This window comes from Brachybacterium tyrofermentans, assembly GCF_039526165.1.
In the GTDB taxonomy this organism is placed as follows: domain Bacteria; phylum Actinomycetota; class Actinomycetes; order Actinomycetales; family Dermabacteraceae; genus Brachybacterium; species Brachybacterium tyrofermentans.
Window position 1 is genome coordinate 57,672 of sequence record NZ_BAAAIR010000046.1, and the last position, 56,476, is coordinate 114,147.

Below are 56,476 nucleotides of genomic sequence, written 5' to 3' on the forward strand. Positions count from 1 at the left end.
GCCAGCGCCCCCGCCGGCTCGGCGATGATCCCGTCGACCTGGTAGAGCGAGAGCATCTCCGTGCACACGGCACCTTCGTCGACGCCCACCAGCTCCGGCTCGATCGCCGTGACCACGCGCAGCGGCTCCGCGCCGACCCGGCGCACGGCGGCGCCGTCCACGAAGCGATCCATCTCCTGCAGCGTCACCGGGTGCCCGACGCGGATGGCCGCGGCCATGGAGGCGGCGCCGGCGGGCTCGACCCCGACGATCCGCACCGACGGAAGGCGCTCCCGCAGCCAGGCGCCGCAGCCGCCGATCAGGCCGCCGCCCCCGACCGGAAGCACCACCGTGCCGGGCTCGCGGCCGTGCTCGCTGCGCAGCTGGTCCACAGCTTCCAGCGCCACGGTGCCCTGGCCAGCCATGATCAGGGGGTGATCGAAGGGCGGCACCAGAGTGGCCCCGGTGCGCTCTGCATCCTCGGTGGCCGCTTCCGCCGCATCGTCGAAGGTGTCCCCGACGAGGATCAGGTGCACGAGGTCTCCGCCGATCGCGGTGATCCGCTCGCGCTTCTGGCGCGGAGTGGTGCTCGGCACATAGATGCGACCCTGGATCCCGAGGGCCCGGCAGGCCTGGGCCACACCCTGGGCATGGTTGCCGGCGCTCGCTGCGACCACGCCGGCCTCCCTCGACAGCGGGTCGAGGGAGTCGAGGAAGAGATGGGCGCCGCGCAGCTTGTAGGAGCGCACCGACTGCAGATCCTCGCGCTTGAGCCAGACCGGGACCCCGGCCCGTGCGCTCAGCCGTTCGCTGTACTCCAGCGGGGTGCGTCGGAGCACGGGAGCGAGGCGCTCGGCGGCGGCCTCCACCTCCTGGGCGGTCACGGGCAGATCAGGCAGGGATCCGGTCCGGGGCATCGTCATCACTCCTCCTCGGCGACGATCAGAGCGGTCGCCATCGCGGCGACTCCTTCACCGCGCCCGGTCAGGCCGAGAGCATCCGTCGTGCTGCCGGAGACCGATACGGGGGCTCCGACGGCCGCGGACATCGCGGCGCAGGCCTCCTCGCGGCGGGCGGACAGCCGGGGACGGTTGCCGATCACCTGGACCGAGATGTTGCCGATGGTGAACCCGGCCTCGCGGACGGACCGTGCGGCGTCCTCGAGGAGCCTCGCCCCGGAGGCTCCGGCCCACTCCGGGCGGTCGACCCCGAAGTGCGTGCCGAGGTCACCGAGGCCCGCGGCCGAGAACAGGGCATCGCAGGCCGCATGGCAGGCGACGTCCGCATCGGAATGCCCGGCCAGGCCGCGCTCTCCCTCCCAGCGCAGGCCCGCGATCCAGAGCTCACGCGGGGCGTCCTCGGCGGCGAAGGCGTGGACATCCACTCCGAGCCCGACGCGCGGCAGCCCGGATCGAGCGGTCATCAGGCCGTGCCCTGCTCGTCGATCCGTGCCAGCAGACGATCGATGTCGTCGTAGGTCACCTGGGGGTTGGTTCCCAGCAGCAGGGGCATCCCGGAGGCCTGGGGGATGCCGAGGGCGGCCGGGAGGTCGACGGTGCTGACGACGAGGTCGGCGTGGAAATCACGGGAGAGCAGGTCCATCACGGTGGCCTGCACGACATGGGCTTCGCGGTTGAGGGAGGCGAGGTGATCGCGCACCTGTTCCGCGACCAGTGCGGAGGTCGCGATCCCCGCGCCGCACACGATGGCGATGGTCAGCATTCGGACTCCTGGAAGGTCGATGGTGGGAGGCGGTCACCGGCTCCGGGACGGACAGGAGCATAGGAGCGTGAGCGCACTCGGCAACAGTCGATTCTGTCACGAGTGGGCAGGGCGGCGCACGGGGGACTCCCAGACGTCTACGATGCCTGCGTGACCCAGACCCGTCGACTCCGTGCTTCCCGCCGCCGTGGCCGCGCCGCAGGTGTGGTGCTGGCCGGCGGATCGGGGACCCGTGTGGGGGCCGGGATCAACAAGGCCTTCCTGCCTCTGGCAGGTCGCAGCATCGCCAGCTGGGGGATCAACACCCTCGGCACGGTCGAAGGGGTGGGCATCCTGGTCTTCGTCGTGCGCCCCGACGATCTCGAGCATGCGCGTTTCCTCGCCGGGCGTGAGACCGATCTCCCCCTCGAGATCATCACCGGCGGCGACACCCGGCAGGAGTCGGAGCTGCTGGCCCTGCGGCACCTGGCCGATCGTATCGACGCCGGGGTGATCGACACCGTGCTCATCCACGACGCCGCGCGCCCCCTGGTCTCCCACGGCCTGGCGGCCGCCGTGCTGCACGCCGCCCGCGAGACCGGGGGAGCGGTCCCGGGGATCCCGGCCACGGAGATCGCCCCGGTCGCGGAGTCGGGCGAGCTGGCCGCCAGCGGAGCACGCACGCTGGACACGCTGGTCAGGGTGCAGACCCCGCAGGGGTTCGACGCCGCGACCATCCTGGACGCCTACGAGGCCGCGGCCCGCGACGGATTCGTCGGCACCGACACCGCCTCGTGCGCCGAGGAGTACACGAGGATCCCGGTGACCTGGGTGCGCGGCGAGGAGACCAACTTCAAGATCACCTATGCACAGGATCTGCTCCTGGCCCAGGACGTGGTGACCGCGCTAGGTTTGAGGACAGGGTGAGGAGGACATGATGGCTGTCGAGGAGAGCTTCCTGCGGTGCACCGCCTGTGATCAGGAGGCGGAGCACGTGGTCGTGTATGCGGGGCGCTTCGTCTCGGAGATCCAGTGCACGGGCTGTGGCGCGGTGACCCGTCTGGACGTCTCCGATGAGTACCTCCCGGATCTCCGCCAGCGGATCTCCAGCAAGCCCGGTCGGCTGATGCGCAGATTCCGACGGGACCCCGGCGAGCTCGCCACCAGCCTTCCGCAGCGGACGCTGTCGAAGCCCCTGCGGATGGTCGAGGAGTTCCGGACGGTCTGGCGCAGCCGTCGCGAGGACTGAGGCGAGGGAGTTCGGGGCTCGGGTCCGGCGGGTCAGGCCCGGCGGGCCAGGCCGTAACGGTGCGAGGTGTCCCGGGCCAGCCCGAGAGAGATCTGCGCCTGCCAGAGGCTGAGTCGATCCACCACGGCGAAACCCGCATGTGATCCGTGCACCGTGCGCACGGCGGCCCCGTTCTCGAGCGCCGCCAGGATCTCGTCGAAATGCCCAGAACTACCGTGGGCAGTGTCGCGGAGCGGCCTGGCCAGGGCGTCCTGGAGGATCTCGCGTCGCAGGAGCCGGGGGCTCTGCATGCCGACCACGGTGGAGCGATCGATGTTGCGCAGTCCGTCCGGGCGGGCATCCTTCACGGAGTCGGTCATCGCGACGACCGGGAGCACGGCATCGGTCTCCGCCTCGAGTGCGGAGAGGACTTCGGAGATGGTGGAGGCCGGGGTGAGGGCGCGCTCGGCGTCGTGGAGGAGCAGGAGCTCATCGTCCGTCGCGCCCAGGGCGGCCGTCAGCGCCTCGCGGCGATCCGCCGAGCTGCCGATCACCTGACACCGATCGCCCAGGACGGTGCGCAGCGTGGCGACCGCATCGTGGGGGGCGACGACGACCGCGCTCGGCAGGCCGACCTCGTCCAGGGTGCCGAGCAGGCGCTCGATGAGTCGCGAACCGCCGAGCGTCTCCAGGCACGGGAGGGTGGTCCCGTGGGAGACGCCCGGCGCGGGCGGCGCAAGGGCGAGGACGACCGGTCGCACGGAGGCGACGGTCGGTCGAGCCGAGGAAGCGGTCATGTCTCGTCCGTGCGTCAGGACGCGAGGACCTCGTCGAGGATCGACTCGGCGTTGACCTCGTCGGTCTTCTCCGCGAGCGCGAGCTCGGAGACCAGGATCTGGCGCGCCTTCGCGAGCATGCGCTTCTCCCCGGCCGAGAGGCCGCGGTCCTGGTCCCGTCGCCAGAGGTCGCGGACGACCTCGGCGACCTTCTTGACGTCACCGGAGGCGAGCTTCTCGACGTTGGCCTTGTAGCGGCGCGACCAGTTGGTGGGCTCTTCGGTGTAGGGCAGGCGCAGCACCTCGAAGACCTCCTCGAGGCCCTCCTTGTCCACCACGTCCCGCACGCCGACGAGGTCGACGTTGTCGGCGGGGACCTCGATGGTCAGATCACCTTGGGCGACCTTCAGCTTGAGGTAGGTGCGGTCCTCGCCCTTGATGGTGCGGGTCTTGACCTCTTCGATGAGTGCGGCCCCATGGTGCGGGTAGACGACTGTCTCGCCGACGGCAAAATTCATGTGGTGGGTCCCCTTTCCGCCGAGCAGTCTAGCATCGCTGGGCCATGATAGGATCCGCGATCTTTTGTGAATCTGCAGTTCACGGCCGGTTCAACGGGGCACGGTAGGGGATCGGGGCGCCGCATGCGCCGCACCTGCGAGCGGACATCGCTCCTGCGTCGTGCAGGCGGTCACCGCCGTGACGCGATCGGTGCCCGCGCCCCTGCCGGGCGGACGGGATCCGTGCTCGCGGTGAGGTAACCTATCAGGGCTGTCCCAGAACTTTCCGCCGTCCTCAGCGGCATCGAACAGGAGTCCTCCGTGCGCCGTCCTCGCCGTCTTGTGCTCTCCGCAGCCGCCTTGGGCTTCGCCCTCGCCGCGTCCGGCTGCTCGGTCTTCAGCCCGGTGCAGACGCACGACTTCTACGAGGCCGCCGACGGCACCAACGCGAACCTCGAGCAGTCCGGCGCGCTCTACGCCGGCATGCGCAATTCCCTCATCGTGGTGGGCGCGGACGGATCCGCAACCTTCTACGGGACGGCCGTGAACTACTCCGACGAGACGATCTCGATCGACCTCGAGGCATCCGCCGAGGAGTCCGTCGTCTTCTCGACCAGCGTCTCCGTCCCCGCGCACGAGACGGTGGCGCTCGGCCCCGACGAGGGTCAGCAGCAGGTTCCGCTCGAGCAGCTCCCGGTCGAGCCTGGCGCCCTCATCGACCTCGACGTCTCCGCCGGCGGCGAGAGCACGGCGATCACGGTCCCCGTCCTCGAAGGTTCCGTGGGGCATCTGAGCGAGTCCGCCCAGGGCTGAGAGCCCTCATCAGCACCTCACGACCAGCACGTCATGACGAACGCCCCGCAGCCAGGCTGCGGGGCGTTCGTCGTCGTGCGGCGATCATCGGCAGATCAGCTGCCGGAACCGCCCGTGGACTCGAACTTGTAGCCGAGGCCGCGCACGGTGACCAGCTGTACGGGGTTCTTCGGGTCGTCCTCGATCTTGGCGCGCAGGCGCTTGACGTGGACGTCGAGCGTCTTGGTGTCGCCCACATAGTTCGCCCCCCACACCCGATCGATGAGCTGGCCGCGCGTGAGCACACGGTCGACGTTGCGCAGCAGGATCTCCAGCAGCTCGAACTCCTTGAGCGGGAGGGCGACGTCCTGGCCGCGGACCTGCACGACATGGCGCTCCACATCCATCATGAGATGGCCGGCCTGCAGGGTCGCGTCCTCGTCGGCCTCCGCCGATTCCTGCCCACGACGGAGCACCGCCTTGATCCGGGCGAGCAGCTCGCGGGAGGAGTAGGGCTTGGTGACGTAGTCGTCGGCACCCAGCTCGAGGCCCAGCACCTTGTCGAACTCGTCGTCCTTCGCGGTGAGCATGATGACCGGCACGCTCGAGGTGCGACGGATCTCCCGGCACACCTCGGTGCCGCTCATCCCGGGCAGCATGAGATCCAGGAGCACCAGGTCCGCGCCATGGGTGGCGAAGATCCGCAGACCGTCCGTGCCGTTGTCCGCTACGGCGATCTCGTAGCCCTCCTTGCGGAGCGAGTAGGACAGCGGATCGGAGAACGACTCCTCGTCCTCCACGATCAGGATGCGCGTCATATCAGGTTCCCTTTCCCGACCGGTGGTCGTTCGCCACGGTCCGTGAGATCGTTCCGGGCCCGGTGGGCCCTGCAGTGCCGGCGGCCGACGAGATGCGGCCCGGCCCGGCGGATGTCGTCGAGCCCGTGCGCTCCGGGGCATGGGGCGCCGGTGCGGAGATCGTCTCGGTCTCGCCCATCTCCGGCAGGCGGAGCGTGAAGGTGGACCCCTGTCCCCGCATCGACCAGGCCGTGACCTCGCCGCCGTGATCGGTGGCGATGTGCTTCACGATCGCGAGCCCCAGGCCGGAGCCGCCGGTGCTGCGCGATCTCGCCCGGTCCACGCGGAAGAACCGCTCGAAGACACGCTCCAGGTTCTCCTTCGAGATCCCGATGCCCTGGTCCTTCACGGACATCTCGATCATGCCACCGTCACGCCGCACCGAGACGCCGATACGGGTCTTCGGGTCGGAATAGGAGATCGCGTTGGAGATCAGGTTCGACAGCGCCGTGGTCAGCATCGAGGACGATCCGAAGACCTGCAGCCCGGTCGACCCGCCCACGGCGACCTCGATCTCCGAGCCGAGCGCGACATTGCGGTTCAGGGCCACGGCGTCGTCGACGACGTCGTCGATCTCCACCGGCTCGGCGTCGGGCAGCGAGGAGTTCCCCTGCACCCGGGAGAGCTCGATGATCTCCTTGACCAGATGCGAGAGCCGCCGGGACTCGCTCTGCATGCGTCCCGCGAAGCGGCGCACCGCGTCGGGATCCTCGGCCGCATCCTCCATGGTCTCGGACAGCAGGGTGATCGCCCCGACCGGGGTCTTGAGCTCGTGGGACACGTTGGCGACGAAGTCCCGCCGGGTCTCCTCGACCCGTACCGCGCGGGTGAGGTCATCGGCCAGGAGGAGGGCGCCGTGCTCGCCGAGGGCGCCGATGCGCACGTCGATCACGGCATCGGTGTCGGAGACGGCCTGGCTCGAGCGCCGCAGGGTCAGCCGTTCGTCGCGGAAGCCGCCGTTGCGGCCGACGTCCGCCGCGAGATCCATGAGCTCGGTGTTCGCCAGGCGCGGGTAGTCGCCCTCGGCGGCCCGCACGATGCCGTAGGAGTAGGCGAGAGGGGAGGCGCGCAGCACGTCACCGCTCGCGTCGAGCACCACGTACGCCGACGACAGGATCGCCAGCACCTCGGCGGTCGCCTCGGGGACGCCCTGCTGCGTCGCCACGGGCGCGGCCGTGCGGCGACGGTCGGACCGCAGGAACGCGAGCGTCGCGGCGCATCCGATCACGAGTCCGATCGCGCCGGCGAGCAGGAGGAGGGCAGTCATGGGCACAGGGACAGCCTAGGCCTCCGGGGTCGCCGGTCCGGCCCGCCGCCAGGGGATGGAGCATCTCGGCAGGCAGGAGTTCATGGGGGTGTCGCCGGAAGTTCACCGTCCGGCGGGCGCAGTTCATCCGGGATTGCGATACTCGAGGAGAACACCCCCGTCGGATTGAGGAGCACCACCCATGCGCGAGGCGTATCAGAGCGACCTTCGGCATATCGTCGACGACCTGCTCGACATGGCCGATCTTGTCGGGACCGCACTGGAGGCCGCGACGACCTCGCTCCTCGAGGGCGATCTCGGCCTTGCGGAGCGTGTCATCGCCGCGGACACGCACATCGACGAGCGGCAGGTCGAGCTCGACACCAAGGCCGTCGAGCTGCTCGCCCGCCAGGCCCCGGTCGCCGGCGACCTGCGACTGCTCGTCGCGGCCCTGCGCATGAGCTCCTCGCTCGAGCGCATGGGTGACCTGTGCGCCCATGTGGCGCTGGTGGCCCGCCGCACCCATCCGGAGCTCGCCGTCCCCGCGCGGCATCGCGAGCAGATCGCGCGGATGTCCGAGCTGGGCGGGGCCGCGCTGCGGGAGGCCGCCCAGGTCATCGCCGATCGCGATCTCGCCCTGGCCGCCCAGGTGGAGAAGGACGACGAGGAGCTCGACGACCTGATGCTCGAGGTCTCCCGCGAGATCTCCCGCGGAGAGGGCTACACCAACGGCCAGGTCGTGGACCTCACCCTGCTGATCCGCTTCTACGAGCGGATCGGCGACCACGCCGTGTCCCTCGTGCGCCGGGTCGGCTTCCTGGTCACCGGCGACTCGCTCGACACGCTCAACGAGCGCGTCGACGTCAGCGAGTTCTGAGCACGCTCCCGCCGTACCGGCGCATGCAGTAGGCCTCTCGCGGAACTCCGCGAGAGGCCTACTGCATGCGCTGCGTGTGCTGGGGGCGGATCAGCCGCGGTTGCTGCGCGGTCGGCGCGAGACGACGCGCTCGGCCCCCGTCTGGGCTCCGCGCTTGGCCATCATCTTCAGGCCCTGCAGGAGCACGCCGGAGACCGTGGCCCACAGCAGCATCTTCCAGATCGGCTGGTCGTCGGCGGGGTCCTTGATCGCGTCGATCTCCGCCTTCGACTGCCCCTCCTTCTTGGCCTGCTTGCGACGCTTCTGGGCGTCCTTCTGCGCGGCCTTGGTCGCCTTGACGGTCGGGGCGTCCTCGCCGAACACGGCGCCCCAGCCGGCGGCGGCAGCCTTGTTGCCGATGATGGAGGCGACGATTCCGGCGATCGGCACGACGATCTTGACGAGTGGATTGGCCACGAGGTTCCTCCAGGCAGTGGGTGATGCGGCGGACTGGGTGGGACCCGGGTCAGTAGGCCCCTGCGTACTGAGCGTAATAGGTTCCCATGCCATCCGTGCGCAGGGCGTCGCGCAGGATGTCCATCCCCTCCTCGTCGGTGCCCACGACGCTCGCGCCACCGCTGGTGGTGGTCGGCCCGGAATGGGGGACCGAGAGGTAGTAGATGTCGCTGTTTCGCACCGAGCGCATCGAGAGCCCGAGCTGGACCATCGCAGTACCGCTGAGGCCTTCGTCGGTGGTGAGGTAGGGGGAGATCGACTCGACCGTGCTGGCGAGCTTCCCCGGGTCGCTGAGGGTGTCCGCGCTGATCAGCTTGGCCGCGATCCCGCCCAGCACGGCCTGCTGGTTCCGGTTGCGCTGGAAGTCGCCGTCGGAGAACTGCTTGCGCTCGCGCACGAAGGTCAGCGCCTCCTCGCCGTTCAGGGTCTGGACGCCTTTGGTGAACTGGTGGCCGCCGGCCTCGAAGTCCTGGGGGATCTTCACGTCGATCCCACCGAGAGTGTCGACCAGTCCCTGGATGCCTTCGAAGTCGATGAGGGCCACATGGTCGATGGGGACGCCGACGTAGTTCTCGACCGTCGTCACCGCGAGGCCCACCCCGCCGAAGGCGAGGGCGGCATTGATGCGGTCCTTGCCGTGGCCGGGGATCTCGACGTAGAGGTCGCGCGGGAAGGAGGTGACGTAGACCTCCTTGTTGTCATCGGAGACGTGGACCAGCATCATCACGTCCGAGCGCTGACCGCTGACGCCCTGCGACTTCGCGTCCTCGGCAGATCGCTTGTCCGAGCCGAGCAGCAGGAAGTTGCGGCCCGCTCCGGCCTCGGGGCGCTCGCCGTCGGAGGCGCCGCGGGTGATCTGCACGACCGTGCGCTTCTCGTAGGAGTCGTTGATCCCGCGCAGGTAGTTCGCGACCACAAGGCCGACGCCGAGCACCAGGACGGCGACGAGTCCGAGAGCGATCAGGGCCATGCGGCGCCCGCGCCGCTGGCTGGGGTCAGGCTGGTCGTCATCCTCCCAGTCGGAGGGCAGTTCGACGTCGTCCGGGGCATTCATACGAGCTCGCTCTCAAACAGGCGTCACGGGTCGCGACGGAGGTCCTGAGGGTCTAGGCGGGGGCATCGCCCGACTGCCGAGGCACCCTGACGTACGCGAGATCCCATACTAAGCGTCCGGCGGCCCGTCCCTTGTTCTCGAAGCTGGTCTTCACACGACCCTCGAATCGAGGTGCCCATCCTGTGCGCGCCATGCTCTCGGAGATGGCGTCGCTGCTCTCCTCCCCGGGCCGGGCGCCCTCGGGATGGAGGTTCTCGAGCTCGGGGCGGGCATCGAGGTGGCGACGCATGTGATGGGCGTACTGCGCCCAGTCGGTGGCCAGGCGGAATGCGGCGCCGTCGGCGAGCAGCGGGAGCACGGCGTCCAGGAACGGCGGGTTGATGAGGCGGCGCTTGTGGTGGCGGGCCTTGGGCCACGGATCGGCGAAATAGACCCAGAGCTCCTGGATCGAGGCCTCGGACAGCAGCACGGGGAGGCTGCGCTGCGCATCGAGCGGCAGGAGGCGGAGGTTCCGGGGGCGCCCCGCTCGGTCGATCCGGTTCAGGGTCTGGGCGAGGCCGGGGCGGTACACCTCGACCGCGAGGAAATCGCGGTCCGGATCCGCGGTGGCGGCGGCGACGATGTTCTCGCCCAGGCCGCTGCCCACCTCGACGACGAGCTCGGCGCGCCGGCCGAAGACCTCAAGGAGATCGAGGGTCGCATCGGGACCCGGCACGGTGTCACGATCGCCGCGGGAGGGGTCCAGGACGTACTCGTCCGAGAGACGGTCCCAGGCGCTCTGCCTGCTCGCGGTCAAGCGCTCACCCCGACGGACGAAGGAGACGATCTCGCGCGGGGACTTCTCCTCCGGATCGGTCGTCTCCTCCGGATCGGTCTGCTCAGCGGTCATGGCGCGCTCAGCCGTCACGACGGACGAGGCCGCCCTCGACGACCACGGACACCTCGGGCAGCTGCCGGGTCGCCGGGCCCACCAGGACCTCACCGGTGGCCGCATCGAACTTGGAGCCGTGGCACGGGCAGTCGAGCTCGGCCTCCTTCTGGGCGAGGGCGCAGCCGTTGTGGGTGCAGTACCCCGAGTAGGCGGCGAGATCGTCGCCTGCTCCCCGGACCAGCAGCACGAAGGGCTGCTCGCCCCCGAAGTTCACCAGTGTGCTCGCGTTCTCCGGCACGTCGTCCAGGGAGATCGAGCCGTCGTCGGCCCGCACCGGAGCCGCCGTGCCGAAGCCTTCGTCCTGGGGACCGCAGGCGGCGAGGCCGCCGAGCGCGGCGGCCGAGGCAGGGAGCAGGAGGGCATGACGGCGGGAGAGGCACGGGCGTTCCATGCCGCCAGGATAGCCAGCGTTGCTGGGCGCGGGCGAGGCGAGGGGCGCCGCTGTGACGCGCCGGACCGCGGATCAGACGTCGGCGGCCTCGAGGTCCCGGGGATCCCAGGTGAGGATCCCCTGGGCGCGCCAGCCGCGGTCGGTCACCGCATCGAGCGCCTCGCGCCGGCGCGCGGGGGAGAGGCGGTCGAGGTACAGGGACCCGTCGAGATGGTCGACCTCGTGCTGCAGGGCGCGGGCCAGCACTCCGCCCTCGTCCTCGACGACGATCTGCTCGCCCTCGAGGTCGATGCCCGTGACGCGGGCACCGCGGTGGCGGGCGGTGGGGAATCCTTCGCCGGGCACCGAGAGGCAGCCTTCGATGGTCTCTTCGTCGAGCTCGATCCCGCCGAAGCGCTCGAGCCGCGGATTGATGACCACACCGCGCTGCACGGTGCCGGCGGAGTCGGCGCAGGAGTAGATGAACAGGCGCCAGCGCGAGCCGACCTGCGGGGCGGCGAGCCCCGCACCGTCGGCGGCATCGTTCGTCTCGAACATGTCCGCGACCAGGGTGCGGATGTCGGAGGTGACCTCACGGACCCGGCGGGTGCGCTGCTCGAGGGCGCGGTGGCCGACGATCGTGATCGGGCGGACGCTCATGTGGTGGGGTCTCCTGGCTGCGGCGGGTCGGTGCGGTCGTGAGGGTCGGAGGGGTTCTCGTCCGGGTCCGGCGGTTCAACGGGACCGGTGTGGTCGTCGGGGTCGGAGCGGGTGACGACGCTGTACTTCGTCGGCGGATTGACCGCGAGCAGGTTGCCGGCACCGACGATCCACGGTCCCCGCTCTCGGCGCAGCGGCTCCCCGGACCGCGCGGAGTCGGCTACTGCGCGCCCGATCTGCTCGGCCTCGACGGCATCGCCGGCCAGGAAGTCGAGCGTATGGGTGGCATGGGGGGCCAGCACGATGCTGTCCCAGGCGTCGAGGCCGCTCGCGATCTGCCGCGCGCGCAGGAACTCCGCGTCCAGGGCGGCGCCGGAGACGACCACGATGTTGGCCAGCCACAGCAGCACCAGGATCGCGATCAGCCCGTTCAGCACGGTGAGCACCTCGGCGAAGCGTGTCGCGTACACCATCAGTCGGCCCGCGAGGAGGGCGGCGCCGAAGAGCACCAGCACGGAGACCGTCGAGCCGAGGGTCATCAGCCGGTAGCGGGGCAGGCGCACGTTGGGGAACGAGTAGTAGGCCAGGGACACCCCGATGATCAGGATGACCAGGAGTATCGGCCACTTCGCGAGGTTCCAGGCGACGAAGGCGATGCGGGGGATGCCGATGAACTCACCGATGCGCTGGGACGCCTCGCCGCCCACGACGATCATGCCGATCGCGAGCAGCACCACGGCCACGATCAGCACGGTCTCGCCGAAGACGATGGTGCGGAACCACAGGAAGGGCCGGCCCTCGCGGGTGTCGTAGACACGGTGCAGGGCCCGGTGGAAGGCGGCGACCCCGTTGGAGGCGGAGACCAGCGAGCCGAGTGTGCCCAGCGCCAGTCCCAGCAGCCCGCCGCTGGTCGAGGAGACCGCGCGGATCGCGGTGAGGAAGGGCCGGGGATCCAGCGTCGGGAAGATCTCGGCGGTCATCGACGTGAACGCCTTGAGGGTGGCGGCCTCGATCCCGATCAGGGACAGCATGGAGACGGCCGCGACCGCGCCCGGGAACACCGAGAGCAGGAGATAGAACGTCATGGTGCCCGCGACGTCCCAGACCTGGATGTCCAGCAGGCGCATCCGCACCCGGTTCAGGACATGCAGGACGCTCAGCCGTGGTCGGGCGTACTCGACCACCGGCTTCGGCCGACGGGGGCGGGATGCGGACACCGTGTTCTCGTGCTCCGAGGGAGGGGACAGGGGGAGACGCCCAGAAGGGCGCGGCTGGAGCCTATGTCACCGGAGCCTGCCCGGCCGCCTCGGGCGCTCCGACCCGTCGTCCGCCGTCCTCGATCAGCCCTCTTCGATGAGGTCGTCGGGATCCGTCGTGACCGGGTACTCCCACGGATCCTCCGGATCCTTGGGCACGTGCGAGGTCACGACGGATCCGTCCGCCCGGGGGTCGCCGAGGCCGACGGGCGTGGCCAGCACGGCGTCGTCGAGCACGGGGCCCTGGTCCGGGAGGGGCACGACGGTGCCCGAGGCCGTCACCGTCACCGTGGTCCCGCGCACAGTGACCTCGATCTCGGGGCCGGTCTCCAGCGTGAAGGAGATCTCCTCGCGCAGCAGACGCACCCGGATCCGGGAGCCGCGCATCGTCAGGGGGAAGCTCAGCTCCGGCCAGCCCACCGGCAGGCGCGGATCGAAGGAGAGCCGCCCGTCGTCATGGCGCATCCCCCCGAAGCCGTGGACCAGGGCGTTCCAGACGCCGCCGGCGGAGGCGATGTGCACACCGTCCGCGGTGTTGTGGTGGAGGTTCCCCAGATCCACGAACAGACCGGCCCGGAAGTAGTCCAGGGCGGCCTTCTGATGCCCGACCTCGGCCGCCATGATCGACTGGACCACGGCGGACAGCGAGGAGTCACCGGTGGTGATCGGGTCGTAGTACTCGAAGTCTGCGCGCTTCTCGGCGGCGGTGAACTCGCTGCCGCGCAGGAACAGCGCGAGCACCACGTCCGCCTGCTTGAGCACCTGGAAGCGATAGATCACCAGCGGGTGGAAGTTCAGCAGCAGCGGGAAGGCGTCGGCCGGCGTGCTCGCGAGATCCCAGACCTCGCGCTCGAGGAAGCGGTCCTCCTGGAGGTGGATCCCCAGGGCCTCGTCCTTGGCGACGAACATCCCGTCGGCGCACTCGTCCCAGTGCCCGAGCTCCAGCTCATCCAGCTCGAGCTCGACCAGCAGGGTCCGGTAGGCGGCCTCGTCGGCCTGGTGCAGCTCTCGGACGGCGCGGGCGGCGCGACGCAGGTTGAAGCGCGCCATGACGTTGGTGAACATGTTGTTGTTGACCACCGTCGTGTACTCATCGGGGCCGGTCACGCCGTGGACGTGGAAGCTCGCCGCGCCGTCGGCGGTGGTGCGCCAGAAGCCGAGATCGGCCCACATGCGGGCGGTCTCGACCAGTACCCGCACCCCGTCGCGGTGCTGGAAGTCCAGGTCGCCCGTGACGTCCACGTACTGCGCGAACGCATAGGCCACGTCGGCGTTGATGTGGTACTGCGCGGTCCCGGCGGCGTAATAGGCCGAGGCCTCGTCGCCGTTGATGGTGCGCCAGGGGAACAGCGCCCCCCGCTGATTCAGCTCGCGGGCGCGCTCGCGGGCCTTGGGCAGCAGGTTGCTGCGGAATCGCAGGGCGTTGCGGGCCCAGCGGGGCTCGGTGAACGTCAGGAACGGGACGACGTACACCTCGGTGTCCCAGAAGTAGTGGCCCTCGTAGCCGGATCCGGTGAGGCCCTTGGCCGGGATGCCCCACTGGTCCGAACGTGCGGCGGCCTGGGCGAGCTGGAACAGGCACCAGCGGGTGGCCTGCTGGGCCGCGGGCTGGCCCGGCAGTTCGACATCGGACCGGGTCCAGAAGTCGCCGAGGTAGTCCCGCTGGTCCTGGTGCTGCGCCTCGAATCCCTCGGACCGGACCCGGTCCAGCGTGCGGCGGCAGCGGTCGAAGAGCTCCCGATGGGGCACCGAGCGCGAGGAGTGATAGGCGACCGCCTTGCGGACGGTCAGCGTGTTGCCCTCCTCGAGGTGGGCGCGCACCACCTGGCGGCCGCGGTCCTCGCTGGTGTCGACCAGCTGCTCGACCTCCGCGTCGCACTCGACGGTGTGGTCGGCGCCCACGGCCAGGGTCATGCCCGAGCTCGCCACGCGGTAGCCCAGGAGCATGCGCCTGTCGCTGTGCCAGTCCTGCTGGGGTTCGAGCACACGGTGGGTGAAGGCCGTGGTCTGGCGGGGATCGTCCTTGTCCGTGATCGGGCCGCCGTCGACCCCCTTGCCGTAGTCGTCGGCCATGTCCTGGCGGTTGATGATCTGGGAGGACACGGCGACGGGAGCGGCCCCGTCGAGCATCGTGACCTCGAGCGTCATCAGGGCGAGATGGCGCTGCGTGAAGGACACCATGCGGGAGGTGGTCACCTTCACCCGCTTGCCCGACGGGGTGCGCCAGATCAGCTCGCGCCGCAGCACGCCCTCCCGGAAGTCGATCCAGCGCTCGTACTCCATGAGGTCCGCGATCGACAGGAGCAGGGGCTCGTCGTCCACGTACAGCTTCATGACGGTGGAGTCGGGGACCGAGATCATGGTCTGGCCGGTCCGGGCGAAGCCGAAGGCCGATTCGGCGTGGTTGATGCGCCAGGTCTCATGGAAGCCGTTGAGGAACGTGCCGTGGCTGTCCACGTCCCTGCCCTCGGAGGGCGTTCCTCGCATCCCCAGGTAGCCGTTGGCGGTCGCGAACAGGGTCTCGAGGTGTCCCAGGTCCCCGCCGGGGCGGGATTCGACGAGCCGCCATTCGTCCAGGGGAAGGTGGGTGCGGTCGACGGGGTCCTCGGGCACCGAGCGCAGGCGGGTCATGCGAGCTCCTCCAGGTCCTGGACGACGCAGGTGGCGCCGGCGGCCGCGAGGGCGTCCGCGCCTGCTCCGCGATCCACGCCGATGACCGCACCGAAGGAGCCGTCGGCCCCGGCCCGGACGCCAGAGACGGCGTCCTCGTAGACCACGGCATCGGAGGCCTCGGCGCCCATCAGACGGGCGGCGTGGAGGAAGGTGTCCGGTGCGGGCTTGCCGGGGAGTCCCTCGCGCGCCGCGACGTTGCCGTCGACGATGTGCTCGAAGCGCTCGAGCAGGCCGGCGCCGCGCAGCACCTCCTCGGCGTTGCGCGAGGACGAGACGATCGCCGGGCGCGCCCCCTCAGGCAGCGCGTCCAGATAGGTGACGGTCCCCGGGTACGGCACGACGCCCTCGGCACGGATCAGCGTCAGGACCAGCTGGTTCTTCCGGTTCCCGAGCCCTCGGACGGTCTCGGCCTCCGCCGGCTGGTCGGCGGGATCCGCGTCCTCGCCCTCGGGCAGCGTGATGTCGCGCGAGGCGAGGAAGGCGCGCACGCCGTCATAGCGGGGGCGCCCGTCGACATGGGCGAAGTAGTCCTCGTCGGTATAGGGCTCGGAGATGCCCCGCCCGGCGAGGAAGTCGCTGAACATACGGTCCCAGGCCCTCATGTGGACCTCGGCCGTCGGCGTGATCACCCCGTCGAGGTCGAAGAGGTGGACCGTGAAATCGGACGGTCGGAAGGGAGTCTCGGCAGTCTCGGCAGTCACGCGGCACATGGTACGGGCAGCGCCCGGCAGGGACGCCCTCCCGGAGCATCGGCTCACAGCGGACGGCGTGCCGTGGCGTGCCGCACCAGGGTCCGCTACTCTGCGAGGGTCCGTGCCCGCGCAGTCGCGCCGGCACGGAGCGGTTCCGACCCTTTTCGAGGAGAAGATGGCTGTCACGGAGTCGCTGCCCGTGGTCGACGCGGTGCGACGCGAACTCGAGATCGATGAGCAGATCCATGATGGACGCACCCTGGTGCGCACCACGGCGACGCTCACCACCAACATCGACCGATCCCCGGCCCAGCTCTGGCCGTTGCTGACGCGCCCGGACCAGCTGGCACCGTGGTTCGGACAGATCTGCGGCGACCTCCGCGAGGGCGGGCGGTTCGAGGCGCCCCGCGGGGCGCGCGGACGCCTGCTGCAGGTGGAGGCGCCCCACAAGATCTCCTTGACCTGGGAAGATGGCGGGTCCGAGGACCCGTTGTCGATCCGGCTGGATCCGGAGGACGACGGCACCACCCTGCTGCGCCTGCGCCATACCCGGCTGATCCCCCAGGAGGAGTTCGACCTGGTGGGGCCCGGCCTCGGCGCGGTGACCTGGGAGATCTCCCTGCTCGCACTCGCCGCGATGACCGATGGCTGGCGCACGAGCTGCCTCCACGACGTCCCGCGGCCCTCCTCCGCCTGGCTCGCCAGCGAGGAAGGTGCCGCCTACATCCGGGCATGGTCCGTGCGCTGGGCCGCCGAGGCGATCGCAGCCGGACTCGACGAGGGCGCGGCACGGCGGGCCGAGATCGAGACGAACGCCGCCTACGGCACCTGAGCGGACGCCGACGCAACTCCTGGCCACCGCGTCCACCCTCTGGAACTCATTGCCCAGGCTCACTCTTGGGTGACAGACTTCCGAGGTGACCACCCCTGCGCGCCTCCCCCCGGGAGGCAGGGCACAGACCTCCAGACAGGTCCTGTGGTCCCTGGCTCCCTCGGTGTACGCCCCGACCCTGCTGGAGTTCGCCGGGCTCGCGGCACTGATGCCGGTGATCCCGCTGCTCGCGCTGGATCTCGGGTTCGCCGCCTGGCAGGCGGCCGCGCTCACCACCGTCTTCGGGCTCACCTCGTTCCTCGGGCCCATCCCCGCCGGTCGGTTCATCTCCCGCGTGGGGGCGCGCCGTGCGCTCGTGAGCACCGGGGTCCTGCTGGTGCTCTCCAACCTCGTCGCCTTCGTGGTGCTCACACCGGGTGTCCACGGGAGTCCGGGGCTGCGCCACCAGCTGACCTTCCTGGGGCTGCTGCTCGTGATGGCGATCAGCACGCAGGTCTGGCAGCTGGGCAGGCAGGCCTACCTGGGCACCGCCCTGCCGCCGACGATGCGGGCGCGCGGCATGACCATGTTCGGCGGCGTGATCCGTCTCGGTGAGGTGATCGGGCCGCTGCTGGGCGCTCTCGTGATGGCCCTGGGGTCGGATACCGGGGTGTTCATCCTGTTCGCGGTGACCGCTGCCGCCGGCACCGTGATGATCGCGATCTTCCTGCCGCCAGGGGAGTCCCGGCCGACCCCGAGACGTCCGCGCGGGGAGCGGATCCCGCGCAGCATGGCACGCTCCCGGCTCGACCGCGCCGTGCTGAGCAGGATGGCGATGGTCGGCCTCGGGATCGCCCCGGTGATGATGGCCCGCGTGAACCGGCCGGTGATCGTGCCGCTCCTCGGCGCATCCCTGGGTCTGGACTCGGTCTGGATCTCCCTCGTCTTCGGGGTCTGCGCGGCACTCGAGATCCTGTTGGTGATCCCGGCCGGGACTCTGATGGACCGCTATGGGCGCGCCGCCGTCGCCGTCCCCTGCGCTCTCCTCATGGGGGCCGGGTTCATCCTGCTGGCGATCCTGGGGACCACCCTGGCCGGGCACGGGACCACGCTCGCGGTGGTCGCCCTGCTGGTGCCCAGCCTGCTCATCGGCCTGGGGAACGGGATGGGGGCCGGCATCGTCATGACGCTGGGGATCGACGTGTCCCCGGTGCACGACCGCACCCGGTACCTGGCCTGGTGGAACACGATGCTCGGATCGGGTCGCCTGGCGGCGCCGCTGGTGGTCACCGCCATCGCCCTGGTGGCACCGATCGCCCTCGCCGGTGCGGCCACCGGGGGACTGTGCCTCGCCGGGGGGATATGGCTGGCACGCACACTGCCCCGCGTCACGCCCTCCGGGAGTACCCGGAAGAGGTGAGACGGGGCAGTGGGACCGCGGTGTCAGGCGGCGGTGTCAGGCAACGGAGTCAGGCAGCCGTGTCGGCGCCTGCTGCGACCGCGTTCGCGGCGGTCTCCTGCAGCAGCTGGTCCGCCTCGTCGCGCGGGATCTCCCGGGCGATGGCGATCTCGGCTGCGAGAGGAGCGATCGCCTGCTTGAGCAGATTGCGCTCTGCGAGGCTCGACGGGGCGCCGCCGGAATCGCCGAGGATGCCGCGGATGACGTCGATGCGGTCGGTGAGGCGGCCGGACTGCAGCTGCATCGTGAGGGACTTGATCCGGTGGGCCCAGGAGGCCTTCTTCTCCGGCGGCTCGATCGGCTGGGAGAGCTGCACGATGAGCTCGGTGATCTCCTTCTCCTCGAGCAGGGCGCGCAGCCCGATGACATCTCTGCCGTCGGACGGCACGGAGATCCGCATCTCGTCGCCGATGACCTCCATGTCGACGTACTCGCGATCGGTCCCGCGCACGGAGCGGGTGCAGGTGGAGATGATGCGCACCGGTCCATGGACAGGATGGGTGAGCACGTCGCCGGGCTTCGGAGCAACGGTGTCGACGGGCGGAGTGGCAACGGACAAGGGGATACCTCCTCGGTGGGCCTATGCGCCGTCGGTACCGAAGACCAGCCAAGGTCCGGGCGGCCGCGCTCGGTCATCGCGCAGAGCCTGGTCAGGGCATTGCGATGGGGACTTCGAGGCAGCTCGAGCACCGCTCGACCTGCAGGAACAGGGTGGCGGCGCCTACGGCAGCGCACCCCTATGGTCTCATGGATCTGACACGATATCCAGAGGTTGACGTTTCCAGTTCGGTCACACCCGGAGTGCTGCAGACCCGAGTGCCGGCCCGAGTGCTGGTCCGAGTGCCGACCAGAGTGCAGACCGGAGAGTTGACGCGAGAGTCGACCCGAGTGCCGACCGAAGTCGGACGTCGTCACGGGGCAGATGCTGTTTCATGGAGTCCATGGGACGAGACGCGACACTGCACGTCGAGCAGGATGATCGATCGGACGAGCTGGTCCGGTTCGAGGGCGTCGGAGTCGTCTCCGATGACAACGTGCTGCTGCTGGACGCCACAGGCGCTGCCCGGGCCGGCGAGATCCTCGCCCTCACCGGGGCCAACGGCTCCGGGAAGACCACCTTGCTGCGCGTGATGGCAGGGCTCGCCGATCCGACCGCCGGGACCGTGCGCATCGCGGGTCGGCGCCCGGATGACCGGGACCGGATCTTCCGTGCTGCGCTCGCCGCCCTCATCGGGCCTCCGCAGACCGCCCGGGACCTCACCATCGTCGAGCACCTCCAGTTCATCGCCGCCACCTGGGGCATCGGGGCGAAGGCCGCCCGCGTCCAGGCCGAGGAGCTGCTGGACGAGCTGCAGATCGGTGCCCTGGGGCGACGATTCCCGCACGAGCTCTCCAGCGGACAGTCCCAGCTGGTCTCCCTCGCGCTGACCCTCGCCCGCCCCAGCCGGGTGCTGCTGCTGGACGAGCCCGAGCAGCGACTGGACGTCGACCGGCTGGGGCTGGTGATCGACGCGGTCCGGGCCCGGGCAGAGGCAGGCGGCGCGGTGGTCCTGGCGAGCCACAGCCCCCGACTGCTCGAGGAGCTCGCCGACGTGCGACTGCACCTCGAGGAGCAGCGGTGAGCGCGGATCCGATCGCGGATCCGATCACGCCGTCCGGATCCCTCTCCGCGGTCCGGGAGGTCTGGGCGCAGAGGTCGCAGGCCCGTACCCGCGGCGATGTCCTGTATCTGGTGTACGTCCTGGCGCTGAGCGTGCTGATCGTCGGGGCACCCGCCCTGCGAGCGGCGGGCACCGCCCTGTCCCGGCCCGACGTCGTGCCGCTCCTGATCGCCACCGGGGCGCCGCAGATCAGCACCGCGGTCACCCTCGCCGGAGGCGCGTCGCTGGTGCTGCTCGGTGCAGTGCGGGGCCCGGCTCTGCTCTCCCCGTTCTTCACCGCGAGCCTCGCCTCCAGCGCGATCCCGCGGCGGTCGGTGCTCTGGAGGCCGTTCCTGCGGTCGTTGCTGGTGACGGTGCTGGGCATGGTGATCCCTGCGGTGCTGATCGGGGCCACCCTGGTGTCCGCGGGGCACGTCGAGCTGGGGGCTGCGGGCTGGTTCGCGCTCGCCGCGGTGGGCACCGGGATGATGCTCGGTGCGGCGTGGTTCGCCGGGCAGCTGCTCGGCCCCGCCGGGCGCCGGCTGCTCGCCGCCGCCCTCGGCCTCCTCGCGATCGGCGCCCTGATGCTGCCCGCGGGGATCGGGATCGGCGGGGCGTACCCGGTCGGCGGGCGCTTGCCGGGCCCCTCGGCGGTCGCCTCGTCCCTCGTCGGGGTCCTCGCCGTCGGCGCCGCCGTGCTGCTGCTGGGCCGCTTGCGGGGATCAGTGCTCCAGGAGCAGGCCGCGCGCTGGGAATCGGCCACCGTCAGCGCCACCACGATGGACCTGTCCGGGGCGGCGGGCTTCTTCCGGCCCCCACCCGCAGCGGGCCGGCGCCTCCCCGCGATCGGTGCCGGTCCGCTCGCCGTGCTCTATGCACGGCGCGATGTGGTCGCGTGGCTGCGGAGCCCCGAGCGGACGACGGTCGGCGTCATCGCCTCCCTGCTCTCCGCCGCGGTCCTGGCAGGGTCGACCGTGATCACGGGACCTCTGGCGTGGTTCCTGCTGCTCCTGGGCTCACTCGGCCTGTGGCTCGCGAGCGGCACCTTCGTGGACGGCATCCGGCACGGCGTGCACACGCTGGGTGCGCCCCAGCTGTTCGGGCAGACCGCCGCGGTGCAGACGCTCCTGCACCTGACCGCCCCGATCGTCCTGCTCACGGCGCTCGGGGCAGTCGGCGGGCTCGGGGCGTGGCTCGCCGCCGGTTCCGTGCCCGGATCGGCTCTCCCGGCCGTGCTCCTGCCGGCTGTCCTGGCGCTCGTGCTGGTCGTGGGCCGGGCTCGGGATGCTGCGAAGGGGCCCATGCCGCTCTCGCTCAGCACGCCGATGCCGACCCCGCAGGGAGACGTCTCCGTGCTGCCGATGCTCCTGTGGCTGTCCGACGCGATCCTGCTCGCCCTCGGGGTCGGGGCTCTCCTGCTGGGGAGCGCCACCGGGGGAGCGCTCTGGATGCTCGGCGCCGGTGCCGCGGCGTCGGCGCTGATGGGGCTGATGGCCTGGGTGCGGCTGCGAGCACTCGTCTCATGACCGAGGAAGGGAACGCGCCATGACCATCCGGACCACGCCGAATCCGCTGATCCGCTGGATCGAGTTGCAGCTCACGCGGTTCAACGACCGTCACCCGTGGAGCCACAACCACCACTTCCATCCGTGGATCCTGCGATCTCTGCCTCCGAGCACCGGTCGCGCGCTCGACGTCGGCTGCGGCCGCGGGGACCTCGTCGCCGCGCTCGCCGGGGTCGTCGGCCGGGTCGACGGGATCGACCCCGACCAGGAGATGGCCTATGTCGCCGCCACACGCTTCGTGCACGATCCGGCCGTGCAGATCGGGCGCCGCACGCTCTGCGAGCACGCCGCTGAGCCACACCGCCATGGCACCTATGCCGCGATCACGATGGTCGCCTCGCTGCACCACATGGATCTCGCCGAGGCGCTCACCGACGCGAGGACCCTGCTGACGCCCGGCGGTCGGCTCCTCGTGGTCACCCTGACGGATCCGGTGAGCACCGCCGACCAGATCTGGGACGTGTTCAGCGTGCTCAGCAATCCGCTGATCGGTCTCGTCAAGCACCCCCGCCCGGTGCGCGAGGCCCCGGAGGAGCGGCCGATCCCGGTGAAGGACCCCACCTGGTCGATCGACGAGCTGCGTCAGGAGGCCGCGAGGATCCTGCCCGGCGCGGTGATCCGTCGGCGGGAAGGCTTCCGCGTGACGCTGCGCTGGCGCAAGCCCGGCAGCGCGCCGGCGGAGATCAGCGCCGGGGGTGCTGCGCGATGACCTCGCCGAGACGGCCGATGGCGTCCTCGATGACGGCGGGGGCATGGGTCACGAAGCTCAAGCGCATCGTGGACCGATCGGGGTCGTCGGCGAAGAAGGACCATCCCGGCAGGTAGGCGACCCCGGCCGAGACGGCCTCGGCGAGCATCACCTGTGCGTCGTAGCCCTCGCCGAGCGCGGCCCACAGGAACATGCCGCCGTCAGGATGGGTCACGTGCGCGCCTGCAGGCAGCACCGGAGCGATCGCGGCGGCCATCGCGTCGCGCCGCTCGCGGTACACGGCGCTGACCCGGGCCACGTGGGCGTCGAGGTCGACGGAGTCCAGGTAGCGGGCGACCGTCAGCTGATCGACCACGGAGGACTGCATCGAGATCGCGGCCTTGGCGACGGCGAGGGTGTTCAGGATCGGGCCCTCGGCGCGCATCCAGCCGATGCGCACGCCCGGGCTCATCAGCTTGCTCATCGAGTTCAGCAGCAGGGTGCGCTCGCTCATCCCCGGCAGGGCGGCGATCGGCGCCCAGGTGCCCCCGGTGAAGCTCAGCGCACCGTAGGGGTCGTCCTCGATGAGGGGGACGTCCGTGCGCAGCAGCACGTCGGCCACGGCCTGGCGGCGGGCGACGGGCATGGTGCGCCCGGTGGGGTTCTGGAAGGTGGGGATCAGGTAGACCATCCGCGGATGGTGCGTGCGGATCGCCTCCTCGAGCGCTTCGGGGACCACACCGTCGTCGTCGGTCTCCACCCCGATCATCCGCGCCCCGTGCACGGCGAAGGCCTGCACGGCCGCGAGATAGGTGGGGGACTCCACGAGCACGACGTCACCCGGCTCGAGCATCGCCTGCGCCACCACGAACAGCCCCTCCTGGGAACCGGAGGTGACCCGGATCTGGGAGGAGTCCGTGGGCAGGTCGCGTGACAGGCGACGGGCGGCCTGCTCGCGCAGCTCGACCTCGCCCTCGCTCACGCCGTACTGCAGTGCGCGGTGGCCCTGGTTCGCCAGCACCCACTCATAGCTGGCGGCGATGTCCTCGAGGTCGAACAGCTCCGGGTCAGGAATGCCTCCGGCGAAGGACACGACGTCCGTGCGGGCCGCGAGCGCGAAGATGTCCTTCAGCGGGGAGGACTCCATGCCCGCGTAGCGCGCGGCGACGGGGAAGCGATACGGCTCGGACGACGAGGGGAGGCTCATCGCCCTATCGTGTCACGCGAGCAGAGCACCCTCGAGGACCAGCAATGCCTGTTTGGTCTCGATCCCGCCGGCGTATCCGGTGAGGGCGCCGTTCCCGGCCAGCACCCGATGACAGGGCACGACGATCGAGATCGGGTTCGAGCCGACGGCGGCCCCGACGGCCTGGGCGGCGCGGGGCCGACCGAGCTCTTGGGCGATCGCGCCGTAGGTCGTCGTCGCGCCCCGCGGGATCTCCTGCAGGCGGTCCCAGACGGCATGCTGGAACTCGGTGCCCCGCGGAGAGAGCGGCAGGTCGAAGCCCGTGCGCTCGCCGGCCAGGTAGGCGAGCAGCTGCTTCTCGGCGACGTCCAGGAGGGCGTCGTCGGCGGCGGCCGCCGGCCCGAGCCGTTCCGGGCGGGGGAAGTGGCTCTGCTCCTCGCGCCAGACCCCGGTGAGCGACCCCGCCTCGGCGGCGAGCAGATAGGTGCCCAACGGGGTGTCCACCCGGCGGTGCCGGGGTGCGGCTGGTGCAGGTGCAGGTGCAGGCGCTGGTGCAGGAGCAGACGCCGGCCTGGTGGTCGGAGCGGCCTGCGCGGGACGGGTGTCGGTCATGACGGGTGTCCTTCCGGAGCGGAACGGGATGAGTGGACGGAGGGCGGCGCGGCCGCGGTCGATCCGCGACCGGTCCGGGCGGGAGCCCGACGGAGCGAGGCCTGGTGATGCCACAGGTGCATCGAGGCGTAGGAGCGCCAGGGGGCCGCGGCGACCAGCTCCTGCTGGAGGGAGGCGTGGTCCTCGGCGAGGCCGAGATCGCGCGCCGCACCGAGCAGGGCGACATCGCGCGCCGGGGCCACATCGATGGCGCGCACCCCGCGCAGCAGCACGTAATCGGCCGTCCAGGGGCCGATGCCGCGCAGTGCGAGCAGGTCGGCCCGGAGCTCGTCGACGGGCCTGGAGGCGTCGAGATCCAGATCGGCGGTGACCGCGCCGACGGCGGAGATCAGGGTCCGGCGCCGGGCCGCCGGCCCGCGGAACCATTCCTCGGCGTGCGCGGCGGCGATGCCGGGATCCACAGGGGCGCGATGCACTCCCGACAGGTGGAGATCAGCAGGCAGCTCCTCGGCGAGCAGGTCCGTGGCCCGCGTGATCTGCTCACGGGCCTGGGACGTGGTGATCTGCTGCCCCGTGATCGCCCACAGCAGGGCCTCTTCGAGGCTCGGTGTCCCCGGCAGCCGTACCCCGGGCCGGGCGTCGACCAGCGCGGCGAGCGCGGGCACAGAGGCCGAGAGCCCGCCATCGATCCCCACCGGGTCCGCGTCGAGGTCCAGCAGCCGTCGGGCCAGAGAGATCGCGGCCGCGTGGTCGCGCAGATCCGCCAGCCTCATGCTCACCGGAAGCGCGCCAGCGGCGCCGAGATCGACCTGGAGCACCCCCGGCCCGTGCGGCAGGCGCACCGCGCGGGTCCAGACCGACCCCGAGATGTCCTCGACGCCGGGTACGGCGCGATGCGCGAACCAGGCGGCGAGCCCGGCACCGTCGAAAGGGCGGCGCACCGCGAGCTGCGCGGTCACCACGGAACCCCCGTCGGCCGCGCGGGAGGAACCTCCTGTGCGGCCGTGCGAGCGCTCCCGCACCGCCGAGGGGGAGTGGCCGAAGAGCTGGCTGAACGTCTCATGGAACTGCCGCTCGCTGCCGAACCCGGAGACGTGGGCGACCTGCGCCAGCGGCAGCTCGGACCCGATCACCAGTTCATGAGCCCGTCGGGCGCGGCGCATCCGCGCATGCGCGAGGGCTCCTGCCCCGGTGACCGCCACGAGCGCGCGGTGCAGGGTGCGTTCGGAGACGGCTAGCCGCCGGGCGAGGTCGGGGACCGTGCCGTCCTCGTCCAGCGCCCCCTCGTCGATCAGCCGCAGCGCCCGTCCTGACAGCGACCCCATCGGATCGTCGTCCGGGCTGCCCGGCGGGGCCGTCGGACCACAGCGCTTGCAGGCACGGAATCCGTCGGCCACAGCGGCGGCGGCCGACGGGGCGAAGTCGACGCCGCCGCGGTCCGGGGTGCGGGCCGGGCACGAGGGGCGGCAGAAGATTCCGGTGGAGCGCACGCAGGTGAAGAACATGCCGTCGAAACGGGTGTCGCGGGCGCGGATCGCCGCATAGCGCTCGTCGTCGGTCATCGCGGTCCGTGTCATGGCTCCAGTGAACCGCGCCTGGGCCTGCGGCACCAGCGGGAATCGGACAGCGTGGTCGGCCACGTTCAGCACTGCTGCCCTCTGGTGCCCGGGGATGTCGCGGGGGAGAATGGCGGTGATGACGACGATGCCGCCGGACCACCCGGCCGACCAGCAGGTCCCTACGGCCGATCCCCGGGTGCGTGTCCTGGTGGCGCGGCTCCGGCGCGCCGGATGCGTGTTCGCCGAGCAGGAGGCCCGCATCCTCCTCGAGGCGTCCGCCGGGGCGGAGCTGGAGCAGCTGTGCGCTCGTCGGGAGGCGGGCGAGGCCCTCGAGCACCTGGTCGGCTGCGTAGAGATCGGCGGCGAGCTGCTGGCCGTCGGCCCGGGCTGTTTCGTGCCCCGCCAGCGCACCCTCGCCCTCATCGACGCGGCCGTCCAGGAGGCACGGTTGCGGAGGTCACCCGTGATGGTCGAGGCGTACTGCGGGGTGGCTCCCATCGCCGCGCTCGTCGGCCGTCGGGTGCCGGGGGTCCGTGTGCATGCCACGGACCGGGACGAACGGCCTCTGGTCCATGCCCGCACGAATCTTCCCGCCGGCGCCGGGGTGCATCACGGGTCCGGCCTCGACGCCCTGCCCGCGCAGCTGGCAGGCGCCGTCGATCTCCTCGCCGCGGTACCGCCCTATGTGCCCTCCGGGCAGCTGGAGCTGATGCCGCGGGACGCCCGGGAGCAGGAACCCGAGACCGCCCTGGTCGCCGGGGAGGACGGCCTCGACGAGGTGAGACGCCTGCTCCGTGAGGCCCCGCGCTGGCTCGCACCCGGCGGCGTGCTGCTCCTGGAGATGCACCGGGACCAGGTGCCGATCGTCCTCGCCCAGGCCCGCGATCAGGAATGCTTCGATGCTGTCGGTCATCAGGTCGCGGGCGACGGGGAGACCGCTGTGGTGCGGGTACGGCGGGACGCTGGAAAGCCGGGACGCCGGGATGCCGGAAAGCAGAGAGCCGCGGTCCCGGAGGGGACCGCGGCTCTGCAGCGGGTGGAGCGGGCGACGGGAATCGAACCCGCGTAATCAGTTTGGAAGACTGAGGCTCTACCATTGAGCTACGCCCGCTGGACCGCACCATTGAATCAGAAGAACGGGGCGGTCGCACATCGGAGGACCGAGGACGCGACATGCATCTCCTCACAGCGCGCCGGGATGAGTCGGGCGCTCCTCAGGAGTAACGGGTAATATCCCATGGGTTGCCCTCCGGGGTGTAGCTCAGCTTGGTAGAGCACCCGCTTTGGGAGCGGGAAGTCGCAGGTTCAAATCCTGTCACCCCGACTCCGCTTCGGGTGGCCGCCGCGTGCGTGCTCCGGAGCATCGTGAGAACTGACAACTAGACCGACGATCCACAGGGAGACCTGACCAGTGAAGACCGAGTCCGAGAAGCTCAGCCCCACCCGGGTGAAGCTCACCGTCGAGGTGCCTTTCGACGAGCTCAAGCCGGCCGTCGCGGCCGCCACCACGAAGATCTCCGAGCAGGTGGAGATCCCCGGCTTCCGCAAGGGCAAGGTTCCCGCCACCCTCGTCGAGCAGCGCTTCGGCCGCCCCGCGATCATGCAGGAGGCCGTCAACGACGCACTTCCCGACTTCTACCAGCAGGCAGCTGCCGAAGCGGCGATCAAGCCCGTCGGCCGCCCCGAGGTCGAGGTCAGCGAGATCCCGGGCCTGGACGGCTCCGAGGACGGCAACCTCGTGTTCGTCGTCGAGCAGGACGTGCGCCCCGAGATCGATCTGCCCGACTTCTCGACCTACGAGGTCGAGATCGAGGAGCCCTCCGTCGATGACGACGCCGTCGAGGTGCGTCTGACCGAGCTGCGCGAGCGCTTCGGCACCCTCGTGGGCGTCGACCGTCCCGCCCAGAACGGTGACTTCGTCTCCCTCGATCTCGTCGCCACGATCGGTGACGAGGAGATCGAGTCCGTCGAGGGCACGTCGTACCAGATCGGCGAGGGCAACATGCTCGAGGGTCTGGACGAGGCGCTCATCGGCCTCTCCGCCGAGGAGACCACCACCTTCACCTCGAAGCTCGCCGGTGGCGATCACGCCGGCGAAGAGGCGCAGATCAAGGTCGTGCCGCAGTCGGTCAAGGTCCGCGAGCTGCCCGATGCCGACGACGAGTTCGCCGAGCTGGCCTCGGAGTTCGACACCATCGACGAGCTGAAGGACGACCTGCGCCAGCAGGCCGCCGCCGACGCCGAGGGCAACCGCGTGGCCCTGGCCCGCAACGCCCTGCTCGAGAAGCTCCTGGAGGAGCTCGAGATCCCGGTTCCGGAGGCGCTCGTCGAGGACGAGATCAACGCTCACCTCGAGAACGAGGGCAAGGAGCCGGGCGACCCGCACGGCGAGGAGATCCGCGAGGACACCGCCAAGGCCGTCCGCGCTCAGTTCCTGCTGGACGAGATCAACGGGACCCGTGAGGTCAGCGTCGAGCAGGACGATCTCATGGCCTACATGACCCAGCTCTCGGCGCAGTACGGCATCGAGCAGAACCAGCTGCTGCAGATGCTCGCCCAGTCGGGTCAGCTCGAGCAGATCTTCGGCGAGGTGCAGCGCTCCAAGGCCCTCGAGGTCGTCCTCGCGGACGTCACCGTGAAGAACGCCTCCGGCGACGTGCTGGATCTGGGCCTCACCGCCCAGGCCGCCGATGCGGACGGCGCCGACGCGGAGAGCACCGACGACGCGGCGGATGCCGAGAAGGCTCCCGCGAAGAAGGCTCCGGCCAAGAAGCCTGCTGCCAAGAAGGCTCCGGCGAAGAAGGCTCCGGCCAAGAAGGCCGCAGACTCCGAGGCTGCTGCTGAGGACGCCACCGAGGAGGCGGCCGAGAAGCCCGCCGCCAAGAAGGCGCCGGCCAAGAAGGCACCCGCCAAGAAGGCTCCGGCCAAGAAGGCGGCACCGAAGAAGGCTGCTGACACGGACGCCGCGGACTCCGCGAAGTGATCCTCCGCCCCGGCTGATCCAGCCGGGGCACCCGAGGCATCATCGACGGGCCGTCACCCCCCACCGGGGTGACGGCCCGTCGTCGTGCGTGCCGGCACGAGACGCGCCGGTTCGCTCCTGACGCGTGGCCGCTCGCGGAGGGCCTCCGCCGCACGCCGGGCTCCGTGCGGACCTCTTGCCCCTGGACCTCGAGGCTGGAAGGATCGGCACCCTTCGATCACAGGGTCGCGGGTGGGGCGGAACAGTCTTCGGGAGGGCTCATGGGACGGGTGACGTGGGGATTCACGGCATCACTAGACGGCTTCATCACCGGGCCCGGGCACGACATGAGCTGGCTCGAGGAGCTCGCGGCCGAGGCAGGGCTCGCGGAAGGGGTCACCGAGTCGCTTGCGGCGCCGGTCGGTGTGATCATCTCCGGGCGCGCGGGCTACGACGCGGCCCGGGCTCAGTCGGAGGTGCGCGGTGAGCTGACCGCCGAGGCCTACGGCGGTGCATGGTCGGGGACGGAGATCATTCTGACCCATCGCCCGGAGGAGATCGCGGACGACCCGGCGATCACCGCCTGGAACTGCGACGTGCGTGAGGCGGTGCGACGAGCCCACGAGATCGCCGGCGAGAAGGATGTGCAGATCATCAGTGCCGACATCGGGCGTCAGGCGCTGGAGCACGATCTCCTCGACGAGATGCAGATCTTCGTCGCCCCGGTGTTCCTGGGGGACGGCACCCGCATCTTCTCAGTGCCCGGTGGGCGCCGGGTGCGCTGGGACCTTGTGCAGGACCTCGACCTGGGCCCGTCGGCCCGAGGCGGCATCTATCGACCGCGGCGGCGACCTCTCACGGCATGAGAGGTCACGGGGCGTCCTTGCGCCCATGTGTCCGCATCCTGCGCGAGAGGATGCCCGGGCCACCCGGGTCAGCGCGTCCCCGAACGCACGAGGGCCCGATCTCCGTGCGGAGATCGGGCCCTCGGTGAGGTGCTGTATGGATCAGCGGTAGGTGACGAACCCGATCGGGTTGCCCCAGAGGGCGCGCTCGACGACGCGCTGCTTCGAGCCGGAGGCGTCGATGATCTGACCGTTGCCGGCGTAGATCGCGACGTGGCCGGAGTAAGCCACGATGTCGCCGGCCTGAGCCTGGGACTGGGAGACCCAGCGGCCGCCGTTGGCGATCTGGCCGCTCGTGCGGGGGAGGTCGATCCCGGCCGCCGCGTAGGCGTAGTTCACGAGACCGGAGCAGTCCATGCCGCTGAGCGACGAGCCGCCCCAGCTGTACGGGGAGCCGACGGCCGAGCGGGCCGCGTTCACGATGGTGTTGTTGTTCGAGCTCGAGGAGGACTTCGCCGGAGCGGAGGTGCCGCCGCCCGAGGGAGCGGACGAGCCGCCGAGCGCACCGAAGGTCTGCGGGCCGACGACGCCATCGACGAGCAGGCCCTTGGAGGACTGGAAGTTCTTGACCGCGGAGTGGGTGCGGGGGCCGAAGGAGCCGTCCTCGGCGATGTTCGCGCCGTGGTCGTTCAGGGCCGACTGGAGCTTCTCCACGGCGTTGCCGCGGGAGCCCCAGCGCAGCTTCGCGCTGGTGTCCAGGGCGGTCGACGGCGCGGTGGCGACGGGAGCGGCCGGAGCGGTCTGCACGGAGGGGGCGGCCGGTGCTGCCGGTGCTGCCGGAGCGGCCTGGGCGGCGGAACCGGCGAAGGCGGTGCCGACGACGACGGTGCCGAGGACTGCGGCGCCACCGAGACCGCGAGCTGCGGTGAAGGCGGGGGTCTGTGCGCGTCCTGCGGAGCGGTGCGTGTTGTTCTGGGCCATGTGTGCTGATCGTTCCTTCCGGGCCGGCGGGGGTGCCGGGAGTCCTGCTGGCTGATGTGTCCCCCGCTAGCGGGGCGATCTTCGTCCTGCGGTAGGACCAACGTAGGGGCGTGAAACCGCTTCGGTAAGGGGGCTTGGGACAGTTCGGCAGGGGACTTGGCGTGGTTTTTGCCTGATCTCGGGTCAACGTGACCAGAACTCGCCCCGGCTTGACGTTCCAGGGAGGTCCGGGGCACATGTCGCGACGTCGGGCGCGCCCGTCGGCCCCGCCCTCTGCCGCAGGAGAGCCGTCCGGGCACAGTGCGCCTGCGGCGAACAGCGCCCCGTGTCGTCCCACCCAGCGCCTAGAGTCGACTCATCGACGATTCCCGCTATGAAGGAGACCCTGTGACCTCCGTGAGCTCCCAGAGCACTCAGAACTCCGCGCCCCGCGACGCGGCCGGCGACAGCCCGATGGGCCTCGACGACAACGTCTACCAGCGACTCCTGCGCGATCGCATCGTGTGGCTCGGTTCCGAGGTGCGCGACGAGAACGCCAACGCGATCTGCGCCAAGATCCTGCTCCTGGCCGCCGAGGACCCGGACAAGGACATCTACCTCTACATCAACAGCCCCGGCGGCTCGATCACGGCCGGCATGGCCATCTACGACACCATGCAGTACGTGCAGCCGGACGTCGTGACGATCGGCATGGGCATGGCCGCCTCGATGGGGCAGTTCCTGCTCTCCTCGGGGGCGAAGGGCAAGCGCTACGCCACCGCCCACACTCGCGTGCTCATGCACCAGCCCCTCGGTGGGCTCGGCGGCACGGCGACCGACATCAAGATCCAGGCCGACCTCATCCTGTCGATGAAGCGCACGCTCGCCGGGCTGATCGCCGAGCAGACCGGCAAGAGCCTCGAGCAGATCACCGAGGACTCCGACCGCGACCGCTGGTTCACGTCGACCGAGGCCCTCGAGTACGGCTTCATCGACAAGATCGTCACCGGAGCGGGTGACGTCACCGGTGGCGGCGGCACCGACGACTGACCGCTGCTCCGTCGCCCCCGCACGCCCTGAGAACAAGGAGAACCCGTGACTTTCGATCCCCGCACCATCGGCGCACTGCCGACCGCCCAGGCCGGCGGCATGCCGACCTCTCGCTACGTGCTCCCGCAGTACGAGGAGCGCACCGCCTATGGCATGAAGCGCCAGGACCCGTACACGAAGCTGTTCGAGGACCGCATCATCTTCCTGGGCGTCCAGGTCGATGACGCCTCGGCCGACGACGTCATGGCCCAGCTGCTGGTCCTGGAGTCCCAGGATCCGGACCGCGACATCACGCTGTACATCAACAGCCCCGGCGGCTCGTTCACCGCGCTGACCGCCATCTACGACACGATGCAGTACATCAAGCCCGAGGTCACCACGGTGTGCCTCGGCCAGGCGGCCTCGGCCGCCGCCGTGCTGCTCGCGGCGGGTGCCCCGGGCAAGCGGCTAGCGCTCCCGAACGCCCGCATCCTGATCCACCAGCCGGCCATGGGCGGCGAGGGCGGCGGCGGTCAGGCCTCCGACCTGGAGATCCAGGCCAACGAGATCATGCGCATGCGCGATTGGCTCGAGCAGACCCTCGCAGACCACTCCGGCCGCTCCAAGGAGCAGGTCAGCCGGGACATCGAGCGCGACAAGATCCTCACCGCGAAGGATGCCCTCGAGTACGGGCTCGTCGACCAGGTCCTGGAGACCCGGAAGGTTCCCCGCGCCGCGGTCACCTCGTGATCCCCGCCGTGGCCGGGCGGCAGTCACCGCCGCCCGGCCACGGAACCTCCTGATCGTCCGTCGGCCTCCCGAGCGCGTCTGCGCGAGTCGTGGGGCCGGTCGTCGTCACCGGCTCCACGGCGGCGGCGCGCACGGCCCGCCTCCCGCGCCGCGTCGGCTCCTCGGGGTACCGTGGACTGGTCTGCACAGCGCGGGCCGCGACCAGCGGAACCGCATGAATGCACTGATGACTGCACAGATGGTGGCCGACGGAAGGACACGGACATGGCACGCACGAGCGACGGGGCCGACGTGTTCAAATGCTCGTTCTGCGGGAAGTCGCAGAAGCAGGTCGAGAGACTGATCTCCGGCCCGGGGGTGTACATCTGTGAAGAGTGCATCGAGCTGTGCAACGAGATCATCGCGGAGGAGATCCAGGCCGCGCAGCCCAGCTCCGAGGAGCAGGCGCCCCTGCCCACCCCGCAGGAGATCTTCACCTTCCTCCAGGACTACGTCGTGGGCCAGGACCCTGCCAAGAGGGCCCTAGCGGTCGCGGTGTACAACCACTACAAGCGGGTGCGGGCGCAGGACACCGAAGAGGCACCGTCCAGCGCCAAGAGCGCGGCCGCGGCACTGGCCGAGGAAGCCGTGGGCGAGCGCGACGACGCCATCGAGGTCGCCAAGTCCAACGTGATGCTCGTGGGCCCCACGGGCTGCGGCAAGACCTACCTCGCGCAGACCCTCGCCCGGATGCTCGACGTGCCCTTCGCGATGGCCGACGCCACCGCGCTCACCGAGGCCGGATATGTCGGCGAGGACGTCGAGAACATCCTGCTCAAGCTCCTCCAGGCCGCGGATTACGACGTCAAGAAGGCCGAGCGCGGGATCATCTACATCGATGAGATCGACAAGATCGGCCGGAAGTCGGAGAACGCGTCGATCACCCGCGATGTCTCCGGCGAGGGCGTGCAGCAGGCGCTGCTGAAGATCCTCGAGGGGACCGTCGCCGCCGTGCCCCCGCAGGGTGGGCGCAAGCACCCGCACCAGGAGTTCATCCAGATCGACACCACGAACGTGCTGTTCATCGTGGCCGGTGCCTTCGCCGGGATCGAGGACATCATCGGTTCACGGATCGGCAGGCGCGGCATCGGCTTCGGCGCCGAGCTGCACACTCCCCTCGAGCAGGAGGCCATCTACGCGAAGCTGGTGCCCGAGGACCTGCTCAAGTTCGGGCTGATCCCCGAGTTCATCGGGCGTCTGCCGGTGATCACGAGCGTGTCGAACCTCGATCGCGAGGCCCTGATCCAGATCCTCACCGAACCGCGCAACGCGCTGGTCAAGCAGTTCCAGAAGATGTTCGCCCTGGACGGCGTGGAGCTGGACTTCGAGCGCAGCGCCCTGGAAGCCGTCGCCGACCGCGCGATCGAGCGCGGCACCGGTGCCCGTGGCCTGCGCGCCATCCTCGAGGACTCCCTCCAGGAGGTCATGTTCGAGGTGCCCTCACGCGCCGACGTCGCGAAGGTGGTCATCACCGAAGGTGTGATCACGCAGCGCCGCGCCCCGCTCATGGTCACCGGCAAGGACAGCGACCATGCAGCCCCACAGGAACGACAGGACAGGTCCGCCTGATGACCCAGCCCCTCGGGACCGGGGACGGCCCGTCCTCGACCACCGCTGCCCCGACCGATCCGGCCTCGAGCGATGCGGCCTCGAGCGATGGGGCCTCGACAGTTGCTGCCCAGGACGAGGTTGCGCGTGCTCGCGAGCTGCTCGTCGAGGAGCGGCGCAGCATTGACAACATCGATGCCGCCCTCGTGCACCTGCTCGCGGAGCGCTTCTCCCACACCCAGCGCGTAGGAGTCCTCAAGGCGACGCACGGGCTGCCGCCCGCAGATCCCTCGCGGGAGCGTGCACAGATCGACCGGCTGCGCTCCCTCGCGCACGACGCGGGCCTGGACCCCGTCTTCGCCGAGGCCTTCCTGCGCTTCATCGTCACCGAGGTGATCCGCCACCACGAGCGGATCCGCGACGAGGGCACCGCCGAGCGGTGAGCCCGGGCGGGGACCCTGCAGGCCTGTAGGCAGTGACCCTGCGGGGCCGTGAGGCGGTGGCCCTCAGGCCTGCGGGCACGTCCCGTCGTCGTGGTCGTTCGTGCAGGTGAGCGCCTGATGCCGAGGTGCCCGACGGACCCCGATGGAACGTTCGCCGCGAGCTGAACGCTGGTAGGATGCACCCATGGCTCGCCCACTGTTCCTCGACTGGCCGGTCCTCCGGCAGCTGCGCGGTGCGGACCCGACAGGGCGCGGCACCGCGGTGATGTCGCCGACGACCCGCAGCATCTCGCCGCGCACCGCGGACGCGGACGGGCTCGCCCACAGCGTCTGCCCGTACTGCGCCGTCGGCTGCGCCCAGCGTGTCTTCCATCAGGACGGCAGGGTCACCCAGATCGAGGGCGACCCGGATTCGCCGGTCTCCCGGGGCCGCCTGTGTCCCAAGGGTGCGGCCAGCGAGCAGCTCGTGAACTCCCCGCTGCGACAGACCTCCGTCCTCTACCGGCGCCCCCACGGCACGGACTGGGAGGAGCTCGAGCTCGACACCGCGCTGGACATGATTGCCGACCGATTCATCGAGGCGCGGCGCGCGCACTGGCAGGACACCGATGAGCACGGACGCCCGCTGCGACGTGCCATGGGCATCGCGAGCCTCGGCGGGGCCACGATCGACAACGAGGAGAACTATCTCCTCAAGAAGTTCTTCACCGCCGCCGGGGCGATCCAGATGGAGAACCAGGCCCGTATATGACACTCCGCCACGGTTCCCAGTCTGGGAGCCTCGTTCGGACGTGGCGGTGCCACCCAATCCCTCCAGGACATGGCGAATGCTGATTGCATCGTCATCGAGGGCTCGAACATGGCCGAAGCGCACCCGGTGGGATTCCAGTGGGTGATGGAGGCCAAGAAGCGCGGCGCACGGGTGATCCATGTGGACCCGCGGTTCACGCGCACCTCGGCGAACGCGGACAAGCACATCCCGCTGCGCTCGGGCACCGATGTGGTGCTGCTCGGCGGCGTGATCCGCTACGTGCTCGAGAACGAGCTGTGGTTCGACGAGTACCTCAAGCTCTTCACCAACGCCTCGACCCTCGTGAGCGAGGAGTACGGGGATCCCGAGGACCTCGAGGGTCTCTTCTCCGGGTACGACGAGGAGACGGCCACCTACGACAACAGCACGTGGGCGTACGCCGGGGATCCCGAGCGCCTCGCCCAGGGTCTCCCGGAGCGCGACGAGACGCTGCGCGATCCCCGCACGGTGTTCCAGATCCTCAAGCGGCACTATGCGCGGTACACCCCGGAGATGGTGCGGGACACCTGCGGCATCTCCGAAGCGGACTTCGAGTACCTCGCCCGCTCGATCACCGAGAACTCCGGCCGTGATCGCACCACCTGCTTCGCGTACGCCCTGGGCTGGACCCAGCACGTCGGCGGCGCGCAGATGATCCGCACCGCGGGCGTGCTCCAGCTGCTGCTGGGCAACGTGGGGCGGCCGGGCAGCGGCATCATGGCGCTGCGCGGGCACGCCACGATCCAGGGGTCCACAGATATCCCGACGCTCTACCACATCCTTCCCGGCTACCTGCCGATGCCGAAGGCGGGCGAGGACGACTTCGGGGAGTATGTGCGCCAGATCGGCAAGAAGGAGCAGAAGGGCTTCTGGGCGAATGCGGACGTCTATGCCGTGAACCTGCTCAAGGCCTGGTGGGGAGATGCGGCGACGGCGGAGAACGACTTCGCCTTCGACTACCTCCCTCGCCTCACCGGTGCCCACGGCACCTACCAGACCGTGATGCGGATGCTCGAGGACGGCGTCGACGGCTACTTCCTGTTCGGCCAGAACCCCGCCGTCGGTTCGGCCAACGGACGCATGCAGCGACTGGCCATGTCCCACCTGAAGTGGATGGTCGTGCGCGACTTCTACATGATCGAATCCGCCACCTGGTGGAAGGACGGCCCGGAGATCGAGACCGGGGAGCTGCGCACCGAGGACATCGCCACCGAGATGTTCTACCTGCCCGCGGCGAACCACACCGAGAAGGCCGGATCCTTCACCCAGACCCAGCGCATGGTCCAGTGGCGCGACAAGGCCGTGGAGCCTCCGGGCGATGCCCAGAGCGACCTGCAGTTCGCCTTCGATCTGGGCAACCGGGTGCGGGAGAAGCTCAAGAACTCCACCGATCCCCGCGACCGACCGATCCTCGACCTCACCTGGGACTACCCGGTCGACGAGCACGGGGAGCCGGACGCCGAGTCCGTGCTCGCCGAGATCAACGGCCGTCACCTCACCGGGGAGAAGGCCGGCCAGCCGCTCTCGGGCTTCGCCGAGATGAAGGCCGACGGCTCGACCATCGGCGGCTGCTGGATCTACTCGGGCGTCTACGCGGATGGCGTGAACCAGGCCCGTCGGCGCACTCCCGGCCAGCAGCAGGACGAGACCGCCGCCGAGTGGGGCTGGGCCTGGCCCGCCAACCGACGCATCCTCTACAACCGGGCCTCGGCCGATGGCGAGGGCAAGCCCTGGAGCGAGCGCAAGAAGCTCGTGTGGTGGGACGAGGAGACAGGACGCTGGACGGGCGATGACGTCCCGGACTTCCCGGTCACCAAGCGACCCGACGACCCCGGGGACCCCTCGAAGGGCGGGGCCGGTGCGCTGTCCGGCACCGACGCGTTCATCATGCAGGCCGACGGGCGCGGCTGGCTGTTCGCCCCCAGCGGTCTGGTCGACGGCCCGCTGCCCACTCATTACGAGGCGCCCGAATCCACCGTGCCCAATCCGCTGTACGCGGTGCAGAACAACCCCACTCGGGTCACGTTCCAGGACCGCAACAACATGCAGTCCCCGGGCGCGCACTCGGCCAAGGGCGAGACCTACCCGTATGTGTTCACGACCTATCGCATCACCGAGCACCACACAGCAGGCGGCATGAGCCGTTTCCTGCCGTACCTCTCCGAGCTCCAGCCGGAGATGTACGTGGAGGTCTCCCCGCAGCTCGCCGAGGAGGTCGGTCTCGAGCCGTACGGCTGGGCCACGGTCATCTCGGCACGCTCCGCCATCGAGGCGAAGGTGCTGGTGACCGAGCGCATGACGCCGCTGACGATCGGGGACCGCACGGTCCACCAGATCGGGATGCCCTTCCACTTCGGCCGCGGCAGCGCCGCGATCGTCGAGGGCGACGGGGCGAACGACCTGATCGGCATGATGCTCGACGCCAACACCCAGATCCAGAACAGCAAGAACAACGACTGCGCGATCATCCCCGGTCGTCGCCCGCGCGGCCCCGAGCTGCTGACGCTCGTGGACGAGTATCGTCGGCGGGCCGGGCTGATCCCCGAGGACGAGGCCCAGGTCGACGGGGCGCTCGGCGCCCCCGGACCCGGGCCCGGCCACGAGCTCTCGCCGCACACCATGCGCGGCCCGGAGGAGGCCACCGCCGTGCCCACCGGGGAACCGTCGATGAAGGAGATGAGGAACCGATGAGCCTGCTCGCCGGACCAGCCGGACCCGCCGCCGCCTCCGGGTGGGGCGGGGACCAGCAACGGGTCGGATTCTTCACCGACACCTCGATCTGCATCGGTTGCAAGGCCTGCGAGGTCGCCTGCAAGGAGTGGAACCGGAATCCGGTCGACGGCGATCTGGAGATCCTCGGATCCAGCTACGACAACACTGGGGCGCTCGGCGCGAACACGTGGCGGCACGTCGCCTTCGTCGAGCAGGGCAGGGAGAGGATCGAGGCGGCCCAGGAGTCCGGGCGCAAGCTCGTCGGCCTCGGCATGCCCACCGTCGGCCAGCGACCGCCCCGCGGTCAGACGCCCGACGGGGACCTCAGCGGGACAGACCGCACCCCGCCGAACACCCAGGAGTTCCGTTGGCTGATGTCCTCGGACGTCTGCAAGCACTGCACCAACGCGGGCTGCCTGGACGTCTGCCCCACGGGCGCCATCTTCCGCTCCGAGTTCGGCTCCGTCGTGGTCCAGAGCGACGTCTGCAACGGCTGCGGCACCTGCGTGGCGGCCTGCCCCTTCGGGGTCATCGAACGACGCGACGACGGCACCGTCTCCGCGAAGGTCGAGCGTGACGAGGACGTGCCCCATGCCGGCACCGCCAACAAGTGCACCCTCTGCTACGACCGTCTCGTGGTGGGGGAGCAGCCCGCCTGCTCCGCGACCTGCCCCACGCAGTCCATCCGCTTCGGGGAGCACGACGAGCTCGTCGACAGCGCTGAGGACCGGGTGCGGGCGCTCCACGAGCAGGGCATGACCGAGGCCCGTCTGTACGGCGCCAACCCCAAGGACGGCGTGGGCGGCACCGGCTCGGTGTTCCTGCTGCTGGACGAGCCCGAGGTCTACGGCCTCCCGCCGGATCCGCAGGTGCCCACCAAGGAGCTGCCGCAGATGTACGCCCGGGTCGGGATCGCCGCCGCCGGCATGCTCGCCGCGACGGCCCTCGCCTTCCTGGGAGGCCGCCGATGAGCACCACCCCGCTGGATGCCGACCGTCCTCCCGAGGGGCCGCGGCGTCGACGTCGGCCCGGCGCCGGCCGCACCGGCAGGCGTCGCCGCTCGATCGACCGGCTCGGCAGCACCGACGGCGGCCGCGAGCAGGCGGTCGTCGAGGACATCACGATCGACCCGTACGACTCCTACTACGGCCGTCCCGTCGTGAAGGCGCCGCCGTGGCGGGCACCGATCGCGGTGTACCTCTTCCTCGGCGGACTCGCGGGCGGATCCGGGATCCTGGCCACGGGGGCCCAGCTCACCGGCCGCCCGATGCTGCGCCGCACCGCGCGCCTGACAGCCCTGGGCGCCCTGGGCGTGGGCACCGTCGCGCTGATCGAGGACCTCGGCCGTCCCGAGCGGTTCCTGAACATGATGCGCACGCTGAAGATCAGCTCGCCCATGAGCGTGGGCAGCTGGATCCTCGGGAGCTTCGGCGCGGTCTCCGGCGTGGTCGGGGCGATCGAGGTGGACCGGATGACGGGGGAGCGGATCCCCCTGGGGCCGCTGCGCCCTCTCGTGCACGGCGTCGAGACCCCGGCCGCGCTCGCGCAGGCCGCCCTCGGCCCGTTGCTGGCCTCGTACACCGGCGCACTGCTCGGGGACACCGCGGTGCCCACCTGGGCCGCCGGCCGCAAGCATCTCTCGGCCCTGTTCGTCAGCTCGGCGACGCTCGCCACCGGCGGCGCCGCGATGCTCACCGCGCCGGTGTCCGAGACCCGGCCGGCGCGTCTGCTCGCAGTCGCCGGGGTCGCCGGGGACGTCGCCTCCCTGCACGCGATGAAGGCCTCGATGCATCCTCTGGAGGCGGAGCCCCTCGAGACCGGCCGCCCCGGGACGATGCTGCGCTGGGCGGAGCGGCTCGCCGTCGCCGGAGCCGTCGGGACCGTCCTGGGCGGGCGCCACCGTGCCGTGGCGGCGGTGAGCGGCGCCGCGCTGCTGGCCGCCTCGGCCCTGACCCGCTTCGGGGTGCTCGAGGCCGGCCTGGAATCCGTGAAGGACCCGCGGCGCGTGATCGAGCCGCAGAAGGCGCGGCTGGCCGCCCGACGGGACGCCGGTATCACCGATGACTCGATCACGACCGTCGGCTGATCCGCGCCTGCTCCTGGACCGGAGCGCTCAGCGCACGTCGATGCCGGAGCCCGCGACGGTCTCCCCGATGATCGGGTAGCCGGGGACCTCGCCGATCACCAGGAGCCCGCCCGAGGTCTGGGCGTCGGCCAGCAGCAGCAGGTCGTCCTCGGTGATCCCCGCGCCGGCCCGCACGTCCTGGCGCACCCAGTCGAGGTTGCGGCGCGTGCCGCCGGAGACGAAGCCGTCGCGCAGCGCGTCGGCCGCCCCGTCGATCAGCGGCACGGCGGAACGGTCGATGATCGCGCCGACGCCGGAGGCACGGCCCATCTTGAACAGGTGGCCCAGCAGGCCGAAGCCGGTCACGTCGGTCGCGGCCCGGATCCCGGCGGCCAGCGCGGCCTTCGCGGCATCGCGGTTCAGGGCGGTCATGGTCGCGATCGCCGCAGCGGAGACCTCGCCGGTGGACTTCATCCGGTTGTTCAGCAGCCCCACGCCGAGCGGCTTCGTGAGCGTGATCGGCAGCCCGGCCGTCGCGGCGTCGTTGCGCAGCAGGCGGTCGGGATCCGCGGTGCCGGTCACGGCCATGCCGTACTTCGGCTCCGGGTCGTCCACCGAATGACCGCCGATGACGGGCACCCCCGCCTCCTTCGCGATGGCGAGGCCCCCGGCGAGCACCTCGCGCAGCACCGCATAGGGGAGCACCCCGCGCGGCCAGCCCACCAGGTTGATCGCCACCACGGGATCCCCGCCCATGGCGTAGATGTCCGACAGGGCGTTCGCGGCGGCGATGCGGCCCCAGTCGAAGGGATCGTCGACCACAGGGGTGAAGAAGTCGGCGGTCGAGAGCACGGCGGTGCCGTCCGCGATCCGCACCGCGGCGGCGTCGTCCCCGTCCTCGAGCCCCACGATCACGGAGTCGTACTGCTGGCCCGAGAGGGCGGAGACGACCTCCTCGAGCTCGCCCGGCGGGATCTTCGAGGCGCAGCCCCCGCCGTGGGCCATGGTCGTCAGGCGGATGGACGGCGCGGCCTGGACAGGGACGATAGGTGAGTCGCTCATGCCCGGAGCCTACCCATCTCGACCTCGCGGTCCCTGGTCGCCACCGGCCCCGGTGAGCATCGGAGCGCCTGGTGAGGCCGGAGAACTGGGCGGGACGGTGATAGTTTGGCCCACGGAGGCGTCCGTGTCCTGGTGGGCGCCCTGGTCTTCAAAACCAGTGAGACCGAGCATCTCGGTCTGGCGGGTTCGATTCCCGTCCGCCTCCGCCACTTAAGCGTCGGCCCGCGTGGTCGTCGGCACGGCCCGAGGAGGTTCCTGTGTCCCAGTCCCCGGAGCGATCCGATCCCTCGGCCGACCCGCGCCGTCGCATTCCGCGCACCGATCACCTGCTCGCCCACTCGCAGGTCAGGCGGGCGAGCGACAGCCTGAGCGAGCGTGTGGTGCGGGACATCGTCCGCGCCGCGCAGGACCGGGCACGACGCGGGGAGATCCCGCCCGAGGACGTGCTCGAGGAGATCCTCTCCGCGATCGGCGGCCGGCCCGCGGCCTCCCTGCGGCCGGTGCTCAACGCCACCGGGATCATCGTGCACACCAACCTCGGCCGGGCACCGCTGTCCGCGGCGGCGCGCGACGCCGTGCAGGCCGCAGCCGGGTACACCGACGTCGAGTTCGACCTGGGCACGGGAGCCCGGGCGCGGCGCGGTGCCGGAGCTCGTGCGGCCCTGCTCGCCGCCTGCCCGGAGGCGGAGGACGCCCTCGTGGTCAACAACGGCGCCGCGGCGCTCCTGCTCGCCACCACCGCGCTGGCCGGCACCGGCGAGGTGGTCATCAGCCGCGGCGAGCTCATCGAGATCGGGGCCGGCTTCCGGCTCCCGGACCTCATCGCCTCCACCGGTGCCCGCCTCCACGAGGTCGGCACCACCAACCGCACCCACCTGGCCGACTACACGGGGGCGCTGGGGCAGGGGACCGGCTGCGTGCTGCGCATCCACACCAGCAACTACCGCGTCATCGGATTCACCAGCGAGGTCGAGGTCGCCGAGCTGACCGGCCCGTGCCGCGCGGCGGGAGTGCCTCTCGTCGTGGATCTCGGCAGCGGGCTGCTCGCCCCGGAACCGCTCCTGCCCGGGGAGCCCGACGTCGCCGCCGCGCTGCGGGACGGCGCCGATGTGGTGATCGCCAGCGGCGACAAGCTGCTCGGCGGCCCCCAGGCAGGGATCCTGCTGGGACGGGCCGACGTCATCGCCCGCCTGGCCCGTCACCCGCTGGCCCGCGCCGTGCGCGCCGACAAGCTGGCCCTGGCCGCGCTCGAAGCGACCCTCACCGGCCCCGTCCCGCCCGTGCTGGACGCGCTGCGCCAGGACCCGGAGGAGCTGCGCGAGCGCACCGATCGGCTCGCGGAGCGCGTGGGAGGCCGCACCGTGGCGCACGACGGGCGTGTCGGCGGCGGGGGAGGCGCCGAGGTCCCGCTGCCCGGATGGGCGGTCGCGCTCGAGAGCGACCTCGCCGCCCCGCTGCGCCAGGGGGACCCGGCGATCGTCACCACCGTGCGCGACGGCGACTGCCTGCTGGATCTGCGGTGCATCCCTGCGAGCGAGGACGAGCGCCTCGCCGCCGCCGTCGCCTCCGCGAGGGGCTCGCGCCCATGAGGCAGGTCGTCGCGACCGCCGGTCATGTCGACCACGGCAAGTCCACTCTGGTGCGCGCCCTCACCGGCATCGAGCCGGACCGGCTGGCCGAGGAGCGCCGCCGCGGGCTGACCATCGACCTCGGCTTCGCATGGACCACCCTGCCCTCGGGCCAGGAGGTCTCCTTCGTCGACGTGCCCGGGCATGAACGATTCCTCGGCAACATGCTCGCGGGCCTCGGCCCGGCGCCGCTGGTGTGCTTCGTGGTCGCCGCGGACTCGGGCTGGAGCGCGCAGTCCGGAGACCACCGCGATGCGCTCGCGGCCCTGGGCATCGACCAGGGACTCCTCGTCGTCAGCCGGAGCGACCTCGCGCCCGACCGGGTCGGCTCGGTGATCGCCGAGGCACGCCGTGAGCTCCGCGGCACCGGTCTCGCCGACGCTCCCGCGCTCGGCGTCTCCGCCGTCACCGGGGAGGGGATCCCCGCACTGCGCGAGGCCCTCGACCACCTCGTCACCACCGCCCGGGAGCCGTCGCCACGTGAGCGTGTGCGCCTCTGGATCGACCGCTCCTTCAGCGTGACCGGCGCCGGGACCGTCGTGACCGGCACGCTCGGCGGCGGCACGGTCTCCCGCGAGGACCCCCTGGAGCTGTGCGGCCAGGAGCGCGGGGGCGAGGCCGTGGTGCGTGGTCTGCAGAGCCACGGCGGCCAGGTGCCGAGCATCGGACCGGTCACGCGCGCCGCCGTGAACCTCCGCGGCCTCGGCACCGGGGAGATCGGCCGTGGCGACGCCCTCCTCACGCCCGGTGCCTGGGAGACCACCACCACGGTCGACGTGCGCCGCCTGACCGGCGCCGAGCTCACCGACGCACCCTCCGAGCTGCAGGCCCATATCGGGACCGCCGCCGTCACGGCACGGATCAGGCCGTTCGGCCCCGACCATGCCCGCCTCACCCTCAGCCGGCCGCTGCCCCTGGGCGTCGGCGACCGCCTGGTGCTGCGGGGGAGCGGCGCGAGCTCGATCTGGGGCGGGGTGCAGGTGCTCGACGTCGATCCGCCGCTGCTGGAGCGTCGCGGCGACGGGGCACGCCGACGCACAGCGCTGACCGCCATGCCGCCTGCCGGTGACGTGGCCGTCGAGGTCGCGCGCCGTCGGGCCGTCCGCGCGGATCTGCTGGCACGCTTCGGGATCGCCCTGCCTGCGCAGCTTCCGCCGACGGTGCGGCGACGCGGCGACTGGCTCGTCGACACCGCCGCCGAGAGCGGGTGGACCGCGGCGCTGCGCGAGCTCGTCGAGGACGACCGGCGGGCGGACGCCCTGACGGCGGGCCTGCCGCGGAAGGCGGCGATCGACGCCCTCTCCCTGCCTGATCCCGCACTGCTGGACGCCGTGGTGGCCGCGGCCGCGCTGGAGCAGGTGGGTGGCCGGGTGCGCGATGCCGCGGCCGCCGCGGGGCTGGGGAACGCCGAACGGGCGGTCGCTCAGCTCGAGGAGAGGCTGCGGACCGCGCCATTCCGGGCCCCGGAGGCCGATGACCTCACGGCTCTCCGACTCCGTCCCCGCGAGCTGGCCGCCGCTGCCCGGCAGGGACGGCTGCTCCGGCTTCCGGACGACGTGATCCTGCTGCCGAGCGCCCCGGCGCTCGCGATGCGCGAGCTCGCCCAGCTGGCGCAGCCGTTCACCGCGAGCCAGGCTCGCCGGGCGCTCGACACGACACGGCGCATCGCCATCCCGCTGCTCGAGCATCTCGACGCCCGCGGCTGGACGCGCCGCCTCGACTCCGGGCACCGGGAGATCGTGCGCTGAGGCCTCAGCCCTTGTTCCGGGGTGCCTTCACGGGCGGTTCGCCCAGCTCGATGTCCTCGGTGATGATCTCGTCGGTCTCACCGGCGACCAGCTCGAGGGACTCGATCCGGCCGAGCGCGGTGAGGTCCGCCGCGGCGGCCTCGAGATGCGCGAGCACGGTCGGCGAGGCCACGATCCTCACGGAGAGGATCGGCGTCTTCTGAGAGACCTTCGCGTCGGACTTGATGCGGCGCACCGAGATCGCGGCCTGGGCCACGGACGCCACCAGCGAGGCGTCCTGCCCGGCGGCGGCCTCGAACAGCGGCTCGGCCACGGGCCAGGACTGGGTGTGCACGCTGCCGCCGCGCCACCACGACCAGACCTCCTCGGTCGCGAACACGACCACCGGGGCGAACAGACGCAGCTGCACCTCGAGCGCGATCGCGAGCGCGGCCCGGGCAGAAGCGGCTCCGGCCTCGCCGGAGGCCGAGTTGCCGTGGGCGCGCTCCTTGACCAGCTCGATGTAGTCATCGCAGAACGCCCAGAAGAAGGGCTCGGCGACCTCGAGGGCACGGGCGTAGTCCATGTCGTCGAAGGCCACGGTGGCCTGCTCGACGACCTTCCCGAGCTGGGCCAGCAGGGCGCGGTCCAGGGGATCGGTGACAACGGCCGGGTCCGCGGCCAGGCGGCCCGCGGGATCGGCGGGGGCGTCCCCGAAGCCGAGGGCGAACTTCGAGGCGTTGAGGATCTTGATCGCGAGGCGTCGGCCGATCTTCATCTGGCCTTCGTCGAAGGCGGTGTCCACGCCCTGGCGGGCGCGGCCGGCCCAGTAGCGGACCCCGTCGGAGCCGTGCTGCTCGAGCAGGCCGATGGGGGTGACCACGTTGCCCTTGGACTTCGACATCTTCTTGCGGTCCGGATCCAGGATCCAGCCGTTGATCGAGGCGTGGGTCCACGGCAGCGAGTCCTGCTGCAGGTGGGAGCGCACGATCGTGGAGAACAGCCAGGTGCGGATGATGTCGTGGCCCTGGGGGCGAAGGTCCATCGGGTAGACCTTGGAGAAGAGCTCGGGATCCGAGTTCCAGCCGCCCGCGAGCTGCGGGGTCAGCGAGGAGGTGCCCCAGGTGTCGAGGATGTCGGGGTCGGCGACGAAGCCGCCGGGCACGCCGCGCTGGGCCTCCTCGTAGCCGGCGGGCACGTCGATCGTGGGATCGATGGGCAGGGACTCCACCGGCGGGGTGAGCACGGTGTCGTAGTCGGTCTCGCCGTCGGCGCCCACCGCGTACCAGATCGGGAAGGGCACGCCGAAGAAGCGCTGGCGGGAGATCAGCCAGTCACCGGCCAGGCCCTCGACCCAGTTGCGGTAGCGGGACTCCATGTAGGCGGGGTGCCAGGTGAGCTCCTTGCCGCGGGCGATGAGGTCGTCGCGCAGGCCGCCCTCGGACTGGTCCCGGCCGCCGTTGGTGAGGTACCACTGGCGGGAGGTCACGTATTCCAGCGGCTTGTCGCCGTTCTCGTAGAACTTCACCGGGTGGGAGATCTTCTCGATCTCGCCGGTGAGGTCCCCGGACTCGGTCGCCATCTCCACCACGCGCTTCTGCGCGCTGAACACGGTCAGACCGGCCAGCTCGGAGTAGAGGGCCTGGCCCTCGGGCGTGGAGATCCACGGCGCCTCGGGCAGGAAGCGGCCGTCGCGGCCGATCACGGAGCGGGTGGGAAGCTCGAGCTCGCGCCACCAGGTGACGTCGTTCGCATCACCGAAGGTGCAGATCATCGCGATGCCGGCGCCCTTGTCGGGCTGGGCGAGGGAGTGCGCGAGCACGGGCACCTCGACCCCGAACAGGGGAGAGGTGACGGTGCTGCCGAACAGGTCCTGGTAGCGCTCGTCGTTCGGGTGCGCCACGAGGGCCACGCACGCGGGGAGCAGCTCAGGGCGGGTGGTCGCGATGACGACCGTCGAGCCGGAGCCGTCGGTCCTCGTGAACCCGAGGCGGTGATAGGCGCCGTCGCGGTCGCGGTCCTCCTGCTCGGCCTGCGCCACCGCGGTGCGGTAGGTGACGTCCCACATGGTGGGGGCCTCGGACTGGTAGGCCTGGTCGGCCTCGAGGTTCTCGAGGAAGGCGCGCTGCGAGGTGGCCCGCGAGTGGGCGTTGATGGTCTGGTAGCTGTGGTTCCAGTCCACCGAGAGGCCGAGGGTGCGGAAGACCTCCTCGAAGGACTTCTCGTCGATCTCGGTGAGGCGCTCGCACAGCTCGATGAAGTTGCGGCGCGAGACGGGCAGCTGGTTCGCGGCCTTGGACGACTTGTTGTCGCCGCCCTCCTGCGGGGGCGTGAAGTCGGCGTCATAGGGCAGCGAGGGGTCGCAGCGCACGCCGAAGTAGTTCTGCACCCGGCGCTCGGTGGGCAGTCCGTTGTCGTCCCAGCCCAGCGGGTAGAACACGTTCTTGCCGCGCATGCGCTGGTAGCGCACGATCATGTCCGCCTGCGAATAGCCGAACACGTGGCCCACGTGCAACGAGCCGGAGGCCGTCGGCGGCGGGGTGTCGACGCTGAAGACCTGGTCGCGAGTGGTGTCGGGGTCGAACGCGTAGAGCTGCTGCTCGCTCCATACGCCGTCCCACTTGTCCTCGAGTCCCTCGAGCGAGGGGCGATCGGGGATGGAGGTGCCGGTGTCGGGGCGCGATGCAGTATCGGTCATGGGGCCATTGTTCCAGGTCTGCGCACCAGTGCAACGCAGGCGTCGGCAGTGTGAGCGCCCTCGCGTACCCGCGCCCGGTGCGCACGTACGGTGGGGGCATGGCTCTGGAACGGATCGCGCTGGTCTCCGACGTGCATGGCAACCTCACCGCCTACGAGGCGGTGCTCGCCGATATCGCCGCGCGCGGCATCACCCGGGTGATCAACCTCGGCGACGTGGTGGGCAAGGGGCCTCGTGGTTCCGCCTGCACGGCGCTGACCCGGGAGCGCTGCGAGGCGACGGTGCGGGGCAACTGGGAGGTGTTCATCGCCGGCGACGGAGAGATCCGCGGCGAGGCGCACGCCTGGTGGCGCGCGGAGCTGACCGAGGAGGACAAGCAGTGGCTGTTCGCCGTCCCCGGCAGCGTGGACCTGGAGCTCTCCGGCCGACGGGTGCGCCTGCTGCATGCCTCCCCGATCGACGAGTTCACCCGTGTGCACCGCGATCACAGCGAGGAGCAGTTCGCGATGATGTTCGAGCCCACGCCGTTCACCGGGGATGTTCCCCGGGCCGACGTCGTGGTCTACGGGGACATCCACGAGCCCTACCTGCGGTCCGGGACCGACGGGCTGCTCGTGAACGCCGGGAGCGTCGGCAATCAGCTCGATGATTCGATGCCGTCCTATGTGATCCTCGAGGGTTCTGTCGGTGCTGACGGCGCTGCAGGCGCTGTCGCGGGCGGCGGATCAGCGACCGATGGGCCGCGGGGCGGCGCCGCGGCCCCGTTCGGGGTGCAGTTCGTGCGGGTGCCCTATGACGTCGAGGCCGAGATCGCCGCGACCCGCGACCTGGACATGCCCCCGGCCGAGACCGAGGCGTATGCCGTCGAGCTGCGGACCGGCGTCTATCGCGGCCGCCACGAGGAGCTCGGGCTGGTCTGAGCGTCGAGAGTCCTTCCTGAGTCCTGCGTGGAACCTTCGCGGGTGTTCGCGCCTCACGGCACGCGCGCGGTCCACTCCTCGGTCCCGAACTTCGTCTCGACCAGAGTGCGGGCCGTCGCGAGCTCGTCGTCGGTGTAGTCGGAGTCGACGGTGTCGTAGCGCGCGCGGAAGAAGTCCAGGAACCCGTCGATGATCTGCTCCCGGGCCAGTCCCGTCTGGGAGCGCATCGGATCCACGCGCTTGTTCGCGCTGCGGGTGCCCTTGTCCGAGAGCTTCTCCTTGCCCACGCGCAGCACCTCGCTCATCTTGTCGGCGTCGATGTCGTAGCTCATGGTCACGTGGTGCAGCAGCACCCCGCCGGCGAAGCGGCGCTGGGCGGCGCCGCCGATCTTGCCCTGCTCCGAGGCGATGTCGTTCAGCGGCACATAGCGCGCCTTGATCCCGATCTCGGCGAGCGCGCCCATCACCCAGTCGTCGAGATAGGCATAGGCCTGCTCGAAGCTGAGGCCCTCCACGAGCGATGTCGGCACCACGAGCGAGTAGGTGATGCAGTTGCCCTGCTCCATGAACATCGCGCCGCCGCCGGTGATGCGCCGCACCACCCCGATGCCGTGCTTCGCCGCGCCCTCGGCGTCGATCTCGTTGCGCAGCGACTGGTAGGAGCCGATCACCACGAGCGGGGTGTCCCAGTCCCAGATCCGGAAATGGGGGTTGCGCCGCCCAGCGATCACCTCGTTCGGCAGCACCTCGTCCAGGGCCACATGCATGACCGGGGGGAGCACGACCGGTCCGACGACGTCGAAGGTGAGATCCTCCCAGCTGGTGGCGTGGCCCAGAGCCCGGCGCGTCGCGATCGCGACGGCGTCGGCGTCGAAGCCGATCATCTGCACGGGATCCGGTCGCGCCTCCAGCCGTGCCGTGATCGATGCGGCCAGCTCCTTCGCGGTGGAGGAAGTCGGCATCCCGATCAGGGCGGCGTTGAGGTCCTCGAGCGCGTCGTCCGGTTCGAGGAAGAAGTCCCCGAAGACATGGGCGGTCTCGATCAGATCGTCCTGCTCCGTCACGTCGATGGAGACCAGCTTGCCTCCGCGGACCTTGTACTGCCCCTGCTTCACCGTGCTGTCGCTGCGCTCATCCATGCCCTCATCATCTCGCATCTGACGGCAGGAGGCTCAGGCGAGCCCGCTGCGCCCGTAGATCTCCCGCACCAGGTCCTCGATGGCGGGTTCGGTCAGGGACAGGTCGCGCACCTCGACCTGCGCACCGATGGCCGAGAGCAGGGCGGGCACGGTGAGCTCCGCGCCGGAGAAGCGGATCCGGTGACGGATCCCGTCGGCCTCGACCGCAGCGGTCTCCGCGGAACCGGGCAGGGAGAGAGCTGCGGCGGGCTCGGCGAGGTCGACGACCAGCTCGCGCGGCGCGCCGAGATGCGCCCGGAAGGAGTCCAGCGGCCCGTCGTAGGCGACGGTGCCGGAGTTCACGACCACGATCCGATCGCACAGGCGCTCCACGTCGTTCATGTCGTGCGTGGTGAGGAACAGCGTGGTGCCGCGCTCGGCGCGATCCTCGCGCAGGAAGCGCCGCAGCCCCTCCTTCGAGACCATGTCCAGACCGATCGTCGGCTCATCGAGCACCACCAGCTGTGGGGAGTGCAGCAGCGCGGCGGCGACCTCGCCGCGCATGCGCTGCCCCAGCGACAGCTGGCGCACCGGCCTGCCCAGGAAGGCGCCCAGATCGAGACCGTCCACGAGCCGCTCCAGCCGGGCATCGCGCTGCCGGTCGGTGAGGCGGTGCATCGCCCCGAGGATCGTGTAGCTGTCGCGCAGCGGGAGGTCCCACCACAGCTGGGAGCGCTGCCCGAAGACGACGCCGATCTCGCGGGCCAGCTGCTTGCGCTCGGCGACCGGCTCGCGGCCGAGGACCCGCAGCGAACCGCCCGTCGGCGTGAGGATCCCGGTCATCATCTTGATCGTGGTGGACTTCCCCGCCCCGTTCGCGCCGACGAAGCCGACCGCTTCACCGGGACGGATGCTGAGGCTGATGTCGTCGACCGCACGCACCACCTGGCGACGGCGTCGGCGCGAGCCCGGCACGGGGGCCCGCACCACGTAGTCACGGCGCAGCCCGGAGAGCTCGAGGGCGGGCTCGAGAGGCTCGGAAGGCTCGGGAGCGTGCTGGTCGGGAGTGATCTGCTGGGGCGTGTTCATCCGCCGGCTCCTGTGTATCTGCGGACCCCGGAGCGCCAGAGCAGCCCGGCCACGATCCAGACGAGGACGGCGGCAGGGAGTCCCAACCAGCCGGCCCACGAGGGGATCAGGGCGGGGCCGGGAAGGTCCAGCAGCACCAGGGTGGGGGCGTAGGCGATCAGCGTCGCCGGGATGACGAAGGTGAAGAAGGCCCGCATGGGCAGGGCGAACACCGCGCCAGGGGTGGTGGCGACGTAGTTGCCGCCATAGGTGAAGGCATTGGCGAACTCCCGGCCGTCCACGAGCCAGAACTGGAGGGCGCCGGCCATCGTGAACAGCGCTCCGAACAGGACCGCGCCGGCGAGCGGTGCCAGCACCGCCAGCATCAGGAGCATCGGGGTGGGCTGGAACCCGGCGATCCCGAGCGCCGTCACATACATCGCCAGCCCCACCACGATGCGGCCGATGCGTCGCAGCGACAGGTCCAGGCTGGAGATCTGCAGGAGCAGGGGGACAGGGCGGATCAGCAGGGTCTCGAGCTTGCCGGACTTGATGTACGAGGAGAGTCCGTCGATCTCTCCGAAGAGCATGTCCCCGATCCCGAAGGCGAGGGCTCCCAGGCCGTAGACCACGGCGACCTGCGGCAGGGTCATCCCGCCCAGCGTGCTGACCTGGGAGAGGATCACCCACAGCTCGAGGAACTCGGTGCCGACGATGAGCACCTGGCCCAGAGAGTCGGAGACGAAGCTCGTGCGGAACGAGGCCTGCGAACGGATCCGCGAGGCGTACAGCGTCCAGACCATGCGGGCGGTGGAGACGGGACGGTCCGACGGGTCCGACCGGCGCGACGGGGTCGACGGGTCCGAGGGGGCCGACGAGCGAGGACGGGAGTTCTCAGCCACCCTGCACCTCCATGCTGCGCACGCCGAGACGGAGCATCAGGTGTGCGGCGACGGCGAGAACCAGCACCCATCCTGCCTGCACCCCGAGGAGGGGGAGCGCCTCGAGAGGCGTGATCCGGCCGGACAGGGTATCGATCGGGGTCTGGATCATCGAGGGGAACGGCGTGGCCCGGGCGATGCCCAGCAGCCAGTCGGGGAACCAGAGGATCGGGATGAGGAATCCCGAGAGCAGGTTCATCACCGCGGTGTACACGACGGTCAGACCGCGGGTCTCGATCAACCAGAAGGCCGCGAGGTTCACCATCATGTCGGCGAGGAAGGCGAGCGTGATGGCCGCCAGCAGGGAGAACGCACCCAGCAGGTAGGAGAGCGGATCCTCCGGCAGGGCGAGGCCCGTCACGAGCGCGCCGATCACCAGCGGCGGGATGCCCCGGCCCAGCAGCAGGAAGGCCGAACGACCGAGCTTCTGCGCGTAGTAGAGGCCGAGGAACGAGGTGGGTCGCAGCAGATCCACGGCGACCTCGCCCTGGTGGACGCGCTGGGAGACCTCGCGGGTCCCGAAGGCTTCGATGGGGGCCAGCAGTGCCTGCCCGAGCCACACGTACGTCGCGGCCTGCGCGATCGTGTAGCCGCTGAGCTCGCCACCCGCTGTCGTGATCGCGGCGAACAGGATCGAGGCGCGGATGAAGCCGAAGATCGTGTTGGTGAAGACCCCGGCGGCGGTCGCCATCCGATAGGTCGAGTACTGGCGGAAGGATGCCGAGGCGATCGACCAGTACGTAGGCACTCGCGCGAGCCTAGTGTCAGATGGTCTGGGTCACAAGAGGTGGAGTGGGAGCAGTTCAGCGCGATGCGGGGCGCTCAGAAGGGCGGGTCTCCGTACTCCTCGAACTCCAGTGGCGGAGGGGCCTCGTCATCCAGGAACGGATCCTCGGGCCCACCCTCGCGCAGGAACCGGTCGGCGAATCCTGTTCGCTCGAGGGCATCCAGTTCGAGGGTCCATTGGTAGCGGTCCCACGAGTCGACGAGTGCTCTCGCCACGATCGGCGAGATCAGGTCCCGCCGTGGGGAGACGCTGATCCGTACGCGCGGAGATGTGCCGATCGACCACGTCGTGGAGCCGTCGGATGTGCGCTCCGGGTCGATCCGCCGACGGGTCTTGTCGTCGTGATGTCCCCAGTGCAGCCGGTGGAGGTTCGCGATGCTGGTGGGCCCGCCCCGCTCGGGATGCACATGGTCGAATTCCTCGATGTGGTCGTTCTCGGCGTCGCTGCTGGTCGATCTGGTGCAGCTCGGGACCGCGCAGACAGGGTCCCGTAGTCGCAGATGTTCGACCATCTCCGCGGTGGGCCGGTACCGATCGGCCGGGAGAGGCAGGAACTCGCCGCTGGTCGGATCGGTGAGCACGCGATGCCAGATGGGCTCGGCGGCCGCAAGGCTGCGTGCCATGTCGGCGGGGAGGGGGACGACTCCGTCGTAGGTGGCAGGTGCATCGGACAGGCCCATCAGGGTCAGGACCGGAACGACCACGTTGATCCGGTGCGCGGGACGCGGGACCTCCACGCCGTCGGTGCCGAGAGCGGTGCGGGTGATGATCGCGTAGCGCAGCTCCGCCAGGCTCATCGCGGATCCGTCACGCGCGACCGCCCCGTCGAGATCGAACGGGATCGGTGCCCCGCCCTCCGGGGTCCGTCCGGGGTCGTGCTCCACGGCGTGACGCTGCTGCGCCTGGATTGCCCGGGCCGCCGCGTCGAGATGCTGGGCGATCGCGTGGATCTCCGGCACCGGGCCGGTGATGCGCAGCGTGGCGGTGCCGTCGTCACAGGGAGATCTCTCCAGGACGACGTCGCGCAGGTCCTCGGCACGGGTCCGGGCACCCTCTGCGTCGTACCACGACCGCAGCAGTCGTAATTCGTCGCTGAAGCGATCGGCGGGAATGGACGCGATATCCCACGAGGCCACGATCTCGTCGAATTCGGCCCGCTGGGTCACCGTGAGATCTCGTGCGCCTCGAAGGACTTTGTCGAACCATTCCGAGGGCATATCCCCGTGGGCGAGAAGGGCGAATGTCTCCGGAAGGAGATCGACAGCGAGATGGGCATCGTTCAGCAGGCGGGTCGCCCGGGATGTCGTGGTGCGCAGTGCGATCGCGACGGCGAGATCCGCTTCGGCGCGATCGTCGGCCTGGTCGGGGTCGTCGCGATCGACCCAGAACACCGCGGCCTGGGAGAGCAGGGTGGCGCGGGCTCGTGAAGTGGCGCGCTGCATCTCCAGCAGGCGGCCAGCCGCTGCCGCATCGGGGGAGCCTGCCTCGAGCTTCCCCCGTGCGGCCAGCGAGTCATGAGTCAGCGGGACCCGCGCCTGAACCTGCCGACGAGGCGCTCGCCGAGAGGGGTCCGACATGCGCGGCGAGTTGCACGTGCTCGTGGTGCTCGTGGTGCCCGTGGTGCCCGTGGTGCTCGTAGTGCTCGGCTGCGCGGGCTCGCGCGCTTCCGTGGCGAGGGGGAGCGGTACTCCTGGAGCGTCGAGAGCCACCGCATCTCCTTCCTCGTCGAATGCTATGAAACGCGCCGGAATGCCAGATTGGCAGACCTGGAAGGATGCCACAATGCATCGAACATGCGTTCCTGCGTGTCGTCCATCATAGAATGCTTGTTCGAGTTCGGCAAGGGTGTTCGGGGTATTCCAGGATATTTGTGGATAACTTCGAGTGGGGAGGAGAGGTGATGGTCTCCTTGGGGTGCTGGCCCCGCCCCGCCCCAGCCCAGCCCCGACGCCGCCCCAGCCCAGCCCCGACGCCGCCCCAGCCCAGCCCCGACGCCGCCCCGTTCCGACGCTGGGGCGGCCGACGCGGGATGCCGTCGCAGGCCGAGCCCGCGCACGTCTACGCTGTCCCGGTCCCCACCCCAGACATGAACCGGAAGTCCCATGGATAACGTCGTCCCCTCCTCGGACGGTGAGCAGCCCACCCCCGCTGCTTCCGCCGCCCCCGCGGTCACCACCGCTGCTTCTCCCGCGTCTCCGGAGGCTCCGCCCGGACGTACGGCCCGCCGTCGTCGATTCGGTCTGCTGCCCCGCATCCTGCTCGCCATCGTGCTGGGCATCGTGCTGGGACTGGTGATGCCCGAGGCGATCGCCCGCGTCTTCACCACCTTCAACGGTGTGTTCTCGGGCTTCCTCGGCTTCCTGATCCCCTTGATCATCGTGGGGCTGGTGACGCCGGCGATCGGCGAGCTCGGCCACGGCGCCGGGAAGATGCTGGCGGCGACCGCCGGGTTCGCCTATCTCTCCACGGTGCTGTGCGGCCTGTTCGCGCTGGCGCTGTCGATGCTCCTGCTGCCGCGCATGCTGAGCGGGGCGAGCATCGACTCGCTCGACAATCCGGAGGACTCGGCGATCGCGGCGTACTTCGAGATCGAGATCCCGCCGGTGTTCGACGTGATGACCGCGCTGATCCTCTCGTTCTGCCTGGGCATCGGCCTGACCCTGGTGAAGCGGGGAGCGCTCCAGGAATCCTTCGAGCAGCTGCGCACCATCATCGTGCGCATCATCGAGGCGATCATCATCCCGCTGCTGCCGCTCTACATCTTCGGCATGTTCCTGGGCCTGACCATGAACGGCCAGATCTGGACCGTGATCGGCACCTTCCTCACCGTGATCCTGCTGGTGTTCGCCATGACCGTGGTGGTGCTCCTGGCGCAGTACGGCGTGGCCGGTTGGGCGATGGGCCGAAATCCGCTGAGGATGCTGTGGACCATGCTCCCGGCCTACATGACGGCACTGGGCACGAGCTCGTCCGCCGCGACCATCCCGGTGACCGCCGAGTGCGCCAAGCGCAACGGGATCCCGGATGCGATCGCCGACTTCGTGGTTCCGCTGTGCGCCACGATCCACCTCTCCGGATCGACGCTGAAGATCACCACCTTCGCCGTCGCGATCATGATCGTCACCGGCATGCCGCTGCATGTGGGCGCCCTGGTCGGGTTCGTGCTCATGCTCGGCGTGGTGATGATCGCCGCCCCGGGTGTCCCGGGCGGCGCGATCATGGCCGCCGCCGGGGTGCTCGCCTCGCTGCTCGGCTTCAGCGAAGCGGCCGTCGGCCTCATGATCGCGGCCTACATCGCGATCGACTCGTTCGGCACGGCGACGAACGTCACGGGCGACGGAGCGATCGCCGCCGTCATGACGAAGCTGTCCAGGGGGCGGGTCTCCGGTGACCTCCAGGTCGCAGGCCATCCGCAGGTCCACGGGGTCTGAAGGACGGCCCGGGCAGAGCGGAAGCGTCAGGCGGCCCGGTGATCCGATCGTGACCGCGCGTCCCGGGTGGTGACCCGCGGCCGACGGCCCGGGGGCATGGGGCGCAGTCTCGGGGCATGGCACTCCCTCTGCACGTCGACCCCGTGGCAGTCGAGACGCACTGCCCGTACTGCGCGCTGCAATGCGCCCAGACACTCACCTCGCTGGACGCACCCGGTCCCGATGGTCTCCCGCTGCTCTCCGTCGAAGGGCGCGAGTTCCCCACCAACCGGGGCGGACTGTGTCGCAAGGGCTGGACCAGCGCGGAGGTGCTCACCGCTCCCGATCGGATCACCGCGCCGCTGCTGCGCGATCCCGCGGGCGAGCTCGTCCCGACCACCTGGGACACCGCTCTGGACCGCGTCGCCGCAGGGTTCCGCCGGGCGCAGGAGCGTCGGGGACGGGACGGCGTCGCGGTCTTCGGCGGCGGGGGACTGACCAACGAGAAGGCCTATGCGCTCGGCAAGTTCACCCGCGTGGTGCTCGGCTCCCGGCTGATCGACTACAACGGCCGATTCTGCATGTCCGCCGCGGCGACCGCGCTGAACCGATCCCTGGGACTGGACCGCGGCCTGCCCTTCCCCTTGCAGGACCTGGCCGGGGCGGACTGCGTGCTGCTGCTGGGCTCGAACCTCGCCGCCACGATGCCGCCCTTCGTCCAGCACCTCGAGCAGGTCCGCTCCCGTGGGGGGCTGGTGGTGATGGACCCGCGCGAGACGGCGACCGCCGCGCTCACCGCCGAGGGCGCGGGCGTGCACCTCGCCCCGGTCCCGGGCACGGACCTGGTCGTGCTGCTCGCCCTGGTCCATGTGGTCCTCGCCGAGGACCTCCTGGACCACGCCTACGTCGCCGAGCGCACGACCGGTCTCGAGGACCTCCGCGCGGGCGTCGCGGCCTGGTGGCCCGAGCGCGCAGAGGGGGTGTGCGGGATCTCCGCGCAGCGTATCCGGGAGATCGCCCGGCTGCTCGCCGACGCCTCCCCGTCGCGCGGCGGGCGCGGTGCCTACGTGCTCACCGGCCGCGGCGTCGAGCAGTCCTCGCAGGGCACCGCGACCGTCACCGCCGCGATCGACCTCGCCCTGCTGCTGGGGCTCGTGGGCACCCACGGCTCCGGCTGCGGGCCCCTGACCGGGCAGGGCAACGGGCAGGGCGGCCGCGAGCACGGATTGAAGGCGGACCAGCTTCCCGGCTACCGCCGGATCTCCGACCCCGCCGACCGCGCCCACGTGGCCGCCGTCTGGGGTATCGATCCTGCGGCGCTGCCCGGTCCCGGCGTCCCCGCCCTCGAGCTGCTCGGCATGCTCGGCACG

The 56,476-nt window shown here is 70.7% G+C and carries 51 protein-coding genes and 3 tRNA genes (2 of these 54 only partly in view); 26 read left to right on the forward strand and 28 right to left on the reverse strand.

The window, feature by feature from the left end; all coding sequences use genetic code 11:
- The 3 genes in view from ABD093_RS14375 to ABD093_RS14385 are tightly spaced (each overlapping or abutting the next) and all read right to left on the reverse strand, a layout consistent with a single transcriptional unit that may run on beyond the window.
- A protein-coding gene (locus ABD093_RS14375; RefSeq protein WP_343925393.1) for a pyridoxal-phosphate dependent enzyme crosses the window boundary here: on the reverse strand, positions 1-902 show its 5' portion. It extends 589 nt beyond the left edge of the window; the window shows 902 of its 1,491 coding nt (coding positions 1-902); it begins with the start codon at positions 900-902; the stop codon falls past the left edge of the window.
- Entirely contained in the window at positions 902-1,402 is a 501-nt protein-coding gene (gene ispF, locus ABD093_RS14380) for a 2-C-methyl-D-erythritol 2,4-cyclodiphosphate synthase (RefSeq protein WP_193117812.1), read from the reverse strand. The genes ABD093_RS14375 and ispF overlap by 1 nt, the downstream gene beginning before the upstream one ends.
- Positions 1,402-1,701 (reverse strand): PTS sugar transporter subunit IIB, encoded by a 300-nt coding sequence (locus tag ABD093_RS14385; RefSeq protein WP_193117813.1) that lies wholly within the window; start codon positions 1,699-1,701, stop codon positions 1,402-1,404. Before ABD093_RS14385 ends, ispF begins: the two co-directional genes overlap by 1 nt.
- A 150-nt stretch (positions 1,702-1,851) precedes the next feature.
- On the opposite strand from ABD093_RS14385, the gene ABD093_RS14390 reads away from it, so the two are divergent.
- Both ABD093_RS14390 and ABD093_RS14395 read left to right on the forward strand, forming a co-directional pair.
- Positions 1,852-2,607 carry an IspD/TarI family cytidylyltransferase gene (locus tag ABD093_RS14390; RefSeq protein WP_193117814.1) on the forward strand — a complete coding sequence of 252 codons (756 nt, stop codon included), beginning with the start codon at positions 1,852-1,854 and terminating at the stop codon, positions 2,605-2,607.
- A 7-nt stretch (positions 2,608-2,614) separates the two neighbouring features.
- A complete protein-coding gene (locus ABD093_RS14395) occupies positions 2,615-2,929 on the forward strand; it encodes a hypothetical protein (protein WP_226850295.1) in 315 nt (104 codons plus the stop codon).
- Between the two features lie 32 nt (positions 2,930-2,961).
- Here the strand turns inward: ABD093_RS14395 and ABD093_RS14400 are convergent, their stop codons facing one another.
- Together ABD093_RS14400 and ABD093_RS14405 are read right to left on the reverse strand one after the other, a co-directional pair.
- A complete protein-coding gene (locus ABD093_RS14400) occupies positions 2,962-3,705 on the reverse strand; it encodes an IspD/TarI family cytidylyltransferase (RefSeq protein WP_193117815.1) in 744 nt (247 codons plus the stop codon).
- A gap of 14 nt (positions 3,706-3,719) precedes the next feature.
- Entirely contained in the window at positions 3,720-4,202 is a 483-nt protein-coding gene (locus ABD093_RS14405; RefSeq protein WP_193117816.1) for a CarD family transcriptional regulator, read from the reverse strand.
- Between the two features lie 300 nt (positions 4,203-4,502).
- On the opposite strand from ABD093_RS14405, the gene ABD093_RS14410 reads away from it, so the two are divergent.
- Entirely contained in the window at positions 4,503-4,994 is a 492-nt protein-coding gene (locus ABD093_RS14410) for a hypothetical protein (RefSeq protein ID WP_193117817.1), read from the forward strand.
- A gap of 95 nt (positions 4,995-5,089) precedes the next feature.
- On the opposite strand, the gene ABD093_RS14415 is transcribed toward ABD093_RS14410, so the two are convergent.
- Both ABD093_RS14415 and ABD093_RS14420 read right to left on the reverse strand, forming a co-directional pair.
- Positions 5,090-5,791, reverse strand: a complete 702-nt coding sequence (locus ABD093_RS14415) for a response regulator transcription factor (protein ID WP_193117818.1) — start codon at positions 5,789-5,791, stop codon at positions 5,090-5,092.
- Position 5,792: 1 nt separating this feature from the next.
- Complete coding sequence (locus tag ABD093_RS14420; RefSeq protein WP_343925397.1) at positions 5,793-7,097, reverse strand: sensor histidine kinase; 1,305 nt, start codon at positions 7,095-7,097, stop codon at positions 5,793-5,795.
- A 181-nt stretch (positions 7,098-7,278) separates the two neighbouring features.
- On the opposite strand from ABD093_RS14420, the gene phoU reads away from it, so the two are divergent.
- Entirely contained in the window at positions 7,279-7,953 is a 675-nt protein-coding gene (phoU, locus tag ABD093_RS14425; protein ID WP_343925399.1) for a phosphate signaling complex protein PhoU, read from the forward strand.
- 90 nt (positions 7,954-8,043) lie between these two features.
- Here phoU and ABD093_RS14430 read toward each other — a convergent pair whose 3' ends face one another.
- The 8 genes from ABD093_RS14430 to ABD093_RS14465 form a co-directional block, all read right to left on the reverse strand.
- A complete protein-coding gene (locus tag ABD093_RS14430) occupies positions 8,044-8,409 on the reverse strand; it encodes a DUF4235 domain-containing protein (protein WP_193117821.1) in 366 nt (121 codons plus the stop codon).
- Positions 8,410-8,458: 49 nt separating this feature from the next.
- Entirely contained in the window at positions 8,459-9,502 is a 1,044-nt protein-coding gene (locus tag ABD093_RS14435; RefSeq protein ID WP_193117822.1) for an LCP family protein, read from the reverse strand.
- Between the two features lie 52 nt (positions 9,503-9,554).
- Positions 9,555-10,391 (reverse strand): tRNA (guanosine(46)-N7)-methyltransferase TrmB, encoded by an 837-nt coding sequence (trmB, locus tag ABD093_RS14440; RefSeq protein WP_193117823.1) that lies wholly within the window; start codon positions 10,389-10,391, stop codon positions 9,555-9,557.
- 7 nt (positions 10,392-10,398) lie between these two features.
- Positions 10,399-10,824, reverse strand: coding sequence for a Rieske (2Fe-2S) protein (locus ABD093_RS14445; protein WP_193117824.1), 426 nt, complete (start codon positions 10,822-10,824; stop codon positions 10,399-10,401).
- 72 nt (positions 10,825-10,896) lie between these two features.
- On the reverse strand, positions 10,897-11,463 hold the full coding sequence (gene def / locus ABD093_RS14450; RefSeq protein WP_343925402.1) for a peptide deformylase: 567 nt from the start codon (positions 11,461-11,463) through the stop codon (positions 10,897-10,899).
- Positions 11,460-12,680 carry a YihY/virulence factor BrkB family protein gene (locus ABD093_RS14455; protein WP_343925404.1) on the reverse strand — a complete coding sequence of 407 codons (1,221 nt, stop codon included), beginning with the start codon at positions 12,678-12,680 and terminating at the stop codon, positions 11,460-11,462. The genes def and ABD093_RS14455 overlap by 4 nt, the downstream gene beginning before the upstream one ends.
- Before the next feature lie 123 nt (positions 12,681-12,803).
- Complete coding sequence (locus ABD093_RS14460) at positions 12,804-15,350, reverse strand: glycoside hydrolase family 65 protein (RefSeq protein ID WP_343925406.1); 2,547 nt, start codon at positions 15,348-15,350, stop codon at positions 12,804-12,806.
- Complete coding sequence (locus ABD093_RS14465; RefSeq protein WP_319021590.1) at positions 15,347-16,093, reverse strand: HAD family hydrolase; 747 nt, start codon at positions 16,091-16,093, stop codon at positions 15,347-15,349. Before ABD093_RS14465 ends, ABD093_RS14460 begins: the two co-directional genes overlap by 4 nt.
- A 166-nt stretch (positions 16,094-16,259) precedes the next feature.
- Here ABD093_RS14465 and ABD093_RS14470 point away from each other — a divergent pair, with 166 nt between their 5' ends.
- Both ABD093_RS14470 and ABD093_RS14475 read left to right on the forward strand, forming a co-directional pair.
- Positions 16,260-16,916 carry an SRPBCC domain-containing protein gene (locus tag ABD093_RS14470; RefSeq protein ID WP_193117828.1) on the forward strand — a complete coding sequence of 219 codons (657 nt, stop codon included), beginning with the start codon at positions 16,260-16,262 and terminating at the stop codon, positions 16,914-16,916.
- 85 nt (positions 16,917-17,001) lie between these two features.
- Positions 17,002-18,315, forward strand: coding sequence for an MFS transporter (locus ABD093_RS14475; RefSeq protein WP_319021591.1), 1,314 nt, complete (start codon positions 17,002-17,004; stop codon positions 18,313-18,315).
- Between the two features lie 49 nt (positions 18,316-18,364).
- Here ABD093_RS14475 and ABD093_RS14480 read toward each other — a convergent pair whose 3' ends face one another.
- Entirely contained in the window at positions 18,365-18,913 is a 549-nt protein-coding gene (locus ABD093_RS14480; protein WP_193117829.1) for a CarD family transcriptional regulator, read from the reverse strand.
- Positions 18,914-19,295: 382 nt separating this feature from the next.
- On the opposite strand from ABD093_RS14480, the gene ABD093_RS14485 reads away from it, so the two are divergent.
- The 3 genes from ABD093_RS14485 to ABD093_RS14495 are packed head-to-tail and all read left to right on the forward strand — an operon-like array spanning position 19,296 to position 22,268.
- Complete coding sequence (locus ABD093_RS14485) at positions 19,296-19,976, forward strand: ABC transporter ATP-binding protein (RefSeq protein ID WP_193117830.1); 681 nt, start codon at positions 19,296-19,298, stop codon at positions 19,974-19,976.
- On the forward strand, positions 19,973-21,520 hold the full coding sequence (locus tag ABD093_RS14490; protein ID WP_226850299.1) for a hypothetical protein: 1,548 nt from the start codon (positions 19,973-19,975) through the stop codon (positions 21,518-21,520). The genes ABD093_RS14485 and ABD093_RS14490 overlap by 4 nt, the downstream gene beginning before the upstream one ends.
- Before the next feature lie 19 nt (positions 21,521-21,539).
- Positions 21,540-22,268: a class I SAM-dependent methyltransferase gene (locus tag ABD093_RS14495; RefSeq protein ID WP_193117831.1), complete on the forward strand. Its 729-nt coding sequence runs from the start codon at positions 21,540-21,542 to the stop codon at positions 22,266-22,268.
- On the opposite strand, the gene ABD093_RS14500 is transcribed toward ABD093_RS14495, so the two are convergent.
- The 3 genes from ABD093_RS14500 to ABD093_RS14510 are packed head-to-tail and all read right to left on the reverse strand — an operon-like array spanning position 22,243 to position 25,622.
- Positions 22,243-23,454, reverse strand: a complete 1,212-nt coding sequence (locus ABD093_RS14500; RefSeq protein WP_193117832.1) for an aminotransferase-like domain-containing protein — start codon at positions 23,452-23,454, stop codon at positions 22,243-22,245. The two genes, ABD093_RS14495 and ABD093_RS14500, sit on opposite strands and share 26 nt — an antisense overlap.
- Positions 23,455-23,466: 12 nt before the next feature.
- The gene (locus ABD093_RS14505; RefSeq protein WP_343925411.1) at positions 23,467-24,045 is read right to left on the reverse strand and encodes a methylated-DNA--[protein]-cysteine S-methyltransferase; all 579 of its coding nucleotides are present in this window, start codon (positions 24,043-24,045) and stop codon (positions 23,467-23,469) included.
- Positions 24,042-25,622 (reverse strand): Ada metal-binding domain-containing protein, encoded by a 1,581-nt coding sequence (locus ABD093_RS14510; RefSeq protein ID WP_343925413.1) that lies wholly within the window; start codon positions 25,620-25,622, stop codon positions 24,042-24,044. The genes ABD093_RS14505 and ABD093_RS14510 overlap by 4 nt, the downstream gene beginning before the upstream one ends.
- 118 nt (positions 25,623-25,740) lie before the next feature.
- Between ABD093_RS14510 and ABD093_RS14515 the strand changes: the two genes are divergently transcribed.
- Positions 25,741-26,673, forward strand: a complete 933-nt coding sequence (locus ABD093_RS14515) for a N5-glutamine methyltransferase family protein (protein ID WP_193117835.1) — start codon at positions 25,741-25,743, stop codon at positions 26,671-26,673.
- Here the strand turns inward: ABD093_RS14515 and ABD093_RS14520 are convergent.
- Positions 26,642-26,715, reverse strand: a tRNA-Gly gene (locus ABD093_RS14520). The genes ABD093_RS14515 and ABD093_RS14520 overlap by 32 nt on opposite strands.
- A 139-nt stretch (positions 26,716-26,854) precedes the next feature.
- Between ABD093_RS14520 and ABD093_RS14525 the strand changes: the two genes are divergently transcribed.
- From ABD093_RS14525 to ABD093_RS14535, 3 genes are all read left to right on the forward strand, one after another.
- A tRNA-Pro gene (locus ABD093_RS14525) sits at positions 26,855-26,928 on the forward strand.
- An 87-nt stretch (positions 26,929-27,015) separates the two neighbouring features.
- On the forward strand, positions 27,016-28,587 hold the full coding sequence (tig, locus tag ABD093_RS14530) for a trigger factor (RefSeq protein WP_193117836.1): 1,572 nt from the start codon (positions 27,016-27,018) through the stop codon (positions 28,585-28,587).
- 260 nt (positions 28,588-28,847) lie between these two features.
- A complete protein-coding gene (locus ABD093_RS14535; protein ID WP_193117837.1) occupies positions 28,848-29,432 on the forward strand; it encodes a dihydrofolate reductase family protein in 585 nt (194 codons plus the stop codon).
- A gap of 141 nt (positions 29,433-29,573) precedes the next feature.
- Here ABD093_RS14535 and ABD093_RS14540 read toward each other — a convergent pair whose 3' ends face one another.
- Positions 29,574-30,392 carry a C40 family peptidase gene (locus ABD093_RS14540; RefSeq protein ID WP_193117838.1) on the reverse strand — a complete coding sequence of 273 codons (819 nt, stop codon included), beginning with the start codon at positions 30,390-30,392 and terminating at the stop codon, positions 29,574-29,576.
- A gap of 396 nt (positions 30,393-30,788) precedes the next feature.
- On the opposite strand from ABD093_RS14540, the gene ABD093_RS14545 reads away from it, so the two are divergent.
- From ABD093_RS14545 to nrfD, 7 genes are all read left to right on the forward strand, one after another.
- Positions 30,789-31,421, forward strand: coding sequence for an ATP-dependent Clp protease proteolytic subunit (locus ABD093_RS14545; RefSeq protein WP_193117884.1), 633 nt, complete (start codon positions 30,789-30,791; stop codon positions 31,419-31,421).
- 99 nt (positions 31,422-31,520) lie between these two features.
- Positions 31,521-32,150 carry an ATP-dependent Clp protease proteolytic subunit gene (locus tag ABD093_RS14550; protein ID WP_193117885.1) on the forward strand — a complete coding sequence of 210 codons (630 nt, stop codon included), beginning with the start codon at positions 31,521-31,523 and terminating at the stop codon, positions 32,148-32,150.
- 264 nt (positions 32,151-32,414) lie between these two features.
- Complete coding sequence (gene clpX, locus ABD093_RS14555) at positions 32,415-33,758, forward strand: ATP-dependent Clp protease ATP-binding subunit ClpX (RefSeq protein ID WP_193117839.1); 1,344 nt, start codon at positions 32,415-32,417, stop codon at positions 33,756-33,758.
- Positions 33,758-34,180 (forward strand): chorismate mutase, encoded by a 423-nt coding sequence (locus ABD093_RS14560; RefSeq protein ID WP_343925417.1) that lies wholly within the window; start codon positions 33,758-33,760, stop codon positions 34,178-34,180. Before clpX ends, ABD093_RS14560 begins: the two co-directional genes overlap by 1 nt.
- A 184-nt stretch (positions 34,181-34,364) precedes the next feature.
- Entirely contained in the window at positions 34,365-37,661 is a 3,297-nt protein-coding gene (gene fdnG / locus ABD093_RS14565; RefSeq protein ID WP_343925418.1) for a formate dehydrogenase-N subunit alpha, read from the forward strand.
- Positions 37,658-38,653 (forward strand): 4Fe-4S dicluster domain-containing protein, encoded by a 996-nt coding sequence (locus tag ABD093_RS14570; protein ID WP_343925420.1) that lies wholly within the window; start codon positions 37,658-37,660, stop codon positions 38,651-38,653. The genes fdnG and ABD093_RS14570 overlap by 4 nt, the downstream gene beginning before the upstream one ends.
- Positions 38,650-39,768, forward strand: a complete 1,119-nt coding sequence (gene nrfD / locus ABD093_RS14575) for an NrfD/PsrC family molybdoenzyme membrane anchor subunit (protein ID WP_343925422.1) — start codon at positions 38,650-38,652, stop codon at positions 39,766-39,768. The genes ABD093_RS14570 and nrfD overlap by 4 nt, the downstream gene beginning before the upstream one ends.
- Before the next feature lie 27 nt (positions 39,769-39,795).
- On the opposite strand, the gene selD is transcribed toward nrfD, so the two are convergent.
- The gene (gene selD / locus ABD093_RS14580; RefSeq protein ID WP_343925424.1) at positions 39,796-40,809 is read right to left on the reverse strand and encodes a selenide, water dikinase SelD; all 1,014 of its coding nucleotides are present in this window, start codon (positions 40,807-40,809) and stop codon (positions 39,796-39,798) included.
- A gap of 114 nt (positions 40,810-40,923) precedes the next feature.
- On the opposite strand from selD, the gene ABD093_RS14585 reads away from it, so the two are divergent.
- From ABD093_RS14585 to selB, 3 genes are all read left to right on the forward strand, one after another.
- Positions 40,924-41,018 (forward strand) — tRNA-Sec (locus ABD093_RS14585).
- Positions 41,019-41,066: 48 nt separating this feature from the next.
- Positions 41,067-42,398 carry an L-seryl-tRNA(Sec) selenium transferase gene (gene selA, locus ABD093_RS14590; protein ID WP_343925426.1) on the forward strand — a complete coding sequence of 444 codons (1,332 nt, stop codon included), beginning with the start codon at positions 41,067-41,069 and terminating at the stop codon, positions 42,396-42,398.
- On the forward strand, positions 42,395-44,185 hold the full coding sequence (selB, locus tag ABD093_RS14595) for a selenocysteine-specific translation elongation factor (protein WP_343925428.1): 1,791 nt from the start codon (positions 42,395-42,397) through the stop codon (positions 44,183-44,185). The genes selA and selB overlap by 4 nt, the downstream gene beginning before the upstream one ends.
- Positions 44,186-44,189: 4 nt before the next feature.
- Here the strand turns inward: selB and valS are convergent, their stop codons facing one another.
- Positions 44,190-46,862, reverse strand: coding sequence for a valine--tRNA ligase (gene valS, locus ABD093_RS14600; RefSeq protein WP_343925430.1), 2,673 nt, complete (start codon positions 46,860-46,862; stop codon positions 44,190-44,192).
- 98 nt (positions 46,863-46,960) lie between these two features.
- On the opposite strand from valS, the gene ABD093_RS14605 reads away from it, so the two are divergent.
- Complete coding sequence (locus ABD093_RS14605; protein WP_343925432.1) at positions 46,961-47,782, forward strand: metallophosphoesterase family protein; 822 nt, start codon at positions 46,961-46,963, stop codon at positions 47,780-47,782.
- Between the two features lie 53 nt (positions 47,783-47,835).
- Here ABD093_RS14605 and lplAB read toward each other — a convergent pair whose 3' ends face one another.
- The 5 genes from lplAB to ABD093_RS14630 all read right to left on the reverse strand — a co-directional run bounded on the left by lplAB (position 47,836) and on the right by ABD093_RS14630 (position 53,405).
- Positions 47,836-48,921 (reverse strand): lipoate-protein ligase LplAB, encoded by a 1,086-nt coding sequence (gene lplAB, locus ABD093_RS14610; RefSeq protein ID WP_226850303.1) that lies wholly within the window; start codon positions 48,919-48,921, stop codon positions 47,836-47,838.
- 33 nt (positions 48,922-48,954) lie between these two features.
- Positions 48,955-49,989 (reverse strand): ABC transporter ATP-binding protein, encoded by a 1,035-nt coding sequence (locus tag ABD093_RS14615; protein ID WP_193117851.1) that lies wholly within the window; start codon positions 49,987-49,989, stop codon positions 48,955-48,957.
- A complete protein-coding gene (locus tag ABD093_RS14620; protein ID WP_343925436.1) occupies positions 49,986-50,870 on the reverse strand; it encodes an ABC transporter permease in 885 nt (294 codons plus the stop codon). The genes ABD093_RS14615 and ABD093_RS14620 overlap by 4 nt, the downstream gene beginning before the upstream one ends.
- The gene (locus ABD093_RS14625; protein WP_343925438.1) at positions 50,863-51,657 is read right to left on the reverse strand and encodes an ABC transporter permease; all 795 of its coding nucleotides are present in this window, start codon (positions 51,655-51,657) and stop codon (positions 50,863-50,865) included. The genes ABD093_RS14620 and ABD093_RS14625 overlap by 8 nt, the downstream gene beginning before the upstream one ends.
- Positions 51,658-51,731: 74 nt before the next feature.
- Positions 51,732-53,405, reverse strand: coding sequence for a DUF222 domain-containing protein (locus ABD093_RS14630; RefSeq protein WP_343925440.1), 1,674 nt, complete (start codon positions 53,403-53,405; stop codon positions 51,732-51,734).
- Positions 53,406-53,798: 393 nt separating this feature from the next.
- Between ABD093_RS14630 and ABD093_RS14635 the strand changes: the two genes are divergently transcribed.
- On the forward strand, positions 53,799-55,127 hold the full coding sequence (locus ABD093_RS14635) for a dicarboxylate/amino acid:cation symporter (RefSeq protein WP_343925442.1): 1,329 nt from the start codon (positions 53,799-53,801) through the stop codon (positions 55,125-55,127).
- Positions 55,128-55,243: 116 nt separating this feature from the next.
- On the forward strand, positions 55,244-56,476 hold the 5' portion of the coding sequence (locus ABD093_RS14640; RefSeq protein ID WP_343925444.1) for a molybdopterin oxidoreductase family protein. It continues 939 nt past the right edge of the window; the window shows 1,233 of its 2,172 coding nt (coding positions 1-1,233); it begins with the start codon at positions 55,244-55,246; its stop codon lies off the right edge, out of view.

Excerpts from the sequence above, each read along its gene's own strand:
- ispF (WP_193117812.1), bottom strand. The coding sequence starts at position 1,402 with ATGACCGCTCGATCCGGGCTGCCGCGCGTCGGGCTCGGAGTGGATGTC.
- ABD093_RS14385 (WP_193117813.1), bottom strand. The coding sequence starts at position 1,701 with ATGCTGACCATCGCCATCGTGTGCGGCGCGGGGATCGCGACCTCCGCA.
- ABD093_RS14395 (WP_226850295.1), top strand. The coding sequence starts at position 2,615 with ATGATGGCTGTCGAGGAGAGCTTCCTGCGGTGCACCGCCTGTGATCAG.
- ABD093_RS14400 (WP_193117815.1), bottom strand. The coding sequence starts at position 3,705 with ATGACCGCTTCCTCGGCTCGACCGACCGTCGCCTCCGTGCGACCGGTC.
- ABD093_RS14405 (WP_193117816.1), bottom strand. The coding sequence starts at position 4,202 with ATGAATTTTGCCGTCGGCGAGACAGTCGTCTACCCGCACCATGGGGCC.
- ABD093_RS14415 (WP_193117818.1), bottom strand. The coding sequence starts at position 5,791 with ATGACGCGCATCCTGATCGTGGAGGACGAGGAGTCGTTCTCCGATCCG.
- ABD093_RS14420 (WP_343925397.1), bottom strand. The coding sequence starts at position 7,097 with ATGACTGCCCTCCTCCTGCTCGCCGGCGCGATCGGACTCGTGATCGGA.
- phoU (WP_343925399.1), top strand. The coding sequence starts at position 7,279 with ATGCGCGAGGCGTATCAGAGCGACCTTCGGCATATCGTCGACGACCTG.
- ABD093_RS14435 (WP_193117822.1), bottom strand. The coding sequence starts at position 9,502 with ATGAATGCCCCGGACGACGTCGAACTGCCCTCCGACTGGGAGGATGAC.
- trmB (WP_193117823.1), bottom strand. The coding sequence starts at position 10,391 with ATGACCGCTGAGCAGACCGATCCGGAGGAGACGACCGATCCGGAGGAG.
- ABD093_RS14445 (WP_193117824.1), bottom strand. The coding sequence starts at position 10,824 with ATGGAACGCCCGTGCCTCTCCCGCCGTCATGCCCTCCTGCTCCCTGCC.
- def (WP_343925402.1), bottom strand. The coding sequence starts at position 11,463 with ATGAGCGTCCGCCCGATCACGATCGTCGGCCACCGCGCCCTCGAGCAG.
- ABD093_RS14460 (WP_343925406.1), bottom strand. The coding sequence starts at position 15,350 with ATGACCCGCCTGCGCTCGGTGCCCGAGGACCCCGTCGACCGCACCCAC.
- ABD093_RS14470 (WP_193117828.1), top strand. The coding sequence starts at position 16,260 with ATGGCTGTCACGGAGTCGCTGCCCGTGGTCGACGCGGTGCGACGCGAA.
- ABD093_RS14485 (WP_193117830.1), top strand. The coding sequence starts at position 19,296 with ATGGGACGAGACGCGACACTGCACGTCGAGCAGGATGATCGATCGGAC.
- ABD093_RS14495 (WP_193117831.1), top strand. The coding sequence starts at position 21,540 with ATGACCATCCGGACCACGCCGAATCCGCTGATCCGCTGGATCGAGTTG.
- ABD093_RS14500 (WP_193117832.1), bottom strand. The coding sequence starts at position 23,454 with ATGAGCCTCCCCTCGTCGTCCGAGCCGTATCGCTTCCCCGTCGCCGCG.
- ABD093_RS14505 (WP_343925411.1), bottom strand. The coding sequence starts at position 24,045 with ATGACCGACACCCGTCCCGCGCAGGCCGCTCCGACCACCAGGCCGGCG.
- ABD093_RS14510 (WP_343925413.1), bottom strand. The coding sequence starts at position 25,622 with ATGACACGGACCGCGATGACCGACGACGAGCGCTATGCGGCGATCCGC.
- ABD093_RS14515 (WP_193117835.1), top strand. The coding sequence starts at position 25,741 with ATGACGACGATGCCGCCGGACCACCCGGCCGACCAGCAGGTCCCTACG.
- ABD093_RS14535 (WP_193117837.1), top strand. The coding sequence starts at position 28,848 with ATGGGACGGGTGACGTGGGGATTCACGGCATCACTAGACGGCTTCATC.
- ABD093_RS14540 (WP_193117838.1), bottom strand. The coding sequence starts at position 30,392 with ATGGCCCAGAACAACACGCACCGCTCCGCAGGACGCGCACAGACCCCC.
- ABD093_RS14550 (WP_193117885.1), top strand. The coding sequence starts at position 31,521 with ATGCCGACCTCTCGCTACGTGCTCCCGCAGTACGAGGAGCGCACCGCC.
- clpX (WP_193117839.1), top strand. The coding sequence starts at position 32,415 with ATGGCACGCACGAGCGACGGGGCCGACGTGTTCAAATGCTCGTTCTGC.
- ABD093_RS14560 (WP_343925417.1), top strand. The coding sequence starts at position 33,758 with ATGACCCAGCCCCTCGGGACCGGGGACGGCCCGTCCTCGACCACCGCT.
- ABD093_RS14570 (WP_343925420.1), top strand. The coding sequence starts at position 37,658 with ATGAGCCTGCTCGCCGGACCAGCCGGACCCGCCGCCGCCTCCGGGTGG.
- nrfD (WP_343925422.1), top strand. The coding sequence starts at position 38,650 with ATGAGCACCACCCCGCTGGATGCCGACCGTCCTCCCGAGGGGCCGCGG.
- selD (WP_343925424.1), bottom strand. The coding sequence starts at position 40,809 with ATGAGCGACTCACCTATCGTCCCTGTCCAGGCCGCGCCGTCCATCCGC.
- selB (WP_343925428.1), top strand. The coding sequence starts at position 42,395 with ATGAGGCAGGTCGTCGCGACCGCCGGTCATGTCGACCACGGCAAGTCC.
- valS (WP_343925430.1), bottom strand. The coding sequence starts at position 46,862 with ATGACCGATACTGCATCGCGCCCCGACACCGGCACCTCCATCCCCGAT.
- ABD093_RS14605 (WP_343925432.1), top strand. The coding sequence starts at position 46,961 with ATGGCTCTGGAACGGATCGCGCTGGTCTCCGACGTGCATGGCAACCTC.
- lplAB (WP_226850303.1), bottom strand. The coding sequence starts at position 48,921 with ATGGATGAGCGCAGCGACAGCACGGTGAAGCAGGGGCAGTACAAGGTC.
- ABD093_RS14615 (WP_193117851.1), bottom strand. The coding sequence starts at position 49,989 with ATGAACACGCCCCAGCAGATCACTCCCGACCAGCACGCTCCCGAGCCT.
- ABD093_RS14635 (WP_343925442.1), top strand. The coding sequence starts at position 53,799 with ATGGATAACGTCGTCCCCTCCTCGGACGGTGAGCAGCCCACCCCCGCT.